The organism is Methylobacter sp. BlB1, from assembly GCF_015476545.1.
Classification (GTDB): domain Bacteria; phylum Pseudomonadota; class Gammaproteobacteria; order Methylococcales; family Methylomonadaceae; genus Methylobacter.
In genome coordinates, this window is the sequence record NZ_JADMKV010000028.1 from 1 (window position 1) to 52,266 (window position 52,266).

The following is a 52,266-nucleotide window of genomic DNA, read 5'->3' on the forward strand; positions in this document are numbered from 1 at the left end:
ACGACAAAGTCCCTCGGTAATTAGTCCGTCAGTTTCCCTCGGTAATCACACTTTTGCAAATTCTCTCATCATCAATCCCCTCAGAATTTAACCATCTGCTCTGTACGCAAGCCATAAAAAACCGCCTCCCTTTCCCGCCCGGCCACAAAGGAATCCAGACGCTGCACATGGTATCTGCCGATAATGCGCTGATAGCGTGCGCCAAAACCTACCGCGCCTTCCTCTTTCTCGCTTTGGGTGCTCGTGCATCGCCGACTTCAAATATAAGCTGACTGTCGATGCCGTCGAGAAACCTCTGGTAACCGAGCGCCGTGCCGATGGTGTCGTCGATTGACTGTCCAAGCGGGATTCGGTAACGGCCCATTCCCATCGGGCCATACAAGATCCCGACGTTTGCAACAGTGCTGCCCCCTCCCCCCCGGACTCTGCGCGATCCAAGTGAACCGGTTCCTGCAAATTCCATGTCAGATCCTGTGCCCTTGGAACAATATATTCACAATCTTATCCAATATATTGCATAAGACAGACGTTTGCTATGGACAGCATGAGAGGGGAGAGAAATGGCGTAAACATACGTCACGAAAAGGAACGAGACGCTTCTCCATATCAATATAGCGCCCTATTCATAAGGCGCTTCTCCCTGTTGTAGAGAATTTATTTCCCGCTAACAAAATAAAAAACGAGGAATGACATATGCAACTCAAACATCCAATCCCCCTCTTGTTGCTTGCTGTATTTACCATTGGCGCGGCAAATGCCGGCGTTACCGAGGATGATTTCGTAGCCAAGAAGACACAAAATTTGATCAATCTCTGTACGGCTTCGCCGCAAGACCCCCATTATCGGGACGCCATCCATTTTTGCCACGGTTATCTGGTCGGCGCTTTTCATTATTATCAGGCCTCAACGGCAGATAAACGGGAACTGAAGATGCTCTGTGCGCCGGAGCCTAAGCCCTCGCGCAATGAGGTAATCGACATGTTTGTCTCATGGGCTCAGCAGCACCCCGAATACATGAGCGAAATGCCGGTCGAAACGGAATTCAGGTTTTTAAATGAAAAATGGCCATGTAAAAAAGCCTACTAAAGGGGATACGATATGAAAAGATTGTTAATTTTAGTCATAGCGATATTAGCCACTATCAACTTGGCAAGTTGCACCGGCATGTCGGATACTCAGCAACGCTCTTTAACCGGAGGTTTGGGCGGTTCTGCCGCCGGCGCCGCCATCGGCGCGATGGCTGGCAATGCCGGCCTGGGCGCTGCCATTGGCGCTGCTGCCGGCACCGCGGGCGGTTATTTGTATGGCAAACACAAGGAATCAGAACAGAGGGCCTATCAGCAAGGACAAAGGGATGCCCTACAGCAACAACCGCCGCGTTATTAAATCTATCAGGGCTTGCGCAAGCATGCCTGTGGGGGCGACTTCGCCTAAAGCGCCCACTGTTGGTAGTCGCCTTGTCTATGTGGATATACCCGAATAGGCGACTAAAGTCCCCCCACAAGTTTTAATACAGTGTTTCTCCTTACTTCAGATTGCCTTGTTCCCAGCTTCTATCGATGAAAGAAAAGCAAGATGTGCAAATCCGGTCTATAAAACCGGCGCGGCAGGATGCGGTTACAACAGGAATCGCATCCTATCGCGTATCATCTGTCATCACCGGTTACGGATTGACCCTGGTGATCTTTGACCCTTCCAGATTAATGCCTGCCATCAACCCTCTCTGCCCGAATATGAATGCATAGACATCATCCTTGAGCGTCGTGGTACTCAGATTTCCCGCCGCGCCTGCGTCCAGGACAGCCACTGTCGGACCTATGCCGAGTTCAAATCCCTCGCTACGGTCGAGATAGGCAAGCGCTTCATCGTTCATAAAGAATAAAGCATAGTCGAACGACTGCACCCCGGCCTGAAGGCCGAATGAGCCGGCCACGATATTGTAATAACCCGCCGTCCGGCCTCTCTTGCGCAAAGCGCCCTTCCCGTACTGAGCACCGCCGATGAAGCCGGCCTTGACAATATTAGGAAACACCAGAATGCCTTTCGCCTTGGACGCCAGCAGCTTGGCAGAAGGCGCGGTTTCATAGAGCTTTGCCAAGGCGGCATCCACATCGCGGTCGATCTGAACCGCATCCGTTGTATCGGCTTGCTTATCGCCGGTGGATTCGCAGCCGGCCAGAGTCAAAACGAAAATCAGCAACAAGTTGAGCATTAGTGTCGGTTTCATGTGCGTACTCCTTTCGTTTCAGAAGATTGCATCGGATAGTGATGCATTCGCCACTTACAACTTCTTTGTCAACTGATACAGCAGTTCGTTCAGTGAAAGGGCTGCGCGATGCCTGTCATTAATTGACGCGCTGGCAGTGCGAATACCCGCAAGGGGCACAAGTGAATGCCCCTACACGGCATACTAAAACCGCGTAGCGTGGCAGCGTGTGTAGCCCCACCCTAACGTTTCTACGATACTCGCTAAGCGGCTTGCAGTTAATCATCGCCAAACATTCCGAACGGGACCGCCTGTCCCGTCCAGCTATGAAAAAAATCAGCAGAAATATTTATTTCCCTGTTTATCAATCACAGATCTTGAATGTATTGCGACCCATCGCTTTTGCCAGATAAAGACCTCTATCAGCTCTATTAAGCAGCGTCTCTATACAATCCTGCTCTCTACTGAAAACAGCAATTCCGATTGAGATAGTAGTATGCAATACCAAGCCGTCCTCCAGAACGATATCGGAGCGGGCGACATTTTTTTGCAGACGGTCAGCGACTTCGATTGCTCGTTGTCTGTCTGTCTGGGTAAGCAAGATAGCAAACTCTTCCCCTCCGATTCGGCCCAGCACATCCACTTCCCGAAGCTCTCCTTTCATGATGCGCGCTATTCCTTGCAAGACAATATCTCCCGCTTTATGCCCATATTTGTCATTGACGTTTTTGAAGAAATCAATGTCAACCATGATGACCGCCAGTGTATTGGCATAGCGCTGCATTCTTGCCATTTCAAGCTCAGCAAGTTCCATGAAATACCGGCGATTGGGAACCCCTGTTAAATAATCAATTCGCGCTTGGAGCTCAAGCTCTTCCTGAAGCTTTTTCAATCTTGTAATGTCCTGTACCGCGCTGATCAGGCCCATTGGCTGTTCATCAGCATCTTTTAACAGGGATACGGATAAGTGCACCCAGGCAATTGATCCGTCTTTACGGATATAACGTTTTTCAAGATTGTAACTGCTGTCCAAACCGTTGACCAGCCTATCCATCAACAGCAAATCGGTTTCCAAATCATCTGGAACTGTGATTTGCTGGAAGCTTTTTTTGACGTTTAATAATTCTTCCCGGCTATAGCCGGTAATACGGCAATACGTATTATTGACAAACTGGAACGACCCATCCAGAGATACCTGCGCGATGCCGACGCCCGCATTTTCAAATATGCCCCGGAATCGTCTCTCGCTTGCATGCAGCGCATCTTCAGTTTTTTTGAGCTTGTCTATGTCAGTGTGGGTTCCGCTCATGCGCAATGGTTTGCCGTCTCCATCGCGCTGCACAATGCGCGCGCGATCAAGAATCCATTTATAACTTCCCTTCTTGGTTTTCATGCGATACATGAGTTCGTGCTCCGCCGCATGCCCTTCAAGGACAGCATTAATCGATGCCCAGGCTCGATCCCTGTCATCCGGATGAACAAAGTCCGTCCACTGTTGAGTAGTAAACTCTATATCATCAAACTCGAATCCGAGCATTTCAGCCCAGATAGCATTGCGCTTGACTTCGTTAGTGGCGATATTCCAATCCCAAAAGCCCAATTGGCTGCCCTCCAGCACCCGAGTCAGACTTTCTAAGCTTTGTTTCAATTCATCAGCTTCCTGGCAATCAAATTCAGACTCATTGGTTATGCGCATAAAAATTCCCTGATTCAAGGAAAGGGGGTAATTGCGCGTGAACCACATCTACTATTTTTTTCACTTCCAGCTCCTGGCTTTTACCCGCTAAACAATTAACCACAAGCAAAAACAATGCCGTATAAATTATTACTGATCAGTTTAGAAACTGTCGGCTCGCCAATATTCTATGCCGTTATACAATTGACCACCTCATTTTTTAAACAGGGTAATCAATTTGGTTTGATCATCAATGACCAGCTTATACCGCCCTAAAACGCTCATTCCTAACAAACGGGTATTCCCTAAAAGAGAGTCGTCGATAAAAGCCGCATCGACATTTTCCAGGGTTTCTCCCGCTATTCTGACTTCCTGCAATGTCCCGACCTTGGCATTCACTGTGCCGTTCGCCGTTTGCATTTCATGACGGGTTAATTTTTCGTCAGTCATGCCCAGCGTATTGATCATGGACTGCGGCAATACCATCAAATCGGCGCCGGTATCGATCATCATGTCTAGCGTCTGCCATACTGAGCCGTTGCCCGAAATGGATACGGATACCAGAAAATGCCCGTCTTGATAACGTGTTGGCAAAATGATGCGGTCGGCGCCGGTTTTCTGCTTTTTATTGATAATGACGACCTGCTCGATCTGGCCTTTGGCATTTCGGCTGATGACATGATTGTAGGCCGCCAAGGCCTGCTTGAGCTGCTGCTCCAAACTGCCGCTCACCCTGACTTTCAGCTCGTTGCCTACTTTTTCCAATCCGATTACTTGAATATTCAGGCGTTCTTGCAGTGATTGGATTTGACTATATAAGTCGTCATCCTCTTCGACAGCCTTCGCTTGCATGCAGAAAGCGGTCGTGATCAGAAAAAAAAGGCTTATGAAACGCAGGCGCATTCCGGCAGAAAGGAGGCAGCGGATGATTCGGTAACTATCGTCATGGAACCGTAGTGTCAAAGAGCTTAAGTACACAGGTGAATCCCACTAATTAGATACTGAAAAATGGGGGGAAAAGAGGTCTTTTCCCCAAGATACAGTTATAAAAGAGATGATCCAACGAACTGTAGAAATAAGGATCCGGATAAGCATGCTGAATTCAAACCGACATTAAAACTGCCGAGACCATAACCACCAGAGTTCCTCTCTCCTCTGGCGCCTCCTCCTACACGCATTTTGTATCGACGGTTAAAAAGCAACGCTTTCTTATTACTTTTTCTTTATCCGGATCGGAAAAAGAATAAGCGTCAAGCTAATAATTGTGAATACGTGCAAATACTTATACAGTTATTGACTCTTCGCGTTTTGGTCTTCAACCACATTTTATTTTGGCCCTAGCGGGCAAAAAACGGGAGATTTTTACAAGAGCGCTTTAATCTCGGGCAGACAAGATCCACAGTTGGTGCCCGCTTTCAAGCAGTTGCCGATATCCCGGACCGTCTTCAGGCCCTGCTCTTGAATGGCAGACCGGATGGTTTTTTCGCCGACATTGAAGCAGACACAAACGATGTTGCCGCAATCCGGTACGCCTTGGGGCGGCATACCCGTCAACAGCGCTTTCCTGTCCGATTGTTCCAGAAAATCCTTATCGAACAGGCTTGCCAGCCAGTTGCGCTCGGGGAGGTTGTGATGGGGCGATATGACGAGCACGCTTTCCAGCCTGTTATCGATGATCCGCGCCGCCCGGTAATGCCCCAGTCCGGAATCGTGGTATTCCTGCCAGTCGGGAATTTGCCCGCTGCCCCCTAGCCTGGCTCTCGCCCAGTCCGGCCAGCTTGGCGGCAGCGTGTTTCCGGCCAGTTCGTAACGATAGAATGATTCGCCCTTGCTTTTCGCCCAGTACTCGACATCGTTGAAGGCCAGTTCGCGCCGCGACAGGACAAAGCCATGCCAGGCGGCCTGATACGATGAAATGCGCACCGGCGTGTGCTTGCTTTCCGGCTGTCTGGAAACAGGATCGATCGCCGGATTGACCAACGCCCCCATGCGGCCGCGGCTGGCAAACTGTTCCGACCAGTGCATCGGCACGAACAGGCTGCCCGGTTGCTGATCGGAAGTTACCTGGACGCGGGCTAGCATCGAGCCCCAGGCGCTCTCAAGCAAGGCCAGGCTGTCCGGCAACAGGCCATGACGCGCGGCATCCAGCGGATGCACATCGACAAAGACTTCCGGCTTGTGCTGATTCAGTCTGGCGGCCAGGCCGGTGCGGGTCATGGTATGCCATTGATCGCGCAGGCGGCCGGTGTTTAACACCAGCGGATAATCTTTGTTCGGCGCATTGCTCGGCGGCCTGGGTGTGATGGCCACAAACTGCGCCTTGCCCGCTGCATTAAAAAAGCGGCTGTCGTCAAACATTCTCGCCCGGCCGTAAGGATTAGCCTGATTCACCGGCCACTGTATCGGTTGCAGATTGTCGTATTCATGCGCGCTGATATCGGCTAAAGCGGAAATATCGAAATCGCGCAGTCCGTGCCGACTGTCGTTTTCAAAGCCTGACAAGGCCGCATGCTCGCGGAAAATCTCGACCGGGCTTTGATAAGGAAAGGCTTGGCCGAACCCCAAACGCCGCGCTACCTGGGTAATGATCCACCAGTCGGGCTTGGCATCGCCGGCCGGGGCAAACAGGGTCCGCTGCCGGGAAATGCGCCGCTCGGAATTGGTGACCGTGCCGTCTTTTTCGCTCCAGCCTTGCGCCGGCAGCAGAACGTGCGCCAGCTTGGCGGTGTCGGTATCGGCAATGCAGTCGGAAACCACCACAAACGGACATTGCCGCAACGCCTGTCTGACCTTGTCGGCATTGGGCAGGCTGACCACAGGATTGGTGCCCATGATCCAGACGGCTTTGACCTTGCCGTCGTAAATCGCATCGAACAATTCAACCGCCGATAAACCGGGCTTGCCGGCAATCGTCGGGCTTCCCCAGAACCGCTCCACCCTATCGATATCGGCCGGATTGGAAAAATCCATGTGGGCAGCCAACTGATTCGCCAGACCGCCGACTTCGCGCCCGCCCATGGCATTGGGCTGGCCAGTCAACGAAAACGGCCCCATGCCCGGCTTGCCGATGCGGCCGGTCGCCAGGTGACAGTTGATGATGCTGTTGACCTTGTCGGTACCGGATGAGGATTGATTGACGCCCTGGCTGTAGAGGCTCATCACTTTATGATGCCCGGCAAACCAGCGGTAGAAAGTCCGCACGTCCCCCGCAGGCAGGCGGCAGGCTTCGGCCACCTGCTCTATCGATTGACTGCTGGCCGCTGCCGCATTCAGGGCAGCCGCGAAGCCTTCGGTATGCGTTTCGATATAGCGCCGATCGATGGCGTGCCGTTGCTGCAAATACTGCAGCAAGCCATTGAACAGCATGGCATCGCTGCCGCCGGCGATCGGCAAATGCAGATCGGCAATATCGCAGCTGCCGGTTCTGCGCGGATCGATGACGACAATCTTCAGCTGCGGATTGGCCGTTTTGGCGGCCCGGATGCGCTGGAAAATCACCGGATGGCACCAGGCGGCATTGGAGCCGACCAGCACGATCATCTCGGCCAGTTCAAGATCTTCATAGCATCCGGGAACGGTATCGGCGCCGAACGCGCGCTTATGCCCGGACACCGACGAGGACATGCACAGGCGGCTGTTGGTGTCGATATTGGCACTGCCGATAAAGCCTTTCATCAGCTTGTTGGCGACATAATAGTCTTCGGTCAGCAACTGTCCCGAGGCGTAGATGGCTACGGCATCGGCGCCGTATCGGGCGATGGTGTCGCTGAACGATTCGGCGACCCGATCCAGCGCCTCCGGCCAACTGCTGCGCTGGCCGTAGACTTCAGGATGCAGCAGACGGCCTTTCAGCCCGACCGTATCGCCCAGCGCCGACCCCTTCGAGCACAGGCGGCCGAAATTGGCCGGATGCGTTTTGTCACCCCGGATGTTCAGCAGATGCTTGATCTCGTCTACGCCGGCCTCGATGCCGCAACCGACGCCGCAGTAAGGGCACGTTGTCTTCACGTATTCAGTCATAAGGTTGCCATAAGCCCTTTGCCAAAAATCAGTTGTTCTCTGATACCTGAAATATCTGCCTCCTGCTCCAGCAGTTCCTGGTACCAGCTGCCGTCAATTGTATCCTCATACAGCACTGCGCCGCGCAATTTGTTGTCCCGGATCACCAGTTTCTTGTAAATGCCCGAAGACGGATCGCTGAATCGGATGGTTTCGCACTGTTGCCCGTCACCCTGAATATCGCCTACGGAGAACAGGTTGATGCCGGTCACTTTGAGCCGGGTAGCGGTCGGCAGATTGACGTATCCGGCCATGCCGTGCCTACTGAGATGGTTGGCGCAGACTTTGGCCTGCTCAAACAGCGGCGCCACCAAGCCAAATGTGTCGCCGCGGTGCTGGATACATTCGCCTACCGCATAAATGCAGGGATCGTAGGTTTGCAGCGTATCGTTGACGACGATGCCGCGCTCGCAATAAAGCCCGGCCTGCCTGGCCAACGCGATATTGGGCTGCACGCCGATGGCCAGAACGAACAGATCGCATGCCAGCTCACTGCCGTCCGTAAAACGCACGGCCTGAATATGGCCTGTATCGTCACCGGCCAGCTCGCTGACCTGGGCGGCCATTTTGAATTGCAGCCCCCGCCGTTCCAGCGCCGTTTGCAGCATATCGCCTGCCTGTCTATCCATTTGCCGGTTGAGCAGCACGTCGTTGTTATGGATCACCGTCACTTGCATGCCCTGTACCACAAGCCCATTGGCAGCCTCCAGGCCCAGCAACCCGCCGCCCAATACCACGGCCCTTTTGTGCTTTTTGCTGTATGCCAGCATGGTGTTGACATCGAAGATATCCCTGAAAGTGATCACGCCGCTCAGGTCGGCGCCGGGGATATCGGGCACCACCGGCTTCGAGCCGGTGGCGATCAACAGACGGTCATACTCGGCCGCAGTGCCGTCCCGGGCAACCACTTTGCGCAGACCGCGCTCGATCCGCACCACGGCCTTATCGGGGCCGGCATGCAGGCGGATGCCACGGCCGGCATACCATTGACGGTCATGCGTGACGATCTCCTCCAGTGTCTTCTCGCCGCACAACACGGACGACAACATGACGCGGTTGTAATTGCCGTAGGGTTCGGCGCCGAAAACGGTAATGTCGTACTGATCCGGCGCCGCCAACAGCAATTCCTCCACCGTGCGTATCCCGGCCATGCCGTTGCCGATTACCACTAAGCGTTGTTTTTTCATGTCGAGTCCCCAATCTGTGTTTAATAACTCACTCGCCCGCCATTTTTACCGCCACGCGGTCTTCGATGACTCGCACCGGATAAGTAGCGATCCTGATCGCGTCATTTTCGAAACAGGCGCCGGTTTTCAGGCTGTAGTGCTGTTTATACAGCGGCGATGCCAACATCGGCTCGCCGCCCAGATCGCCGATCATGCCGCGCGACAGGACGTTGGCCTTGCCGATCGGATCAAAATTGGCGACTGCATAGATTTCCTGAATTCTGGCCAGATAAAACAGGGCGACCTGCCTGCCTGCCACTAGCGCACAAACGCCGGAGTCTGGCTGCAGATCATCCAATGTACACACATCGATCCAATTGCTCATGCGACCTCCTCGATCAGTTGAAAATGACGACGTTCATGCGGTTGGGCCGGACGCTTCTGACCGCGCTCTTCGACATGCACGATATGGTCATCGGCCTCGTCGCTGTTAATGAAGTGCTGAAAGCGCTTCAGGCTGTTTTCGTCTTGCAGCGTGGTTTTCCATTCGCACTGATAGCTGCCGATAATGTGCTGCATCTGCCGCTCCAGTTCGTCGCATAGCCCCAGCTTGTCGTCGATAACCACAGATTTCAGGTAATCCAGGCCGCCTTCCAGGTTCTCCAACCACACGGACGTGCGCTGCAGGCGGTCGGCCGTGCGCACGTAAAAAATCAGCACGCGGTCGATGAGCCTGATCAAATCTTCCTTACTCAGATTAGTGGCGAACAGATCGGCATGGCGCGGCTTCATGCCGCCGTTGCCGCAGACATACAGACTCCAGCCGCCTTCGGTGGCGATAACGCCGATGTCCTTGCTCTGGGCTTCGGCGCACTCGCGGGTGCAGCCGGAAACCGCAAACTTGATCTTGTGCGGCGCCCGCAGGCCCTTGTAGCGGTTTTCCAGTGTTATCGCCAGCCCGACACTGTCATTGACGCCGTAACGGCACCAAGTACTGCCGACACAGGACTTAACCGTGCGCAGGGATTTGCCGTAAGCATGGCCGGATTCGAAGCCGGCATCGATCAGCTCTTTCCAGATAACTGGCAGTTGCTCGACACGGGCGCCGAACAGATCGACGCGCTGGCCGCCCGTGATTTTGGTGTACAAACCGTATTTCTTTGCCACCTTCCCCAATACGATCAGGCCATCCGGCGTGATCTCCCCGCCGGGGATGCGCGGCACGATCGAGTAAGTGCCGTCTTTCTGTATATTGGCCAGAAAGGCGTCATTGGTATCCTGCAAGCCGATGTGCGGTTTTTCCAGAACATATTCGTTCCAGTAAGACGCCAGAATCGAACCGACCGCCTGCTTGCAGACTTCGCAGCCCAGGCCGCGGCCGTGCTGGTCCAGCAGCTCGGCGAAGGTTTTGATCCGGCCGACCCGAATCAGGTTGTACAAGTCCTGGCGAGTGTACGGGAAGTGCTCGCAGATGTCGGTATTGATTTCGACCCCGGCCTTTTTCAGTTCGCAGTCCAGCACTGATTTCAGTAACGCCCCGCAGCCGCCGCAGCCGGTGCCGGCTTTGGTTTCGGCTTTCAGGGCCGGCACCGTGGCGCAGCCGCCGGCAATGGCGTTGCAGACATCGCCTTTGGAGACGGCATAGCAGGAGCAGATTTGCGCCGACTCCGGCAAGGCATCCGGCCCCAGCCCCGCCGGTTGCCCGGAGCGCGACGGCAAAATCAAGGCATCCGGGTTTTCCGGCAGTTCAATGCCGTTCAGGCAATACTGCAGCAAGGTGCTGTAACCGCCGGCATCGCCGACCAGCACAGCGCCCAGCAAGTGTTTGCTATCGGCGCTGACCACCAGCCGCTTGTAGATATCGGCGCGGCCGTCCTGATACGTGTAAACCAGGGCGCCCGGCGTTCTGGCATGGGCATCGCCGATACTGGCGACATCAACGCCCATCAGTTTCAGTTTGGTGCTCATGTCGGCGCCGGTAAACGGCTGTTCCTGGCCGGCCAAATGCGCGGCCACGCTGCGCGCCATGCTGTAGCCCGGCGCCACGAGGCCGAAAATCTGGCCGTTCCATGATGCGCACTCGCCAATCGCGTAAATGTCATCGTCCGACGTCCGGCACTGGTTATCGATGACGATGCCGCCGCGTACCCCCACGTCCAGGCCACAGGCGCGGGCGATGCCGTCGCGCGGCCGTATGCCAGCGGAAAACAGCACGATGTCGGTTTCCAGCATTTCGCCGTCGGCGAAATGCATTTTGTGCAGGCACTGCTCGCCGTCCTTGATCAGCGTCGTATTTTTGTTGAGATGGACTGTCACGCCCAAATCCTCGATCTTGCGTTTCAGTAATGCCCCGCCGTTTTCATCGAGCTGTACGGCCATCAAGCGCGGCGCAAATTCGACGACATGGGTTTCCAGTCCCAGATCCCGCAAGGCTTTCGCCGCCTCCAGCCCCAGCAGGCCGCCGCCGACCACCGCCCCGACTTTCGATTGTTTGGCGGCGGCGGTAATGGCTTCCAGGTCCTCGATCGTGCGATACACCAGGCACTGGGTACGTCCATTCCCCGGCACGGGCGGCACGAACGGACAGGAGCCGGTGGCCAGCACCAGTTTATCGTAGTCGACTGTCACGCCGTTGGCTGAAAGCACCTGCTTGCGCTGCCGATCAATGCTGACCACTTTGTCATTCAAATAAAGCGTGATCGCGTTATTCTGGAAGAAACCGTCCTCAACCAAAGACAGATCATCGGCGCTCTTGCCGGCAAAATAGTCCGACAGATGCACCCGATCGTAAGCCGGTCTGGGTTCTTCGCAGAAAGTCACGATTCGGTAGCGGTCTTTCGCAGCGCTGCTGACCAGTTCGGCCAGGAAGTACTGCCCGACCATGCCGTTACCGATGACAACCAGGGTTTGTTTGTTGTTCATGTGCACCTCATATAGCTTTTATGTTGCGTCTGCCGCCCGTTTTGGGCGCCAAATCCCGCTGGCTTGCCTGAACATTTTTTTGTCCCAAAAAAAAAGGCGACCTGCTATACATGACGGATCATGCAAACAGGACGCCTTTGTCCATAACAAAACAAAATTAACGTTCAAGGAGACTTCTAATCTGATAGAAGCAATATCGATGCCAATCGTTACACTTCAATAAATTCGATGACTGCATGAATAGGCTGCGCGCATATGCCATTCTCGTTGCACTCAAATAATGCAGATTCACCGCTAATACGCACCATCATGGCTCATATCAGGAGCCGGCATGAGCTAATGGCGCTTTAATTCCCCCGTGGCATATAACCTGCTTGACGTGAATCCGGCTGCCCCTTAATCGCATCGATCTTTATCCCAGGGCAGATACCGATATTCACCAACCTGGAACCAAACCATGTCAATCGCATCATTCAAGCTGCTGCCCATGCGCGGCAAAATTAAAATTCTGCATATGAGCTGGATGGCTTTTTTCATCAGTTTCGTCATCTGGTTCAACCACGCGCCGCTGATGGTGCTGATCCAGCAGGAGCTGGGCATCAGCGACGGCGAGGTGGAAATCATTCTGTTGCTGAACGTGGCCCTGACTATTCCCGCGCGGGTCATCATCGGCATGGTCGTAGACCGCTTCGGCGCCAGGATCAGTTACAGTGTATTGCTGGCGGTGTGCAGCGTGCCGTGCTTCATGTTCGCGCTGGCGGAAAATTTCGCCGAACTGGCCTGGGCGAGATTTTTACTGGGCTTTATCGGTGCGGGCTTCGTGGTCGGCGTGCGCATCATCGGCGACTGGTTTCCGTCCAGCCAGATGGGAACCGCCGAAGGCATTTACGCGGGCTGGGGCAACTTCGGCTCGGCCTTCGCCGCCATCGTGCTGCCTGGCCTGGCGTTTTATTTTGGTGCAGAGAACGGCTGGCGCTATGCGATCGCGCTGACTGGCCTGACCGCGCTGGTTTATTCGTTCATTTATTACCGCAATGTCGAAAACCTGCCCGTCGAACTGGCCGGATTGAAGAGCAAACGCGCGTCGACCATGGAAGTCACCAGCATCGAGGATTTGTTTCTGTACATTCTCAGCCTGCTGCCCTTGTATGCCGCTTTATCATTGCTGACCTGGAAGCTGTCGTCGCCGGCCAGCCCGATCCTGTCGCCGGGCTGGGCCATAGTGATGCATCTGTTTATCCTGGCCGTCTTTCTGGTTCACGCCTGGCAATTGGTTCAAACCAACGCCGAGCGCCTGAGCCGGCCGATACCGAGTATCCATCATTACCGCTACCGGCAGGTCTTCGTTCTGGCCATTGCCTACCTGATCACCTTCGGTTCCAAACTGGCGGTATTGTCGATGCTGCCGATATTCTTTTTCAATACGTTCAACGGCACGCAGGATCTGTCCATGCTGGATGCAGGCTTGCTGGCTTCCAGCTTTGTGATCACCAACGTGATCGCCCGCCCGGCCGGCGGCTGGCTGAGCGACCAGATCGGCCGCAAGTTGTCGCTGGCGCTATTCAGCGTTGGGTTGACCGGCGGCTATTTGCTGATGGCTCTGATCACGCCGCAATGGTCGATCGCATCGGCCGTGCTGGCAACCTTGATCTGCGCGGTTTTCATGCAGGCCGCCGAGGGCGCCATCTTTGCTTTCGTGCCGCTGGTCAGGCGGGCGATCACCGGCGAGGTGGCCGGCATCGTCGGCGCCTACGGCAATGCCGGCGCCATCATTTTTCTGATTCTGCTGACCTTCCTGTCGCCCGCCGGCTTTTTCCTGCTGCTGGGCGGCTGCTCTCTTTCACTGGTGGGCCTGGTGCGATATCTCGACGAACCGCGCAATTTCATTACCGAGATCATGCCGGACGGCTCTATTGTCAAGATTGAGCTGGAATAGCTATGACGAAGCCCAAAGTCCTGATTATCGAGGAATTCGACAACGAACGCCTGCTGGAAAAAAGCCTGCGGCAGCATGGCTATGAGGCGGCAACCTTGAGACTGCAAGCGCTGAATCTTCCGGAAGTCATCGGCGGCCTGCAGCCCGATGTGGCAGTGCTGAACCTTTACTCGCCCGGCGACAAGGTTCTGGAAATGGTGCTGGACATCAACCAAAACCATTCAATACCGGTCGTGATGTTTGCCGAAGATCAGCAGACCGATACCATCAATAAAGTGATCAAAGCCGGCGTCAGCGCCTATATCATCGATGGCCTGGACCCCAATCGGATCAAAACCATCATTGAAATCGCCATCGCCCGCTTCAAGGAACAGCAGGCCTTGAAAGAGGAATTGAAAAAAACCAAAACCCAACTGGAAGACCGCAAACAAATCGATCGCGCCAAGGCGATCCTGATCAAGTCCCAAGGCTACAGTGAAGACGAGGCTTATCGCGCTTTACGCAAACTGGCGATGGATCGCAAGATTTCACTGGGTGAAATGGCCAAGAACGTCATCGCGATGGCCGAACTGTTTAAATGATCAGCTGCAGGCAGACAATTTGCCCGCCTGTAGGGCTGAATTCATTCGGCCCTGAACTGCGGCTGGACGGGGCATGTTGCCCTGTCCAAAACGTTCAGCTTTGGTTTAGCGTAACCTCTCAGCTCAGCTATTGCAGAAACGTTAGGGACGGGGTTGCAAACCTCGTCCCGCTGGTCGGATCGCCGTCACGTCCGTGTCATTCCTCTAATGGTTCTTCAAGGTATATTCGGCTAAGTTTCCAGATGTTACCAATACGTGTGAATTCCATGGATAAAATGAAAGCAAAATCGGCGCTTTGTTGGTCGTTGGGGGCCAGTGTGGTTTTCTCCAGGATTGCTTCCCGCAGATTCTTATCAATAACTTTTCCGCCGACGACAACCGAATCCTCAAGTTGATCCATGGCTTTGTCGTAGACTTCCTTTACAAACTTGTCTCGACCAACCGGAATTACTCGATCGGAATCCATTGGTCCCCGTGTTTCCAAAGGGAACTGAGTCATTTCGGCAACTCTGGTTTTGTCGTTTTTTTCGACGGCCTGGCGAAATTGATTCCAGAATTGCTGTAAGTCCTCCGCGGCGATGGCCGAAGTCGTGCAGGCAGACAACAAAATTACTAAAAAAAGCAAATAAATACTTTTGGCACCATGTCCATATTCCTTTAGCCAGCAAGCGGCCAACGCATCACTTTTCGTTGCCAGGAGGATTTCGGAAATCTGGATTCTTTTACCCGATCGCCTTGATTGCCGCCAAGTATTTTATAGTGGGTTATGTTTCCTCGATGAGAAAGCCGACATGATTTCCTGATGAGGTAAGGCTCGAATTTGCTGCACTAGGTTTATCAATAACAATTATTTGTTAAAGGTCGTCATCTAAGAGCTTGTAACAAATGGATTTATATTTAGCGCAGACTAGCGCGTCGTCAAGACTTTTAAAAGTTCCCCAAAATCTGAGAAAGCCCTCAATTGAGCCATACACTGAAAACTCATGTTCATTGCGAATAATAAACGGCTTTTTAGGGATTTTTCCCCCTATAAGTAGTGGATTGATTAAATATCCGTTAACGAAATCTTCTGCTAAATATTCAACATCATCTTCGATTTTAAATTTAACTAAGCGCATGATAATTTCACCATATAGTCCAAACTTGGAAGCTTGATTAGTACGAGCAGTCAAGTTAAGCGCCCAGACAACCAAAAATATCAACCTTGAGCCTGAACTGATATCCAGCTTATCTTGAGTTTGAGCTTGAGCTTGAGATTGAGCTTGAGCTTGAGCTAAGCTGGATATATTAGATGGATGAAATTACATATTCAATACAAAAAATTACATAGGCGTGATAAGGACTACAGTTGTAATCTCCATACACGGCAAAAAAGTTGACTGATTGATTTACAAGGAAGGCAAATAAAGGACTTGAAAGTCCATCGCTAATCGATTTCTGCAGTCCCGCTTCGCCGAATTAATGCTGTAGCGGGACGGAGTTGCAAACCCCATTCTGCTTGGGGATATATGTCTGCCTGTACCTGTACGTAACTTCGGATAACGATTCTGGCGCACCAATTCTCAGCAAAACGCACCAACCCTGTGCCGTTAATCCTGTGGTTTCTGCACACAAAACAGGCAAACCCAGGCGAATCCGAGCAACAGGCGATCACCAAGCCAGCATTTATCAACACGAACAGCCTAGATCTACCATTTGGCATCCGAATTGCATTAAGTACTTCAGAACTCCACCGTCGGAGTCAAGAAAACGGCTCACTGTAGAGCAAACGGGACAAAGGCGTCTTTCGGGCATTGCTATCCGGCAATGGCACGAAGACGCCTTTTTTATTTTTCGCGGTTTTTGTCTAGGGCTCACTATGAAAATAATAACTACGTTCACCGCTAAAAAATTGTGGTTGGCAGCATCCGTATTGACCATTTCCACTCATCTGGCTGCGGCTGGCAAACTGGAGAAGGAAGACCTGAAATTCGGCTTTATCAAGCTCACCGATATGGCCCCTTTGGCGGTTGCTTATGAAAAGGGGTTCTTCGAGGACGAAGGCCTGTACGTGCAACTGGAAGCCCAGGCAAACTGGAAAGTCGTTCTGGACCGCGTCATCAGCGGCGAGTTGGACGGCTCGCATATGCTGGCGCCGGCCCCTTTGGGCGCCAGCATCGGCTTCGGCACCAAGGCCGATATCGTAACCGCCTTCAGCATGGGCTTCAACGGCAACGCCATTACCCTTTCAAACGAGATCTGGAAACAGATGAAGCCGAACGTGCCTGTTGCGGACGGCAAATTGATACGCCCGGTTAAAGCCGATGCCCTCAAGCCTGTCGTCGATAAATACAAAAGCCAAGGCAAGCCTTTCAACATGGCCATGACCTTTCCGGTCGGCAGCCATAACCTGAAATTGCGCTACTGGCTAGCGGCCGGCGGCATCAAGCCGGGCTATTACGAACCGCCCCAAGACATCTCGGGCCAGATCGATGCCGAGGCCATGCTATCCGTGACGCCGCCCCCGCAAATGCCCGCCACGCTCGAAGCGGGCACCATTTACGGATATTGCGTAGGCGAGCCCTGGAACCAGCAGGCGGTATTCAAGGGTATAGGCGTGCCGGTCATTACCGACGAGGAACTCTGGAAAAACACGCCCGAAAAAGTGTTCGGCGTCACCCAGGCATGGGCCGACAAATACCCCAACACCCATAAAGCCGTCATCAAGGCTTTGATCCGCGCCGCCATTTGGCTGGATGAGGACAACAATAAAAACCGCAAGGAAGCGATCGGAATGCTGTCGCAGACGCAATATGTCGGCGCCGACCAGGAAGTGCTCGCCAACAGCATGACCGGCACTTTTGAATACGAAAAAGGCGACAAGCGCCCCCTGCCCGATTTCAACACGTTCTTCCGCAATAGCGCCAGTTATCCTTCCTACGACAGCGCGGTCTGGTATCTGACCCAGATGCGACGCTGGGGCCAGATCAACGAATACAAACCCGACAGCTGGTATCTGGAAACGGCCAGAAAAGTCTATCGCCCCGATATTTACCTGGCCGCGGCCAAGGAACTGATCGCCGAAGGCAAGGCCAAGGCCGGCGATTTCCCGGCCGATACCGGCCTCAAGCCGGCGCAAGATTTCTTCATCGACAAGATTGCGTTCGATGCCAGCAAGCCCAACGACTATCTGGCCAAATTCCCGATCGGTTTGAAAGGAAAACAAAAAATAGTCGGCGGCAAGATAACTGAATAACCCTTTAAACAAGCTTGATCGTGAGCCCTCTGGCTAAACAACGGAAGTTTATAAGGTGCAGGGAAGCATCTTTTTTTAATAGCCATCGAGCCGCTCAGACTTCATGCAAAAGCCCCACAGAGGGAGGTGTCCTGTGAGCAATAAACTGATCCATTTTTTCAACCTGACCGGCCTGACCTGGTTCGTACCGCTCATCAAAATAGCGGCCGGCGAGAATCCCGCGCGCCAAGCCCGCGAGCTCTGGCTGATAGCGGGCGTGCCGATCATCGCCTTTATTTTGTTCCTGGGCCTTTGGAGTTTCTCGGCCTCCAAGGTCAACACCAGCCTGGGCGCCATTCCGGGCCCTGTCGCTGTCTGGCAGGAAATAGGCGGACTGGTGGAGGCGCATTATGCGGAACGGCAGAAAGAAGCCGCCTTTTATCAGCGCCAGCAGGCCCGCAATGAAAAGCTGCTGGCCGAGGATCCGGACGCGCCCGTCAAAATCCGGCCTTACACCGGCAAACCCACCTATCTGGACCAGATTTTCACGAGTCTCGGCACCGTTTTCACGGGCTTTGTCATCGCCACCTTGACCGCCATACCGCTCGGCATTTTATGCGGCATGAGCCCTATCTTCAACACGGCGCTGAATCCCCTCATCCAGATCTTCAAGCCGGTATCGCCGCTGGCTTGGCTGCCTATCGTGACGCTGATCGTCAGCTCCGTTTACGTCACGACGGACGATTCCTGGTTTGAAAAATCCTTCCTGACCTCGGCGATCACAGTCACGCTGTGCTCGCTATGGCCCACGCTGATCAACACGGCGGTCGGCGTCTCGTCCGTCGACCAGGACCTGATCAACGTCGGCAAAGTCCTGCGCCTGGATTGGCGCACGCAGATCAGAAAAATCATTCTGCCGTCCGCCCTACCCTATATTTTCACCGGCATGCGGCTGTCGCTGGGCGTGGGCTGGATGGTGCTGATTGCCGCCGAAATGCTGGCGCAAAACCCGGGGCTCGGCAAATTCGTCTGGGATGAGTTCCAGAACGGCAGTTCCAACTCGCTCAGCCGGATCATGGTGGCTGTTTTTACGATCGGCATTATCGGCTTCATGCTCGATCGCATCATGCAGTCGTTGCAAAAAGTATTTTCCTTCGGCCAAACACGCTAATCGGGAGGCTGACATGTCCGCGATCAAATTAAAAATTGTTGCCAATGAACCCGCCCTTCAGCCACCTGCCCCGTGCAATGACGCGCTGGCGCCGCTGCTGGAATTAAAACAGGTCTGCAAGTCCTACGGTACAGGCCAGGATAAAGTTTCGGTCCTGAAAGATATCAACCTCGATATCAAAGCCGGCGAGTTTATTGCCATCGTCGGCTTTTCCGGCAGCGGCAAGACCACGCTGGTATCGACGATAGCCGGTTTAATCGAAGCCGACAGCGGCGATGTGCTGAAACGGGGGCAGCCCATCAAGGCGCCGGGGCCGGACCGCGGCGTCGTGTTTCAAAATTATTCGTTAATGCCGTGGCTGACGGTTTTCGAAAACGTGGCCCTGGCGGTCGACCAGATTTTTAAGGACTGGCCCTTGGCACAGCGCCGCGCGCATACCGAAAAATACGTGCGCATGGTTAATCTGGACGCCGCCATGAATAAGAAGCCGGCGGAACTGTCGGGCGGCATGCGCCAGCGCGTCAATGTCGCCCGTGCTCTGGCCGCCAATCCCGACATCCTGCTGCTGGATGAGCCGCTCAGCGCCCTGGATGCGCTGACGCGCGGCCTGCTGCAGGACGAGATCCTGCAGATCTGGGAGCAGGACAAGAAAACCGTGATCCTGATCACCAATGACGTCGACGAAGCCATTTACATGGCCGACCGCGTCATCCCGCTTAATCCCGGCCCCGACGCCACGTTCGGGCCGGATTTCATCATCGACATCGAGCGTCCCAGAGACCGGACGGCCCTGAACCATAACGAGCGATTCAAGAAACTGCGCGCCGAAATCACGCAGTACCTGATGGCTGTCGGCATGAAAAAAAACCTGGACGCAGGCCGGGACAGCATCAGACTGCCCGACGTGCGGCCCAATACCCGCCACGACTGGCATCCGGACAATCCGGCCTTGAAAACCGGCCCCAGCAATTCAAGCCGGCCGCGCTATCTGGAGTTTTCCCAACTGTCGAAAACCTACCCGACGCCCGACGGCAACAGCACCATCAAGGTCGTTGACGGCTTCGATATGAAAGTGAAAAAAGGCGAATTCATCTCGATCATCGGCCATTCGGGCTGCGGCAAGTCGACCGTTCTATCGATGACGGCCGGTTTGAACAGCGTCTCGGAAGGCGTCATCATCCTCGACAATAAAGAGATAGACGGCGCCGGCCCGGACCGCGGCGTGGTCTTCCAGTCGCCCAGCCTGTTCCCGTGGCTGACCGCCTTTGAAAATGTCGCGCTGGGGGTCGACAAAGTCTATCCGCACGCCTCAAAACCCGAACGTAGCGATATCGTCGAGTACTATCTGACCCGCGTCGGCCTGGCCGATTCGCTCCATAAAAAAGCCGCCGATCTGTCCAACGGCATGCGCCAACGGGTGGGCATCGCACGCGCTTTCGCCCTGTCGCCCAAGCTGCTGTTGCTGGATGAGCCCTTCGGCATGCTGGATTCCCTGACGCGCTGGGAGTTGCAGGAAGTTTTGATGGAAGTCTGGGAGCGCACGCAGGTAACGGCGCTCATGGTCACGCACGATGTCGACGAAGCCATCCTGCTGGCCGACCGCGTAGTCATGATGACCAATGGCCCGCAGGCCCGGATCGGCAAGATTCAGGCTATCGATCTGCCCCGTCCGCGCACCCGCAAAGCCCTGCTCGAGCATGCCGATTACTATCAGTACCGCGAGAGCATCCTGTCATTTCTGGCCGAATGCGATCACACGCACTGACAAGGAGATTTTATGCGACGAAAAATATCATCCGGTTGCCTCTCGTCCACCTTGTTGGCGTTGTCCGCAGCCGCCGGCCCGGCCCCGGCTGCCGGCCTGACCGAGTCGATTGAAGAGGCGCTTAGCTTCAATCGTCACGGCAAAAACGGCGCGGTGAAGCTTGACCTGAATTACCGCTATGAAAACGTCAATCAGGACAAAGGCCCAGGCAACCCGAAAACGGCCAATGCCAATACCGTGCGTTTAAGGCTGGGCTTGCTTTCGCCCGTTTTCCATGGCCTGCAAGGTTATGCTGAATACGAAGGCAACTATGTGCTGCAGAGCGATTACAACAACGGACTGGGCAACAAACCCGAGTTTTCAACCGTCGCCGATCCTGATGCCAGCGAACTCAACCAGCTCTGGATCAGTTACGCCGGTATTCCCGGCACGCTTATCAAGGGCGGCCGCCAGCGCATCAAGCTCGACGATGACCGTTTTATCGGCAATGTCGGCTGGCGCCAGCTCGAAACAACCTATGACTCGGTATTGATCACGCACAACAGCCAGGCCCTGCCCGGATTGACCGTCAATGCCGGCTATATCGGCAACGTCAACACGGCCACGAGCACGACCGAGAATATCAATGCCCCGATACTGAATATCAACTATAAAGTCGGCAATTACGGCAACCTGATCGGTTACGGCTACTGGCTGGGTTACACGGAGCAGGAGAACTATGCCAAGTCGAACCAGACTTACGGCCTGCGCTTCGATGGCAAATCAAAGATCAATGACCAGCTGACCGCGCTTTATACGGCCGAATGGAGTTTGCAAAGAGACTATCGGCACAGCCCGGCCGATTACGAAGCCGGCCGCATCAATCTGATGGGCGGCTTGAATGCCTTTAACCTGATTACCGTTCGCGGCGCCATGGAACAGCTGAACGGCTATGGCGCCAACAAACGCTTCATTACGCCGCTGGGCACCAACCATGTCTTTCAAGGCTGGGCGGATCAATTCTTTGTCACGCCCAATGACGGCGTGCGCGATGTGTTCGCTACCTTGAGCACCGTCCTGGACCACGGCAGTCTGACGCTGACCGGCGTATTCCATGATTTCCACGACGACACTGGTCGAGTTCATTACGGCAAGGAATGGAATTTCATGGCGGTCAAGACATTCGGCAAGCATTATGCGTTAATGGCCAAATACGCTTATTACGATGCCGATCAGTTTTCAACCGATACCCAGAAAATCTGGATGCAGGTTAATGTCAATTTTTAATTGGCGTTCGACTGGATCGCTCTGGATAAAGGCTCAAGCTGGCTACCGTCACCTGAGAAAACTGCAAATCCGCCAACGTTCATGCTGATCGCGCGCGCAGCATAAACCAGCCAATCCGTAACAGGGTTGGCGGGTCTACGCTGCTTGCTGAATACAAAAGGCCAGTTATCCACAAAATCTGTGGATAAACTTGTCATCAACTCACACTAATGATGGGTAAGTTTTTGTAAATTATAGAGTTTGGTTAAATTGTCCAAAAAATAGCCAGACTTTGAATCAATGCCGGAAGCGGGTTAAAACGCAGCATCAATTCAAAGCGAGGGCGAATTGGCAGCATAATCAGCCGATTGCACCCAATTATCTGATCGGCAATTCGATGTAAGTTAGCCTAACCGAGCCGGTATCGGCGGCATCGCTTACCTTTCTGCCGAAAAGGATCGATTGTGCTTAGCCGGCGATTGACCTGTATTCCCGGCAGGCGGTTATCTGGTTGATTACCCACGGGCCTGGCACATGCAAGTCAGGTAGTGAACAATGCGCTAATGATGTCCGTTTGTTGGTGGAGACCGGTTAAGGGCTTGTTGCATAGCGATCGAAGCAGCCATATATATCGAAAGCCGCTGGCGCTATTAAAGCAGCACGGCTGTTAATTTGTAAAACTTTGAACTTGGCATGGCAGTTCTAAATACTGGTTGGGATTGAACCCCATGTTGACTGGCTCAAATCGGCCAAATAAGAGACAGACGCCGGTTTCAAGCGAATGGCAGGTTAGTCTTGAAAGCGGTCATTCAGTAGGTAACAATAAACGAAAAGTCGGACGGATGAAATTTAATAACGTCACGCATCACTGACAGCAAGAGGCTGCGCGAGAAATGAGCGAAGCTTCTTGCTGTCCGAGTGCATGCGATTGTTAGGTGCCTGTATGCACAAGCAAGACAATTTCGTTGCCCAATCTAAATTGTCTTTAGATATGCGTTGTAAATCAGATAATCATCTTGTGTAAACGCATTCTGATCAAAAAACTGGAACCCAAACTCTTTGTAGCTGATATTTGTTCGGTTGTACAATTCATTGTCGGTTGTCGACCAGGTTCCTATGTACTCCTCGTTATCTGGATTGAACATTTTGAATTGGGTCTGAGCCCAGTCCTTCGCAGTCATTTTGTCATAGCTATCATAGAGCTTACAGGCACCTGTAGTGTTTCTCCAGTTAAAGTACAATTGCGCACTACCGATGGTCGCATTGAGGACTAGGTTGCCAACTGAGTCCTGATACAGCTTCCAGCGAACCGCCCCTTCTGTTGTGCTCTTGGTTGCATACAGCCACTTATCGTCCGAATCAACATAAACGTACATGCTCGCACCATAGTTGTATAGGAAGCCTACGAAAGTTGCTCCAGTCGCTAATAGGGGCGCGGTAAGCCAGTTCATCGGTAGGGTTGGGTAAAGGCCTGCCAATTCCAAATCGAGCTCCGAATAAAGATTCTCATCGGGCTTGGCAGTGGAAGCTCTTAATTCTTTGACTTTGTTTAACACCCGTTCTCTGTTGACGATAGATGATGACATAATTTTCCCTTCTTCTTGTTGTTTACTTATTAGTTTAAAACCTTTTCACTATGCGATTGATATGCGCAATTTTTTTGCACCTAATGCGGAAGCTCACCCTCAGCGGCTAATCCGCTGTGAACTGATTGCCGACCACCTGACGACGCGGCATCCGTTTCGGTGATTGAGGCATAATAAATAATTATATGGCTCTCATATATCATGTCTGATTATCACACTCTAATCAACAGGCTCAGTACATTTATTCAGAACGTTAACTGCGTATCTTCCAGTGTCGAATGATATACGGCCTCTTCTTATCTTAGCGACTGCCTGATATCCGGCATTAACCAGCCACTGCGGCTGGACGGGGCATATTGCCCCGCCAAAGCGTTTGGCGTTGGTTAAGCATAGATTCTGAATTCAAACATTGCAGAAACATTAGGGAGGCCAGCTTGTAGAATGCTCTGAACGCAGTAATGCGCATCGATCGTGAACGATGCGGTTCGTGCCTCACCGCATCCTACCGCGCTCAATGCTGGAAGAGGGTTTAAACTTTGCGGCTGGACGGGGCATATTGCCCCGTCCATAACATTTGGCGTTGGTTAAGCGTAGCTTCTGAGCTCAAACATTGCAGAAACATTAAGGATGGGCGTATACCATCCCGCTTCAGAGATCATTTTCATCCCTACGAATGTCTGAACTTTTTCAAGCATTCAGGCTATGTTTCTGACTAAAAAATAAAGACTCCAGTTCAGCGCCTCCTATCAGCAGGAGTTCGGCGTGACTTTGATCACAAATGTCACGTCGAATGCGCCGCGGTGGTCTCGCACCGACCAAGACCGTGCTATTCCCGGCACCGGTACGAGAAGAGTGGCACCCTTGATGCCCGCGGGCATCAGTGCTGCGATAATGCTCTCGCTTGTGTTACCGCAGATCTTCAGGGTTTTCGTGGCCTGACGCGCAACGGTTGCGCGCGCGGAGCTGGTAAAGTCGCTGCGGAATACCACGAACGGCACGTTTGATGGTGCGTTTCTCCCCGGTGTTGCCGAGATCTCAACCAGGTGTCGCCGGGCCGCGCCGCGTTCGCAAGGGGTACCCGGAATATGGGGCGTGTTTACTCCTGCGTCTGTTCCGACCCATGTTGCCAACAGGCGACTAGGGGCCACAAAGGTCGGGTCCATAACTCGAGAGAGATGCAAGAGCCGGCACCATTCATGCCGAGTCTGGAGCCTGGCGTGATGCCGGGCGTCAAACCAATCACCTCCCCCGCCGCCATCAAGGTTCAAGTACCCCGCCCCGTCAAAAGTACGCTTGCTCGTGCCCGCGCTGCGCTTATCTCCATGACGCAGGCAGACGTTGTCGGGACTATCGATGTCGCAGTTGCCTCCAACGGGCGGGCACAGCTGATCACCTGGATGGCGGGGCGCCGCCGAAGTCATCAGGCCGCGAAGCTGCCGCCCATCGGCAATGGTGCCGGACGAGCCGACCACGGTCCTGTCGACAATAGAACCGTCCTCCGATGCTGCAAAAATCCGCCGATCTTGGACGATAGGCACCGCAGACGAGACGCGGCCGTTGGCGTCAGCAGGCAAGCGTACACTGACACCTGCTGGAGGATCGCCTTCGATGACCACAACGTCATCGAACAGGATCGAATATGGCGCTGGCAGTGCCCATAAGCCCAGGCTCGAATCAAAAAGACGACCGCGGATACCCAGTCCTTGAGGCGGCGTGGGGATCCAGTTCGAATGTGAATAGAAGTCCTGGACGCCATGCAAGATATGGCCGAACAGGCGGGCAGCTCGATTGGGATCTGCTGCCTGCGGTTCGCGCAAGGCCTCTACCACTTGCCTGTATCTTGCGTTGATGTAGGTGGCGCTATCGCGGAAGCGGCAGTTCTGTGCGTGACGTTCGGCAAGATCCGCCGCGTCGCCCTCGTCCTCGTCGAGGTTGCCCGCGACGATCGCATTGAGAATGCCGGAGGTCATGAATGGAAACGCGTTCCGCGTGATCCGCTCGTGAATCTCCGAAAAAAGGCCGTCAGTGCCAAAGGCCAACGCCGGCCGTGTAGTCGCGATGATCGTCACTGTGAGAGACGCACTGCAAAGAGCGGCAAGCATCAGCCAGCGTAACGCTCGTTTAAATTTTGAGCCCATTCCCTTCCTTCTGTTCCTCGTGAACAGGTCCCAGAACCCGCGCGTGACCTTATAGCCTTTCGCCTCGAGGTCGGATTGAAGATTCTGGACCTTGTGCCCGAGCGATTCAGGGAGTTGATGGGAAGTATTCGACCCATTATTTGAGTGGCTCATCGCAGGTGTGGAAACGATCATTTCAATGAGCACAAACCAAAGCAGGCGTAATCTCATAAGTCCTCCTCGACCATGATGGTTGAAGTGAAATGGAGCGCGGTGAGAAACGCTTGCGTTATTGATATGAACAAGCGTTTGACAAGATCAGGTCTTGCATCAGCATAGTTTTATGCTGCCATGATCGGCTTGTTGCAAGACGTGACTCATTTGTTCCGCTTTCGTTCCGCGAGCATAGATAGGATCACTTTTTAACTGACCCGAATCAATAAGCTGAGGAGAGTTCTTGTACCCTCTCGCGATTTTTCTTGCTTGATGCGAAGCCACGCTCATGAAGGTTTGCTGACACCCACTTTGAAAAGTGGCACTATTTCTGACCTCATGCTGGTCTCCGAAAAAGACTCCACAATCCCATCCATCATGGCTTTCTTCCACTGTTTTAAAAATGTGGAAGATTATCGCTTATAGTCGGAATGATTTTAATGCATAACCACTGATTGGAAGGCTGATTTGGCTCGCGCTGAAACAATCAACGTCCGATAGAGTTGAGGCTAATTTTATATATTGCCGGATCAAGTCCAGATTTCTACAGTTAATCACCGGCGCGACAATTCAGCCTCTCCAAGCTCCTGTACAAACATGGCAAATTCCTTTTGCCAGGCCTCCTTGTTGTAGCCCCAATTGCCTTCTGCCAATAGCTTCTCCCCCAATGCCAATTCGGCTTTTACTTGGCTCAGGTTAGCCTCATCGTCCTCTTCCCAAAGCGCCTGGGCATAAAACAAATGATTAATCGGATGCCCCGGATGCTCCTTGACTGCCTTTTCCAGCAGTTCCAACGCCTTGTCGAGATCGCCTATCCCGCCGGGCCAGGGCGGGGCTTTGAGATAAAGCGCCCCTAAAAGCCGCAGCGGCCCGCCATCGTCAATGTCCGGGCTCAAGGCCAGCGCCTGTTTCATCTCGCGTTCCAGCCGACCGAGGTTTTCCATGGCCAGCGTGATGTGTTCGCGCACCGCAAGGCCAAGGTTGGCCGCCAGATAGTAATGCACCGCCCCATCTTGGCCGCCCCCTTGCGCCAAGGCCGTTTCGGCAAAATCCACGCCCTCGGCGGCGAACTTTTCGCGTTTTTCCTGGTTTGCTTCGCGTTCGGCCAAATGCAGACATAGCCGGCTGCCCAGCGCGGTGCGGCGCACTGCAGGGTCCTGAGTGCCGCGCAGGACATTCACTGCGCAGAGCAAGGCATGGGTATCACTCAAAGGGCCGAGTTGATTTTGTTCGGCTAACAGCGCGTCAGCGTTCTGACTGGGGCAACCGGAAGGCAGGCCTGTCAGGATATGGTCGCGCTGAAGTCCGGCGCAGCCGACCATGAGCGACAGCATCGAAACGATAGGAAAAAGTCGTGTTTTGCGCAAGGCCTTATTTCCCCTCAGTCCACAGTTTAACCATAGGCTCGAACACGGCCGCATCCACGTTAACGAAGGACTCCACGCCGAACAGTTCGCATAGTTTTTTACCTTCGGCGTCAGTACACATCCCTTCCAGCGCCTTGCCGAAGCGGGCACGTTCTTCCGCAGTCGTGATAGCGCTGTTGGCCACTACGCCCATCAGCGGGATTTCCCCGGACTCGAAGACAGCTTCAAGCGGTTTCTCCCTATGCAGCGAGCCAAGTGCGCCGAATTGTTGTTCATTCACAATCACGGCGTCCAGTTCCCCTTTGTCCAAAGCGCGCAACGCACGGATGGCCTGATTGAACGGTTTCAGGACAAAGAAACTGGCGGGGTCGTATTTCCCCGCAAAAACGATCCTGCCGATGAAGGCCGGTTCTTCCAATACCGTGCCGCCCAGGGTCTTGCCTTTCAGTTCATCCAGACTCTTGTACTTATCCTTCTGGACCATTACCCGATAACGCTCGCTGGTGCGGCCTTTGATCCTGGGCTGGACCACCGGTACCAGGTTGTGCTGGCTTCGCAATTCCAAATAGAGGCCCAAGGACGTGATTGCGAACTTGGGATTTTTTTCGGCCATCTGCTTTCTGCATTCGTCCGGCTTGGTAATGAAGACGCTGTTGAAACTGTTCGCTTGCCACTGACCCACGCGTTCCACCACACGCAGCATGGAATTCATCGCGCCGTTGGCATCCTTGGCATTGACCGCTCCGCCGGGATAGCACACTACTATCATTTCGGGATTGGGCGCGGCGCCCGCGGCAATAGGAGCCAACAGGCTGGCGATAATTAAGCAGATTTTTCGCATTATGGTTTTCTCTTGGAATCGATTAATTGTCCGATGGCCGGAGCCACGATAAGGGTTGTGGTCAGGCAGCACAACAGCCCGATGGTGATGCTTAGCCCTAAGGATGACACCCCCCGGTAGCTGGCCAGGGTGATGGCGCCCAGGCCGGCCAATTCAGTGCCGGCGGCCAGTCCGATCACCTTGCCGGCAGCCAGGCTGACTTGTAAAGGCGTGCAGTCCTTCAATTCGCTCCAGCGATAGCTGAACCAGACACCGTAATCCACCGCCAGCGCAATCACCAGAGGCAAGGCGACGATGTTGGCGTAATTGTAGCGAATGTCGCCCAGGGCCATCAGTCCCAGCATCCAGCCGCCGCCGATCAGCAAAGGCAAGGTCGCCAGCGCGAAGCCCCGCACGCTGCGCGTCGCCGCCATGACCCAGAGCAGGCACAGCGCCAGGGCCAATTGCGTGCCCTGGGTGAAACTTTCCACCACCGATTTGGCAAGCGCCTGGTGCGTGGTCGGGAAGCCGGTCGCTGTGGGCGAGACGCTGTAGACGTCTTTGATCAACGCATCGAGATTGTCGGGATCATACACGGTTTTTGCCGGAAAAGCGTAGACTGCGATGCCGCCGTCAGCGCCAAAAAAGCGCTCGCGCAAAGTGGGCGGCAACTGCGCCGGCGTGAGGGGCTTGGCCTGCCGCCAGCCGTCGATGACTTTGAACCCGAAATTTGCATCGGACAGCAAGGCGCGCAAGAAGCTCTCGCTGCGCACTCGGCCTTGCTCGTTATCCACCGCGAGTTTGGCCGAGATGGCCGCAAGCTGCTCGCGCACGTTTTCCAGGCTTTCGACCAGGTTGGCATGTCCGGCGGAAAATGCCTGCTCCTGAGCTTCGTCGATGGTGGCGCTGCTGTTTTCCAGCACCGCCCGCATCAACTCGAATGATGTTGCGGACAAGCCCTCTCGGTCGAGTTCGGCGACTTGCTCGATGGAGTCGTTCCAGGCGAACGATTCCGCGATACTCACGGCCTTGTGGAGGCGTTCATCGGCATCCGCAGGAAACAGGCCGGCCAGCGACTGTACCTGGGCGATCGTCTTGAGTCTGCCCGCCTCATCGGCGATCCGTCGCGCCTCCGCCATATTTCGGGCGGTGAAAATGATGACTTCGGACTGGTAGTCGCTTTCCGCCACCATGCGGCGCTGGTAATAGGCGGCCTGGGAATCTTTGGGCAGCATGGCCAGCACGTCATAGTCGAACGGAATGGCGAGCCCTTTTACGCCGCCGATGACGGCACAGCCTAAGGCCAGCAAGACGAGAACCACGGCAACGGGTTTAGGGAATGCGCCGCTGCGTTTCGCTTTTTTTGCCGGAACAGGCGGTGTGCCTAACGAAGGGATATCCCTCAGCTTGGGCGGAAACAAGGCGTAAAGCGCGGGCTGGACCATCCAGGTACTGATCAGGATCATCAGCACGCCTTTGGCCGCCACCACGCCCAGTTCGGCAAAACCGGGGAAATCAACCGTGGCCAGGACGCTGAAAATCAGCAGCGAGGCGCCGCCCGCCGTCAGTACCGCTATAAAGGATGAACCGATGCCGGCTCCGATGGCTTCGATCAGGGGCTTGCCTGCGCGGCGCTCCTCGGCGATGCGCGAGGAGGTGAAGATGCCGTAGTCCGCTCCCAGGCCGAACAGGATGGCGATAAAAGCGGCGGTGATCATGGTCAAGTGACCGACCGTAACCAGGGCCAGCCCCAAGCTCCACAGCACGCCGAGCCCCATAGGGATGAAAATCAGCACGGCCCAGCGCATGCTGCGGACTACCCACAAGATCAATGCCGCGATCAGGCCGGCGGAGGTGAATATCACTAAAGTGATATCTTTGCGGATGTTGACGTATTCCTCGTACTCAATGGCCGGTAGTCCGGTCAGGCCCACGGTGGGCGGCGTGCGGCCGGCGGCCTTGACTTGCCCGGTCAAGTCCGCCGACACCTGTTTGACCTTGTCGACGAAAGGGCCGAGGTTGTTAAAATCTTCGGAATGGCTTTTCGGATGGACGAATAAAAACAGCATCCGCCCATCGCGCGATGCAAAATAGCCATCGGCCATGCCCCCTGCCCCGCTTTTGGCCAGCAGCCGGTTCCAGTCCAGGCTGGCGGGTGCTGTCTCCGAGTCCAGCCAGCGCCGCCACTCTTCCAGAAAAAACGTCGTCAGGTTCAGGCTTGCTTCGGCGCTTTGCAGATCGATGTCTGTCCCTGCCAGCGCCGCAGGGTCTTTGCTCCAGCTCAGCGCTTTGCGCAGGTTTTCTTCCATCCCTCCTTTGCCCAAGGCAGGCTGTTTTGCCAGTGCTGCAAGCTTGTCCAGTCCCTCGGTCGGCATCAACAGGTAGGCGTGGTCCAGAAAAAACTTCATGTCGAGACGGGATGTTGCCTGGTCTATCTCGGGCTCCGCCTGGAGTTTCGCAGACAGATCGTCGGCAAAAGCTTCCAGATCGCTGCGGGGAGCGCCCTCCAGGACAACGATCAGATCCGAGGCGGCGCCGAAATTTTTCAAAAAATCGTTAAAGCGCTTAGCCACGGCCGTATCCTGCGGAAGCAATGCCTGCCGTGAAGTATGGACCGGAAGCTGCGCCGCCGCCCAGCCGGCCAGAATCGATAATACCAAGGCCAATCCCAGGACCCGCTTGGGATTTCGGGCAAAACTCTCCGCGATCTTGGCGGCGCGCAGGTTGATTTTCATAGGCAGATGATTCTGTTAGTCATTCGCGGAAACAGCGAGGGTGCTTGTGCCCGCTCTCATCGTATCAATCCCAGGCAGCACCGCCCGAGATGAAAGCGAAAGCACGGAATGAAGAGCTTGAAGATCAAGACTTATGCAGTTTGCCTGTTCAACCGCCGAAACCAGCGATTTTAAAATCTGTGGGGCGACTTCGCCTAGAGCGCCTACTGTTGGTAGTCGCCCATTCAGAAAATAGGCGGCTAAAATCGCCACCACAGACTTGTGTAAGTTCTGAGGATCATAGTCACTGCTTAAAAAGACTGTCCGGTAAAACATAATGCGTTGATTAAATTGGGTTATTCTGTTTCTGGCGATTCGGATTCCCTATCTGAAAGTTCGTTTCCCTATTTCCAATCTTTCACCTGCCAGCAAAAACACTTTTAACTAAAAGCAGTTCATGGCTTTGACAGGACCACTTTATCCGTGAATACTACGGCTGCTTAAAGTCCCTGAATTTTTGTGCCATACCCGAGATAAGCAAGGGGTTTTATTTTTGAGAAAAAGCGATAAAAAAAAGTTACTACCAAAAGCTCGTTTTTTATCAAGGGATTAATGATGATAATCGCATCCGAAAGAAGTTTTATCGCTTTAGGTATATTCGAAATGCCCTGATGCACTAAATTGCCGGCGCCGAACACGGTCAAAAGACAGAATTGTTTTATCAAAGAACAATGGTTCCTGTTCAAGCCGGCCAAAATAGCAATCGATTCCTGCGCATTAGCGCCGCCGCGCTGCAGATATTTGAATACGGCCGTTTTAAGCAGATCATTGGACATCACGGCATATAGCGCGTTGGCAAGAATATTGAGATTGGCGTTGGCGCTTTGCCTGTCACGGTAATAGGCTTCGATTTTTTCGTGAATCAAATCGGTATTATTAAAATCGGGCATCGTCAATAAATGGGCGCTCAATATCTGGATATCCGAAAATACCGCTGTCAATCCGCCGCCCGTCAAGGGATGACGCATATTCAGCGCGTCCCCCAGCATTACTGCGCCTTTCCTTGTTATGGGCCTTGCCGCCATGTAATGATTGGGCATGACCTTAAATCCCCCTTCCTGCAAGGCTTGCGCATAGCTGTTAAACATGCATTCGGGAATATAAGGCGTCACGTTGGCCTCCAAATGCTCCTGGAGCAAAAACTTTTTGGGTAGCTGTTCGCCTGGAAAATCGATTAATAGCCTGATTTCATTATTGGAAATCGGATAACAAATAAAAGGCGTCGGCCCCGATAAAAACACATGCCCATGTTTTGGCACAGGCATTTCACAGTCTTTTAAAATCAGGCCGATGAAATAAGACGTTACGGTTTTTTTATTATTGCTGAGGTGTTCTCTGAAATTTGAAAAGAAGCCATCGCAGGTAATGGTCAAAGGTGCATAAATGGACTTTACCTGGGACGTGAGCGATTCCCGGAAACTGACGCCGATAATTTCATGCTTTTCATTTTCCAGGAGCTGCAAGGCCTTGCCATGAATTTGCGTAACCGACTCATTTTGCAATGCGGAAGCTCTGATTTGCTGTAAAAATTTGCCGTTATGCAGACCCATTCCCTTAAATTGTTCCGGATAAGGAATGGTTATTTTTTCATCTCTTTGCAGCAGCGCATAACCGTCAACGGGTTGCGCCTCAAAACCATCCAGTAAACTCCCAAGCCCCATTTGCTCAAGCGACGACACGGCTCCAGGCTGCAACAATTCGCCGACGATGCGCTTTTTCTCCTTGAAGCTATGATCGATCAATGCGATCTTGATGCCTTTGGGGGCAAGATGGGCAGCGATGGTGGCGCCCGCCATGCCTGCGCCGATAATGCAAATGTCGAATTCTGATTTCATATTGGGCCACTCCATGCACATCCTTTAGACCGCGTTGATTCTTTTATCTTTTATATAACGACTACAGTACCGGCTTAACGCCCAGATAGGAAATATATTCCTGTAATTGGCATAAGTAATCATGCAATTGTAATTAAAAACGCCGGAAATATTTTCCTGCGGCCAATCGCCTGTGTCCGTTTGTCTGTTCAACAACACCTTGATGCCTGCTTCCATAATTTTTTTATCGCCAAAATCGGCAGCCATCAGCGTCAGCAAAGCCCAAGCGGTATTAATCACCTGGGACGTGGCCGCCTCGGTATAGACCAGTTTTGAACACGATTCGAAAGTCTCCCCCCAGCCGCCATCCGCTTTTTGATTATCGACTAAAAAAGCGCAGGCTTTGTTGATGCTGGTCATTAAAACCGCATCGTCATAATAGCCTTTGCCCTTGGCCTTGCTGATTGCTTCGACGCCGAACCAGGTGGCGTAGGTAAAACAGACCGCCCAGCCGCCATACCAGGACCCATCCGGCTTTTGTTGTTCAAGGATAAAATGTATTCCCGCACTGATCGCCTTGCGTATTTCGCCGCTTTTATAATCCGGATAACTGTCCTGAATTTCCAGCAATGAAATAACGCAAGCCGCCGTGCATTCCGTCCATGAGTAATCAATCATGATATCGGCGAACACTTCGGATGGATTGAGTTTTTCCAGCCATTTTGGCGCTCGCGTCAACTCATAGGTTGCCCAGCCGCCATCGGTATTTTGATAAGAAAGTATGACGTCAACGGCTTGTTTGATGCGTTGCTCATCAATCGCCGGTTCAACCAGATCTGAATGGTGAATGGCCAAAGCGGCGCTTAAGCCTTCCGCCGTGCAATCGGCAACCGGCCAGCCATTTTCAGGGGTTGAAAATGGCCAGCTGCCAATCATCGGATGACGGAAAAACTCGGCATGCGTCGGGTGTTCGGCCTTAATTTGTGCTAGTTCGATGAATCGATAGCTTTTTGCAATCGTCTTCGGGAATAGTTTGCCCAGGCCGCTTTCCAGCATGGCGCGGGTTGCAAAAGCGGTATCCCAGAGCTGGGAGCCGTTATAGCCATTCATTTTCATGCCATCTTCGGCAACCCATAAATAATCGTACCAGCGCGCTACGTGCTTTTTAAATTGCGTGGAGTCTTTGCCGTAGGCATGCCAGATGCAAATGGAATTGATGGCCTGATTGACAGGACCGATGTTGACATAACTGGTTTGCTCATCCTCGGCATTGAGATATTTCAAAATGTAGTCCGTAGACTTTTTTCTTAACCAGGCGCATCTGAACTTTTCGTAATTGTTGGTGAAAAAATTCATCCACTTCAGTACCGGAGACGGCGTGGTGTAACAATCTTTATCGCATACCGCATTGCGTTGTTTCGGCCAATCGATGGAAGCGAAATCTTCGCTGTAAATTTCCTCTCGCAGAGACAGGATCAGCTCATTTTCGGGTGCTTTGATTCGTTGCGCATAGCAATAGGCCATCGGCAAATAAACCATGCGGGTGTGGCACCAGTAGCGCCAGGGATGAACCGGCAGCCATTTGGGGAACAGCCACATTTCGGGAAACAGGCTGTTGAAGCCTTGCCAGTCGTACAAATTCAGTACGGCAAGATAAAATTTTCCCCAGGAAGGGATGCCGGTTGCACCGCCATTCGTTTTGATCCATGTCCTAGCCCTGATCAGTTGCTGCTCATCTTTATTGACTCCCAGAAGGCGCAATGACACGTACTGCATGACGGTGCCGAACATGGTCGACTCGCCTTCGATGTGCATGCCCCAGCCGCCATCCTTATTTTGATGATTGAACAAATAAAGCTTCATCATTTCCCGATGCGCTTTGGGAAAAGGCGTATCCGAGATATAGGCGGCGATCAGCAAACCGGGCAGGAGAAACAGCGGGCCGCCGTAATCGCCTGGCCAATGACCGTCTTCACATTGCAGGCAGGCGTAATAGTTCATTCCTTTGATGAGCGCGTCGATGACTTTTTGCTCATCGGGATTCTCCGACTGAGGTATTTGACCGGTAAATTTTTGGAATTTTGCTTCAGCAGCTTGATTTCTAAAAACCTTATCGCCGGAATTGGGATTGCCGGATTTATCAAACTGAAAATCTTCGGCAAATTGCGCTATGTCTTCATCTGTAATGCTGTCGGCATTTTGCAAATGCTCATTGATATTATTTGAGCCGGGCTTGAATGCCCAAATCTGCCGTCCTTTTTCAGTGAGTAATTGCCAGTTTTTCCAACCCGGTTTTACATTCAGCATAGATATTTATGAGATTCCTTTTAGCTTGTATTTTTTACTTATTAAACAGGGCAATGCTTACCATTGCCATAAAACCTTTCAGTTTTTTCCATAAACCGGGATCTTTGCGCAAACGCTCATGGCCTGGCAGCAGTTGCCCTTTGGCCAATTTGCCGATTTTTCTTTTCACGGCCGGATCCAATTTGCCGTCGGCCGCCAATTCAAAAAACAAGGCTTTCACATTGCCTAAATCAAAAAAATCCCGCTGCCATTCCCATTGATAATTGCCGCCATAGCGAAACCAGGAACCGCCTATGCCTGCCACTTCATAATGAGTGCCGTCGTCTCTCAGCGCAGGCGACACTTGCCGCCACAGGCCAATCACTTCACCCTGTTTTTCATCGATTAAAATGCGGTGGTACGGGTAGCGCCACTCTTCAAAACCTTCCATTTGCACGCCTAAAGCCCATTCTTCTATCTCTTTGCGGCTGCGCGCCACGAATTCTTCATTGGGCCCGATATTCCAGCGGTATTCGGCCGTCTCGGTATACATCTCGCCCAGGTATTTGGGCCAGTTACCCTCTTTTTCCGCGTTACGATTTGCCTGCAACCAACGTTCGACCATTTCTTCAAGTTCTTCTCTAGGATATGCGGCCATTCTTTATCTCTTTAGTGCATTCAGTTGAATTCAATTTTAATTGCTTTCGCCGGGCAATATTTTTCGGCCTGCCGGGCTTTTTCCAGCAGATCCGGCGGCGGGTTTTCCTGTAAAACGGTTACATTGCCGGCTTCGTCTACCTGAAAAAGCTTAGGTGCTTCAGTCATGCAGGTTGCATGCCCCTGGCAAAGTTCTCTGTCGATTATTATTCGAAAGTGCGGGCCGTTTTCTACGCTTTCCTGAACGATGTTTTCCGGCGATGCATCAGCGGCGCGTTTAATATCCGTGCGCTTTATATAACGAACACGGCAAGGCGATACCGGTTGCACCACCATTTGGGTAAAATCATCCTGATAAGCGTCTTTATCGTCGACCAGTTCAAAAGTATATCGGCGCAGCAGAATGCTGAAAATGGCTTTGAGTTGCAGCATGGCGAACGCGTTGCCGCTGCACTTGTGTTTGCCGCCGCCGAAGGCGATCCAGCTGAAGGGCCTGGCATCTTCCTGGCGTGCTTCCGAATAGCGGTCGGGATCAAACTTTTCCGGGTCCGGGAAAACATCAGCGATGCGATGCGATACGCGCGGCGAAGCGCAGACATATTTTCCGGCCTTGATCGTATAATCTTTAAAATGAAAGTCCTGCATCACCTTGCGGATTAAAAATATCAGCGGCGGATGCAGGCGCAAAACTTCTTTAATGACATTTTCCAGTACCGGAATTTCGCGCAACGCTTGAAAAGTCACTTCGCCGTCAACGCCGAAGTGCGTATCCAGCTCTTTCAGGACCCGCTCCAGATATTCAGGCCGACGCGCCAGTTCCAGCAAGGTCCAGGCGGCCGTTCCCGCTGTGGTATGATGCCCGGCGAACAGGGTTCCGATCAGCATGCCCGTTATCTCGTGAGCCGATAAACGGCTGTCATCCTCGTAACGGGCATCGATGAGCAACTGAAACGCATCTTCGCTTTTTTCCGGTTTCTGCGCTCTTTTGGCAATAATCCCGGTAACCAATTCCTGAAGCCTGGCGCGCGCTTTATCGCGGCGGCGAAACACGGGTAAAGGCAAATAGGGAAAGACAAATGCCAGAGGATTCACGCCTTTTTCGAGGTCGTGATAAATTCTGGCAAATTCTTCATTCAGTTCGTAACGAAATTCATCGCCGAGCAGACAGTGGCTGGAGGTGTAAATGGTGAGTTCTTTCATGAACTCAAGCAAATCGATTTCACCCGTATCGCCCCAGTCGGCAATCATTTGCTCGACTTCCCGGACGATCACCTGCGCATAGCCGCGCATCGGTTTATCGCGCAAGACCGGCATGAGCATTTTAAGCTGCTGGTCTTTTTTATGCGGCGGCGCATCAAAAACCACGCCCTTGCCAAAAATCGGCGTCATGATTTTATACGCCTGGCTTTGATCCAATTGAGCATCCGGCGCGCGAAAAAAAGCTTCATTCGCGTCCGGGCCTGTCATCAGCACCATTTCTTGATGAAACATGCGAAATTCACCGATTTCCCCCAGCGTCTTTCTAAGCGACATCATGTAATCAAAGGGATTTTTGCCGAATGCGAGCATATGTCCTAAAAGCGGTAATGCGCCGGGCATTTTGGGCGGGACTTTGCCGGGCGAAACGGTTTTTTCGGTATTCGTCTTATTCATTACTCAATCTGGACAGTTGCGCCTGAAAACCGGTGATTTTACGCGCGATGCCGGGCTAATGTACAAAACTTTTGCAAAATATCCCCTAAGTGCCTGACCATCAAGGCATTGAACCACATTCAGGCAGTCCCATTTACCACGCCAGGCGCCGCATGAAGGATCTGTTCTGCCAGCGAAAAATTCAAATGGCTGCAAACGGCAATTTTCAATTCGCCTTTTCCAGCATCCTCATCTCGACCGGCGAAACCCTGCCTTTTGAGGAGACTTTGTCGTACACTTCATCGAAGGCTTGCCGGCAATACGGCAATCGCTCTCGCAGATCGTCATAGCCGGCATGGTCGAACATCTTCCTGAAATCTTCCCGGCTCATGAAGGTTCTTGCATACAAGGCCTGGTAGCCCCCGTGTTCGATAACGAATTTTTCCAGCAACGGCAGGGCGACGGCATTATCGAAACCCTCTTTTCCCGGCGTACCGTAGGCGCCGATATCCACATACATTTCGTCCACGGCATTGTCCTTTGCTATGAAAGGATGAACAAAGCCGGGCTGCCCGCCATTATCTTTGATCGCCATCGGCGACAGCCATAAGGGATATAGCCGGAAATGCTCGTCGAAATAGACAATGGACTGCTTCAGATACCGGATCGGCACGAGCATGTCCTGAACCACATGAAACTTTTCCCGAAGCCGCCGGGTGGTTTGCGTTTCTGTGTATTTCAATAGTTCGATTCGAGGCGGCAGGGCCCAGCCCAGCAATGTCCTGAAAACGGGATGATTTCCGAAGGGAATGATTTCCTCCATGGCCCAGAAATAACTACGGGTGTGCCGGTGAAAATAATCCCGCACCGGCAGATATTCGATGCCTTCTTTTCTGCGTTCAAGATAGGTTTGAACATGCTTGTAAAACCAGGGCTTGTACCATCGCCCGACGGTGTTCAAAGAGCCGTCCGGGCCCACGGCATCGGCAAACCTGCCGACCATGATGACCGCCTGATCGCGGCCGTAAACCAGACCTTCCACGAAATCGTTCTTTTCCGCCTCCCGGCTGGCTCGCTCGAAAACGCTGACCATGTCATCCAGGGTATGAACGGGCTGATAGTGAATCCTGACATATTTTCTGACCGGAATAATCTTCAACTCTGCAGCAACCAGAAAACCCAGAGTCCCGTGACTCCACGGAATCTGATAAAAGAGTTCTGGATTTTCCGAAGGACTGCATTTAACCAGCGTCCCTTCGGCGGTCACAATCTCGAAGGATTTGCAAATGTGCTGAAACAGCCCATATTTATGACTGCTGGTTTCCACGCCGAAACCCATGATCAGGCCACCCACCGTCAGGCTGTCCAGTTCCGGCACCACGGGCAGCGTCCAGCCTCGCGATACGAGGTTACGGGAGATCTGGCCCATGGTCGCCAGCGGCTCCACCCGCACAATTCTGCGCTGTTCGTCAATTTCCAGCAGGTCGTACATGCCGATATCGATCCTGCGGTGCGTAAGCTTGTATTTAGGCACCAGCTCGCTCATGGTTTTCCAGCCGGACCGGGCGGTGCAAAGTTTTTGCTCCGCGCCTTGATTTTTCCAATCCGCAATTTGCCGAATGACCGCTTCAACCCGGGCATCGTGTTTGGCGGGCGCGCTGTTCAAACGGAACGAAATCCAATTGCGAGCGCCTGCATAAGCGCCATAGACTGCTGAAACGGGCAGGAGGAAAAGAGTAGCGAATAGTCCCCGGTAATGGGTCAGCATGTGTTCGAATAATTTTGAGAACGTGTAATTATTGTTATTGCTCATTAATCTTTCCGACCTTAAAAGCGTCAAGTTTACTTTAACTAAGCTAATTCTACGCTCTTTCGTTTCGGAGCAAACGGCGCGCTCATCGCTTGTGTACCTCCGCCGCCAACTGAGACCGCAGTGCGTTCAGCGCCGGGTCACCCGGCGCCCTCTTCAGCGAAGCCTCGACGGTGGCTTTCGCCTCCCGCGGATGCCCCGCGCCATGCAAAGCCACGGCATAAACATAGCTGAAGCGCGCATCATCAGGGGCCAATTCCATCGCCCGCTTCAGCGAAGCCAGGGCCTCAGTCAGATGCTTCTGCCGCACCTGCAATAATCCAAGGCTGTGATGCAAAACGGCCGCTTTCGGCTGGCGCGCCATTCCTTCCCGAAGCAACGCCGCCCCTTCCCGGTCGCGGTTCGTCTGGCGGTAGAGATCAGCCAGATTGACGTAGGCCGGCAGCCAGTCCGGGTCGATGGTGAGCGCCTCACGGTACGATTGTTCAGCTTCCGCGGATTCGCCGCGCGCCGCATGGAAATTGCCCAGATTGATCTGCGCGGCCGGCTCGTCGGCATTGAAGCGCAGTGAAGCAAGGTATTCGTCGATGGCGCTCCAGAGGTTGGCCCGTTCTGCCGGCGGCACCTGTTCGACGGGAATCCCGGCCAGCGCACTCGCCGCGAGCATACGCACCGCCCTCACCGGATCGCGCAGCAGCGGATGGGTGAGTTGCCAAAGCTGCTCCGGCGGCAGCAGCGCCAAGGCCTCGACTGCGGCGGCGCGCACTTGCGGGTCGGCATCGCCGAACGCATCGGCCAGCGCCGGAAGTGAAGTCCCGCTCAGCCACTGGCTCAATTCCGAAGCCGCCGTAGCCCGTGCGATAGCCGGCTGATCCTTGTCGCGCAGCAACGCGATCAGACGTATCTCGGCATCTTTAGCTCTCGTTCGCGCCGCATGCAGGGTTTCAGCATAATCCTGATGGCCCTTGGGATCATGGCCGTACCATTGCCGCACTTTGTCCGCCGCCCAGCGAGCCGGCTTGTCTGCATGACAGTTCGCACAGGCATTGGGCGTATCGAGCCGCGCAGAAAGATCCGGACGAGGAACTCTGAAGCTGTGATCGCGGCGCGGATCAATGACCATATAGGTCCTGGCCGGCATGTGGCAGTTCACGCACTGAGCGCCGCCAGAGCCAGTGTTGTGGAAATGATGATTTTCGGTATCGTATCTGCTTTGGCTGTGGCATTGCAGGCAGACCCCGTTTCCGGGCGCGCGCAGCTTCAGGCTGTGGGGTTCATGGCAATCGCTGCAGGTTACGCCGGCCGCGTACATCCTGCTTTGCAGGAAAGAGCCGTATTCGTAAACCTCGCCTTCGATCTGGCCGTCGGCATGATACAGCGTTTCCTGCAGCAGCGAAGGCAGATGGGTATCCATCAGCGGGCCATGGCGGTAATCGCCGGCCAGCTGGGCGCGCCGCGCATGACAGCGGGCGCAGACCTGGATTTCCCTCTCGGAACTGCGCGGGATGCTGCGATGGGCGTTGCCCGACGCCGGATCGATCGTCCATTGAATCTCTTGCCGTTCATTCAGCGGGACGGTCAAGCCCCGAGTCCCGGCATCGATGAACTCGAACCCTGGCCTGCGTTCGGCCCAGGCCACATGATCGGAGCCGGGCCCATGGCAGGCTTCGCAGGCCACGTCGATCTCCGACGCGGCCGTGCGGTAAGTGCGTCTGGCCGGATCGTAATTTTTCTGCAGATTGGTCGAATGGCACTCGGCACACATGTAGTTCCAGTTTTGCGCGCGCTTCGTCCAGTGCAGCTCGTCTTTATAATCGATTTTCTCGTTCGGATAGAGATGAAACCAGCGCTGGCCGCCCTGTTCCTTTGGCCGGCTGTCCCAGGCGATGGACAGGGCCTGCAGCCGTCCGCCCGGAAGCTCGACCAGATACTGCTGGAGCGGCGTGAAGCCGAAGGTGTACTTGATCTCGAAATCGGCAAGCCCGCCGTCCGGGCCGTCAGTGTGCACCAAATAACGCCCGTCCTGGCGGAAGAACCGGGAAACCACGCCGTCCTTCCTGAATTCGGCGCCGAGAAAATCCCCCAGCACCGTCCCCTCATTCGCCTCCTGCATGGCGAGGTCGTGGTGTGAACCCTGCCAGAGACGATCCTGTTCGGCATGGCAGCCGGCGCAGATTTGGCGCCCTACGTAACTGGCTTCCATTCGGCTCGCAGGCTGCCCTGAAACCTGGAGGGCGTCAGGCGATTTCCAGCAGGCAAGCCATACCCCGGCAAGCACAGTGATCGCCAGCATGAAAAGAACCGCCAGCCGGTATTTGTTACGTATGACCGATGTCATGTCCCAGGCGTTCGTCATTTACCCGAGAAGTCCAGCCGGACCGGGCGCCTGCCTGTGGGATCATGAGCGTATCCATAGCTCTGCCTCATCCAATGAGGCGTTTGGAAAGAACTCAATTTCCGTGGGGCGAAGCCCTTTTCCGGTAAACATGAAGATTTGCTCCCTCCAGCTTTCATCGCCTACGATAGCCATCTTTACAATAGAGTTGCCATAGCCCGTCAGGAAACCGACATCCTCCCATTCTTCGGTCTTTTCCCAGCCCTCGAAATTCTCAGCCATAATCAACAGCCTCGGCTTCAAGCCGCGATCGATCAGATCGCGGGCCATTTCCTGCAATGCCTTCTGATCGGCCAGCCTCATAACGCCCGAAATGCGGACACGCATGATATCGTTATCGATTTCCAAAATTTCGTAAGCCATTGCACGACCTCTCTTGTCATTATTCCGCAGTGTGACCGGCTTCTCCGGGTAGCGCTCTGCAGGATTCATTTCACCTCGACAGTCACTTTTTCGATTTTGCCGGTGAAGCGCGTTTGTTCGCCCTCGCCGAGGCTGTCAACCACCGGCGTGGCCTCGTCGATGCCCACATCAGCCGTTTCGTCGATCGCGAATATCCTCGGCTGCGTTCGATCGATGCGGCCTTCGGCGACTTTGCTGCCGTTGACGGACAGCGCGCCTGTTCCGCCCTTGCCTACTCCGCCGCCGTCGTAGGCGAAGTCGAACACCAGCGTGGCCTTGCCGGCCGGCAAGGCTTCCGGCGCAGTCACCGTATAGCGGTTCAGACCCAACCAGTTATAAGTGTAGGCAGGCTTGCCGTCCTTCAGGTACAGGCACCAGCCGCCGAACCGTCCGCCCTGGGCGAGAATAACGCCGTTGGCGCCGCTCTCGGGAATTTCCAGCTCGGCGGTGATGGTCTTGGAGCGGTTTTTCACGTCGATAAAGACGTTTTCCATCATGCCCGTCATGCCCTCGCCGAGTGTGAGCCTGGTGCGGCCTCCCATCAAATCCGGCCGCCCCACCTCGGAGGCGGTAAAGCGTTCGAGCAGACGGTCGTCGATCGGCAGTACGTTGTACTTGACCGCTTCGGTCATGAACAGCTTCTGCATTTCGGCGAGCTTCTGCGGATTCTCTTTCGCCAGGTTGCGGCTGAGGCTGAAATCCTTGCGTACGTCATAGAGTTCCCAGATATCTTCGGTCAGCGGGCGCCGGTTCTCGGTCTCCCAGGGCGCCCGGTGCAGCGTGCCGGCGAACCAGCCGTCATGGTAGACGGCGCGGTTGCCGAACATCTCGAAATATTGGGTAACATGGCGGTCCTTGGCCTTGGCATCATCAAAGGTGTAAGCCAGGCTCACCCCTTCGATGGGTTTCTGCATCGTGCCGTTAACCACTTTGGGCTCGGGGAGATGGACCGCTTCGAGGATCGTAGGCACGATGTCGATCACGTGATGGAACTGGCTGCGGACTTCGTTTCTGGCCTTGAAGCCCTTGGGCCAGTGAATGACCATACCGTTGCGCGTGCCGCCGAAGTCCGAGGCCACCTGTTTGGTCCACGCGAACGGCGCGTCGAACGCTACCGCCCAGCCCGCCGCCATGTGCGGATAGGTTTCGGGCCCGCCCCATTGCTCCAGGTGCTTGAGCTGGTCTTCCACCGTTTCCTGCACATAATTGAAGTAGGTCATCTCGCTGAACATGCCGTTCATGCCGCCCTCGGCGCTGGCACCGTTATCGCCTTCTATATAGATGAACAGGGTGTTGTCCAGCTCGCCCAGGTCTTCGAGCTCCTTGACCAGTCGGCCGATCTCGTGGTCCGTGTGTTCGGCGAAACCGGCGTAGACTTCCGCCTGGCGCGTGAACAGTTTCTTCTCGTCCGGCGTGAGCGTGTCCCAGTCCTTTATGGCCTCGGGCTTGACCGTCAGTTGAGTGCCGGCGGGTACAACGCCGAGCTCGATTTGCCGCCTGAGCGTCTCCTCGCGCTGCTTGTCCCAGCCCTGGTCGAACTTGCCTTTATACCTGTCGGCCCACTCCTTCGGCACATGATGCGGCGCGTGCGTGGCGCCGGGCGCATAGTAAACGAAAAACGGCTTGTCCGGCGTCAGCGCCTGCTGATAGCGGACCCAGGCGATGGCCTGGTTGGTCATGTCGGTAGTGAAGTGGTAGTTCGGTTCATGCGGCGGCTGGACCTTGGTCACGCCATCGTAAATCAAAGGAGACCATTCATTGGTCTCACCGCCCAGGAAGCCGTAGAACTTGTCGAAGCCCTGCAGGGTCGGCCAGCGGACAAACGGTCCTGAAACGCTGATTTCCCAAGGCGCCGTTTCATGCCATTTGCCGAAAGCGCCGGTGCTGTAGCCGTTGAGCCGCAGTATCTCGGCCACCGGCGCCACGCTGTTCGGCAGCACGGCGGTATCGCCGGGAAACGCCGTAGCCGTTTCCATGATCGAACCGGCGTTGGCGGTGTGGTGGTTGCGGCCCGTCTTCAGCGCCTGGCGGGTCGGCGAACATAGCGCCGTGGTATGGAAGTTGTTGTAGCGCAGGCCCTCCTGCGCGAGCCGGTCCATTGTCGGCATCGCGACCGGGCCGCCGAAGGTATTGGCCGTGCCGAAGCCCATGTCGTCAATCAGCACGATAACTACGTTGGGGGCGCCCTTTGGCGCCTTGACCTCGAAACGCGGCGGAGCCTTGGCCTTGCGGGCATCGAATTCCTTAATCGGCGGATAATCGGGTTCGATAATGGGCAGGATGGTGCGGTCGAGCTTGGCAGCACCGGGCGTGGCAGCCGCTACCCCGGCCGGCTCAAGGGCGGCGAAAACAGACAGAATGAATAAGGCTACGAACAGATATTGTCTTTTCATTTTTTCTTATCCTTTTCCGGAATGCCTGGGTTTCATCGATTGGGATAAAGATCGGTCTGGCCTGGTCGGCTACATGTGTTTAAAACAATCTCAGCGTGAGCAGCTCTGGATTGGTTGACACTCCAGCTGCCGAGCCAGTTCCCGGAGGATCTGTCCAGGCGTGCGTATGCAGCAAGAAGCCGGGATTAGCCAGACTTCACATTAGTGCGTATTTCTCCGCATTCAGTCGCTTGAACAACTGGTTTCAAGTCAAAGCCCGGTAATTGTCAAGCTAGACCGTAATGGTACGAATAGAAATTCAGCCAAAAACAAGAACAATAGCCGCTGAAGTAACGGAAATGCGGCTTGGCCCAGGATAAACAATTATCACATCCATACGAACTTCTTATTACACAGTGCTTTGCCGGCAAACGTCTATGCGATGTCCCGGCGAGAGACCAATATGCTGACGCAGAGATTCAGCCATGAGCATGACTTGCAGTAAAGACTTCGGGCCCATCCGCGATGATTACCTCTTTTTTGAAGAGCATAGTACGGAAGCCGCCGAAGATTTGCTCGCCTACATGCCTCACGTGCATGTACGTACGGCTGGAAGCGGCCCGATTCATATGCTGGACTTTGGCTGCGGCTCAGGACGGTTCTCCCGCCAGTTTCTCGCCCTGGCCCGCCTGCCGCCGGAGCGGCTGCGGCTCTCTCTGGTAGAGCCTGAGCCCGGCTATCTCCGACAGGCGCTCAAGCAGCTGCAGCCCTTCTCTGCGCATCCCGCGCAAACCTGGCCGGCGCTGCCGCCTGGCCTGGAAGCCCGCTTTGACCTGGTCCTGGCCAACCATGTCTTTTACTATGTCTCGCGTCTTGATGAAGTGCTGGCCCGCATTCTTCGCGCTTTAACCCCCACAGGGCTGTTCCTCGCCGCTATCGCCGGGCAGAAAAACAGGCTGATCCAGTTCGCGACCTATTGTTTTACCCTGATCAACATGCCTTATCCTTACCACACAGCAGAAGACTTTGAGGCCAGCCTGGACAGGCAAGGCGAAGTTTATCGCAAACAGGCCATGCATTATGAGCTGGCTTTTCCGGATGCGGAGGAGAATCGATTGAAAATCATGCGCTTCCTGATGGGAGATTATTTCGATGAAATCCCGCGGCAGCCTATGATGGATCTTTTCTCGCCTTATGCCCGGGCCGGCCGAATTGTGATTAAGACGGGGCATGAGCAGTTTGTCATTCAGCGCCAGACAATGGGGGCCGTGCAAAAGATTGGGCATACCTGAAAGTCACTCTCCTTTTAATCAGCTTTCGTGGAGGTTCAAATGAAACCATCAATCTCAACAACATCAGTTATTCGTGCCGTAATGATTTTCGGCATCTTCGCATTTTCATCTCCGGCGTTTTCCGGTACGGACGAACAGACGCAGCCAAACAACTTCGGCGCACAAATTGCCGGCACATACCTGGCGTTGCCTCAATCCGCTGATGAATCGACCAGAATTCTGAACCTTTTCGCGGACGGCAACCTGACGAGCATACAGTCCGTTCAGTTTCAGGGAGAAGTGCCTCCCAATGCTTTCAGTAACCAGCATGGCACCTGGAAAAGCAGTGGAGACAATAAGGCTGAGGCTACCGTTTTGAGTATTGTGTATGATGCGGCAACGAACGCGTTCTTGGGCACCGTAAAATCCCAATTCGATATGCAATTCGATAATACACTGCAGACTGTAACCGTCACTGTAAAAGGACAGGTTTTCGGCCCCGGCATAGACCCACTGAATCCCGGCAGCGTTCAGCCAACCGATGAATTCAGCCATAACTTCCAGGCGAAACGTGTTGCCGTCGGCAGCGCAGGCTCTACTCCTGGCGATACAAACACTGGCACTGACAGCTCAAATTAATTGAACAGGGCTTACGCAGTTTGCCTGTTCAACCGTCGAAAGGCGAAGTCTCCCCCACAGGCTTGCGTAAATCCTGTTGAATTAACCGAGTCATCAAGGACGTGTTTTTTAAAGCCAGACGGGGCTGACTCTGCATTCACACGCCCTACCCGGCTTAATCAGAGCCATCAGTAATTGGACGGATAGTAATAGTACGGATAGAAAACCGGCTTAAAACATGAACAATGGCCGATAGCCGCTACAGTGGCGGAAATCCAGTTTGGCTCAGCGTCAATAATCAGTCGTTGCATCAACGCGGACTGCAGCCCTGCGTTGCGCTCCGTCGGCCGCAGGCTTGGGAACTGGGACTCTCGCCACCCTGCCCGCGCTTCCTATCGAAAATGCCGACAAGCCGCGATGCCCGTGACAGTCCGGATGGCAAATGCGAAAAGTCGCCCGATAAACTGCTAAGTCTTCTGAGCCATAAGGCTGGCCATTATGCGGCCAGACTGTTGAGTTGCGTCGCTGGAAAGCAAATATCGCTCACAACTGAAGCAGCCAGGAGGAGACTCGTGACCACGATAATCAATTTCATCAGCGGCCTGTTTGTCATAGCCACGCTTCTCCAGGTCACTGGATGCCAAACGGTAGACACAAGGCATACGCAGGCTGTCGGCAGTCCCAAGTATCCGCCGTCCGATCCGTCGCAGGTTCAGATTCTGCGCACGGAACCGACGCGTCCGCACGTGCGCCTGGGCGAAGTCAGGGCCGAACCCTCAAGCGAGAGCGTCGATGTCAGCAAAATTGAAGAGGCTTTGCGCCAGGAGGCGGCCAAGCTGGGCGCTGACGCGGCGGTCGTTGTCTATGACCGTACCGAGGTCACCGGCGCCTGGGTCACCGGATCGTGGCGGGACCGGTCCGTTCAGCCGATCGAAGGCCGCGTCGTGATCGCCATAGCCATCAAGTACCAATAACTTGGCCGAATTCGGGTAACAGCGATACTCAAACAACAGCAGTACTTATTGCAGCCGGAACAAGCGCAGGGAGACAGCAACTTCAAACAACGATAGGAGATTGCAATGCATACAACTAGTCTTCAGAAACAGCAGTTGGGCGCATTACTCGGGCCGTTGTTCATAATTTTCATTTTACTGGCGCTTTCGCTCGACATTGCCTGGGCAAAAGCTCCGGGCGGCACCGTGCTGCCTCCCCCCGAGCTGCCATTCAAGGGCAAGATCGGGCAGACTTACAAGGATTCAAAACCCGACAAGATTCCGGTCATCAAGGCGCCGGCCGGGGCGCCAAACATCCTGGTCGTTCTGATCGATGATGTCGGCTACGGCGCCTGGGGGACCTTCGGCGGGCAGATTCCCACGCCCAACCTGGACAAATTGGCGCAAGGCGGCCTGCGCTATACGCAATTCCACACGACGGCGCTGTGCTCGCCCACCCGGGCCGCCTTGCTGACCGGGCGCAACCACCATTCGGCCGGCACCGGCACGATCACGGAAACCGGCACCGCCTATCCCGGCTATACCGGCCAAATTCCGAAGAGCACGGCGATGATCTCGGAGATCCTGCGCCAGAACGGCTACAGCACCGCCTTCTTCGGCAAGAACCACAATGTCCCGGACTGGGAGACCAGCGTTTCAGGCCCTTACGACCGCTGGCCCGGCCTGCAAGGCTTCGACCACTTCTACGGCTTTATCGGCGGGGAAGCGAATCAGTGGGCGCCGGCGCTTTATCGCGATCATCAGCCCGTGGAAATGCAGGTCCCGAAAGGCAAGGAAGGCCGCTACACGCTCAACGATTCGCTGGCGGACGAAGCCATCACATATATTTTCCAGCAAAAATCGGTCACGCCCGACCGGCCGTTCTTCATCTATTATGCGCCCGGCGCCACGCACGCGCCGCATCATGTACCCAAAGATTGGCTGGACAAGTTCAAGGGACAATTCGACCAGGGCTGGGACAAGTACCGCGAAGATGCCTATCAGCGCCAGCTCAAGCTGGGCGTTATCCCGCCTGATACAAAGCTGACGCCCAGGCCCAGGGAAATTCCGGCCTACGACTCGCTGACGCCGGATCAGAAGCGGGTGGCTGCACGTTTAATGGAAGCGTTCGCGGCTTATACCGCGCAGACCGACTATGAAGTAGGCCGCGTTCTGGATGCCCTGGACCAGGTCGGCCAATTGAATAACACCCTCGTCTTCTGGATTATCGGCGATAACGGCGCCTCCATGGAAGGTCAATTGTATGGTTCTTTCAACGAGATGGCGGCCTTAGGCGGCATACAGGAAGATCCGGCTTTTATCTTACGGCATCTGGACGAAATCGGCGGACCCAATGCCTACAACCATTACCCGGTGGGCTGGGCCTGGGCCATGAACACGCCGTTTCAATGGGGCAAGCAGATCGCCTCACATCTCGGTGGCGTACGCAATCCCATGGTGATCACTTGGCCGGATCGCATCAAGGACAGAGGCGGCCTTCGCTCCCAATTCCATCATGTGATCGACATCGCACCTACTATCCTGGAAGCGGCGAAACTCCCGATACCCGGCGAAGTGAACGGCGTCAAGCAGAAGCCCATGGAAGGCGTCAGCATGCTGTACAGCTTCGATCAACCTAGCGCCGAAAGCGCACGGCGCGAACAGTACTTCGAGATGTTCGGCAACCGGGCGCTGTACAAGGACGGCTGGATTGCCGCCGCTCGCCATGGCCGGCTGCCGTGGACGACCGGAACCTATGATTTCGACAAGGACAAATGGGAACTTTACGATTTGACGCACGATTTCAGCGAAGCCAACGATCTCGCCGCCAAACATCCCGACAGGCTCAAAAAGCTGCAGGACGAGTTCTGGGTGCAGGCCAAAAAATTTCAGGTTTTACCGCTGGACGACCGCCTAGCCGAACGCACCGATCCTCGCTTGCGCCCAAGCCTGATCGAGGGACGAACCCGGTTCACCTATTATCCCGGAAGCATCCGAATTCCGGAGAGCTCTGCGCCGCCAACCAAGAACACATCGCATGGCATTACGGCACACATCGAAGTGCCCCAAGGCGGTGCTGACGGCGTTCTGGTTGCAGAAGGCGGCGTAGTCGGCGGCTTTTCCCTTTATATTAAGGACGGACGGCCTGTCTACGAGTATAACTACTTCACTCAGGCCCGCAGCAAAGTGACTGGGTCCGAAGTGCTGTCGCCGGGGCCGGCCGCCATCCGCATGGAGTTTCGCTATGACGGCGGCGGCATCGGCAAAGGCGCCACGACGACACTCTTCGTCAATGACAAGAAGGTGGGCGAAGGCCGCATTGAAGTTACCAACTGGGGGCGTTTCTCGGCTGATGAGACCTTCGACGTCGGCGAAGATACGGGATCGCCCGTGAGTGCAGATTATGCTTCGCCCAATCGATTTACGGGCATCCTCAAGAAAGTGGAAATTGACATCAAACCGGCAAGCGTAAACACAGCCGATCAGGAAAAAATCAGAAGCATGGCAGTAAGATCAAGGCTTGTGGAGGAGTAAGGCTGGAATCGTTTACAGCGATTGCATGCTGGAGGAAGAGCCGCCGAGCCTGTCAGTCGCCGAAAGCGAACGACGACTGGCACAATCCGAGAAGCGTAAATGACCTTCGGGTTGGAGGAAGGTTTTCGTATAGAATGGAAGCAAAAGACGGCAGCATGGGGTTTGATTTTGAAGGAACCTATACAAATGTGGTCCCAAACAGACTGATTGAGTATATCCTGGAAGATGGGCGGACTGTTTCAATCAACTTTGAACCAGTGAATAGCAAAATCAAGATTGTGGAAACATTTGACGCCGAAGATGCGAATTCGGCTGAATTGCAGAGGCAGGGTTGGCAAAGCATTCTCAACGGGTTTACCTTATATGTTGAATCGAGAATATAGTGGTCTTGGAAATCAACATCTCTATCCAGCTGGCGACGTTGACAGACTACCGCTGAACCCAACTATCAAACGCCAGGAATATAATGAAACAATCATTGAAATTCAGTCAGTTCGGCGCCGATGACGGACAAATAGTCATCTATTTTCATGGTGCGCCCGGTGCGCCGGAAGAATGCAAAATTTTCGATCGTGATGGGAAAAGCCACGGTTTGACGTTTGTTTGTTTTGATCGGTTTTCTATCGATGCTTCGGTAAACGGGGAAACGTATTACAAGCTTCTGGCTGAGGAAATTTCAAAGAAAGCCGCCGGGAAACAAGTAGATGTCATCGGATTTTCAATCGGCGCTTTTATTGCGCTGCAGACGTGCCGTTACATGACTGACGGAGCCGTCAAAAGTCTGCATTTGGTTTCTGCAGCTGCGCCGCTGGAGGCAGGAGATTACCTTGAAGCCATGGCTGGCAGACAGGTTTTTCAGTTGGCTAAAGCATTTCCTGCCCTGTTCGTTTTATTGTCTTACTGGCAAAAATTGCTCGCCTTGCTTTTCCCCAATGCATTATTTCGCGTTTTATTTGCCAGCGCCGCCGGTGCTGACAAAGCGCTGGCAGCCGACCGCGCATTTCAATCCGACATCACCCAAGTATTGAGATTGTGCTTTACTGACCGCGTGCAAGGCTATGCGAGAGATATCGGAGCTTATGTGAGCCCATGGAAAACCACGCTTCCGGAGGTTTCCGCCAAAACATACATCTGGCATGGCGCGGAGGATAACTGGTCGCCGAAGCTTATGGCCAATTACCTGAAATCAGCGATCCCAGGCTGCACCTCGATTAAGATGTTTAACGGCCTGTCACACTACTCGTGCCTATACCGGGCGGTGCCTGAAATATGCAATCTACTGGGCAAGGCTTAACATGACGGCCGCTTACGGACATCGCCATCCGGAGCGCTACCGAATTCGAAGACCAATTTCCGAGCACTAGAATGACGTTCCACATAGTCTTCGAATCTGCCGACATTTGAGCAAATGTCGGTAGATTCGCTGTCGAAGGCAACGAACAGAACTTTGATCGGCTTGCGGAAAAACTGTTGCGGCCGGAGCAACCGTGAAGCCTCATCCTTCAGTCGATCAAAAATCGTACGAAATGATACACTTGGCCCCTTAATTTAAAAGCCAAAACCGGAGAGCCGAACGATGACAATCCTTGTCCCTATGTCCCAGGAAGAGTTTATCGCATTCGCTGCCGAGGCTGTGCCTGCGTATGCGGCCGACAAAGTTGCGGCCGGCCAGTGGCATCAGGCCGAGGCGCTGGACCTTGCGCGCAAGTCATTTGAAAAACTGCTGCCCCAGGGCCTGCAGACAGTGAACCACCATCTGTTTATGCTGTATGACCGAACGAATCAAGCCGACGTTGGCGTGCTGTGGATCGAAGTTCAGAAACGGGCGGGGAAACAAGTCGCTTTTGTCAACGACATCTCTATCAAGCCCGAATTTCAGCGCAAAGGTCACGCCAAGCGCGCTTTAACAGCTCTTGAGAGCCTTGCCGGCTCTCTCGGATTATCAGGTATTTCCTTGCACGTATTCGGCCACAACACATCTGCACAAGCTTTATACGATAGCCTTGGTTATCGCCCGACGAACGTCCTGATGTTTAAGCCAATCGAGGATACAAGCGCCTAATCCTCTCGGTCAAGAGAATCCGCCGCAGCCAGAATCTTCTGAAGTTAATAGCATATGTGTCTTTTCAGCTCCGGCTGCCTTGCTTTGCAACCGATCTTTTATCTGCAATGTTAATTCTCCTCTCAATATCTGTATGACCGAGGTGAATCCCGGGCTGGACAGAAAAGCATTGTCTAGTTTTACAAGCTTATTCGGCACAATCTGGGTTATCGCTATAAAAAACGCTTGCCGCCGGCCCATTAGGTGGCGGAAGTTCAGGCCATGCTTGCAACACGCGAGGCGGCCCTCAAACACCGGCCGCCTTACCGTCCCGACCTGAATCCGATCGGGTAGATCTTGGCCAGACGGAAAGCGCTCCGGCGCACGGTCGACCAATTAATGGATCGTTCTCAGGCCGACGAATGCCTGAACTTCTTGATTCAGGCTATGTTTCTGATTATAAAGATTAATGCTCTATTAATCGGCTGCCAAAAATTCTGGAAATCTCTGTTTGCTTCCCCGATCAGAAAAATTTTGGAGTATGTATTTTAAAGAAACAAGGTTCAGCGTCATTCTGAATAACACATCATTGTTGTGCAACAAACCGTAACAATGATAGGTCCT

At 53.9% G+C, this 52,266-nt stretch carries 39 protein-coding genes; 16 read left to right on the plus strand and 23 right to left on the minus strand.

The window, feature by feature from the left end; genetic code table 11:
• The first annotated feature begins 693 nt into the window (after window positions 1–693).
• Complete coding sequence (locus IT781_RS12095; protein WP_194970418.1) at window positions 694–1,086, plus strand: Rap1a/Tai family immunity protein; 393 nt, start codon at window positions 694–696, stop codon at window positions 1,084–1,086.
• A gap of 12 nt (window positions 1,087–1,098) precedes the next feature.
• Window positions 1,099–1,386: a glycine zipper domain-containing protein gene (locus IT781_RS12100; RefSeq protein WP_194970419.1), complete on the plus strand. Its 288-nt coding sequence runs from the start codon at window positions 1,099–1,101 to the stop codon at window positions 1,384–1,386.
• A gap of 277 nt (window positions 1,387–1,663) precedes the next feature.
• Here the strand turns inward: IT781_RS12100 and IT781_RS12105 are convergent, their stop codons facing one another.
• The 7 genes from IT781_RS12105 to nirB form a co-directional block, all read right to left on the minus strand.
• Window positions 1,664–2,227 carry a YSC84-related protein gene (locus tag IT781_RS12105; RefSeq protein WP_194970420.1) on the minus strand — a complete coding sequence of 188 codons (564 nt, stop codon included), beginning with the start codon at window positions 2,225–2,227 and terminating at the stop codon, window positions 1,664–1,666.
• 343 nt (window positions 2,228–2,570) lie between these two features.
• Window positions 2,571–3,902 carry a sensor domain-containing diguanylate cyclase gene (locus tag IT781_RS12110; RefSeq protein ID WP_194970421.1) on the minus strand — a complete coding sequence of 444 codons (1,332 nt, stop codon included), beginning with the start codon at window positions 3,900–3,902 and terminating at the stop codon, window positions 2,571–2,573.
• Between the two features lie 192 nt (window positions 3,903–4,094).
• Complete coding sequence (locus IT781_RS12115; protein ID WP_228779113.1) at window positions 4,095–4,733, minus strand: TIGR02281 family clan AA aspartic protease; 639 nt, start codon at window positions 4,731–4,733, stop codon at window positions 4,095–4,097.
• Between the two features lie 510 nt (window positions 4,734–5,243).
• Complete coding sequence (locus IT781_RS12120) at window positions 5,244–7,901, minus strand: nitrate reductase (RefSeq protein ID WP_194970422.1); 2,658 nt, start codon at window positions 7,899–7,901, stop codon at window positions 5,244–5,246.
• On the minus strand, window positions 7,898–9,127 hold the full coding sequence (locus tag IT781_RS12125; RefSeq protein ID WP_194970423.1) for an NAD(P)/FAD-dependent oxidoreductase: 1,230 nt from the start codon (window positions 9,125–9,127) through the stop codon (window positions 7,898–7,900). Before IT781_RS12125 ends, IT781_RS12120 begins: the two co-directional genes overlap by 4 nt.
• Before the next feature lie 28 nt (window positions 9,128–9,155).
• The gene (gene nirD, locus IT781_RS12130; RefSeq protein WP_194970424.1) at window positions 9,156–9,491 is read right to left on the minus strand and encodes a nitrite reductase small subunit NirD; all 336 of its coding nucleotides are present in this window, start codon (window positions 9,489–9,491) and stop codon (window positions 9,156–9,158) included.
• A complete protein-coding gene (nirB, locus tag IT781_RS12135) occupies window positions 9,488–12,028 on the minus strand; it encodes a nitrite reductase large subunit NirB (protein ID WP_194970425.1) in 2,541 nt (846 codons plus the stop codon). The genes nirD and nirB overlap by 4 nt, the downstream gene beginning before the upstream one ends.
• A gap of 457 nt (window positions 12,029–12,485) precedes the next feature.
• On the opposite strand from nirB, the gene IT781_RS12140 reads away from it, so the two are divergent.
• Together IT781_RS12140 and IT781_RS12145 are read left to right on the plus strand one after the other, a co-directional pair.
• A complete protein-coding gene (locus IT781_RS12140) occupies window positions 12,486–13,964 on the plus strand; it encodes an MFS transporter (RefSeq protein ID WP_194970426.1) in 1,479 nt (492 codons plus the stop codon).
• Window positions 13,965–13,966: 2 nt separating this feature from the next.
• Complete coding sequence (locus IT781_RS12145; RefSeq protein WP_194970427.1) at window positions 13,967–14,545, plus strand: ANTAR domain-containing response regulator; 579 nt, start codon at window positions 13,967–13,969, stop codon at window positions 14,543–14,545.
• Window positions 14,546–14,741: 196 nt separating this feature from the next.
• Here the strand turns inward: IT781_RS12145 and IT781_RS12150 are convergent, their stop codons facing one another.
• Complete coding sequence (locus tag IT781_RS12150) at window positions 14,742–15,221, minus strand: hypothetical protein (RefSeq protein ID WP_194970428.1); 480 nt, start codon at window positions 15,219–15,221, stop codon at window positions 14,742–14,744.
• Between the two features lie 178 nt (window positions 15,222–15,399).
• Window positions 15,400–15,717 (minus strand): hypothetical protein, encoded by a 318-nt coding sequence (locus IT781_RS12155; protein WP_194970429.1) that lies wholly within the window; start codon window positions 15,715–15,717, stop codon window positions 15,400–15,402.
• 686 nt (window positions 15,718–16,403) lie between these two features.
• Between IT781_RS12155 and IT781_RS12160 the strand changes: the two genes are divergently transcribed.
• From IT781_RS12160 to IT781_RS12175, 4 genes are all read left to right on the plus strand, one after another.
• Window positions 16,404–17,780 (plus strand): CmpA/NrtA family ABC transporter substrate-binding protein, encoded by a 1,377-nt coding sequence (locus tag IT781_RS12160; protein WP_194970430.1) that lies wholly within the window; start codon window positions 16,404–16,406, stop codon window positions 17,778–17,780.
• Between the two features lie 133 nt (window positions 17,781–17,913).
• Window positions 17,914–18,930 (plus strand): ABC transporter permease, encoded by a 1,017-nt coding sequence (locus tag IT781_RS12165; RefSeq protein ID WP_194970431.1) that lies wholly within the window; start codon window positions 17,914–17,916, stop codon window positions 18,928–18,930.
• A 13-nt stretch (window positions 18,931–18,943) separates the two neighbouring features.
• A complete protein-coding gene (locus IT781_RS12170) occupies window positions 18,944–20,695 on the plus strand; it encodes an ABC transporter ATP-binding protein (protein WP_194970432.1) in 1,752 nt (583 codons plus the stop codon).
• A 12-nt stretch (window positions 20,696–20,707) separates the two neighbouring features.
• Window positions 20,708–21,961 carry an alginate export family protein gene (locus IT781_RS12175; RefSeq protein ID WP_194970433.1) on the plus strand — a complete coding sequence of 418 codons (1,254 nt, stop codon included), beginning with the start codon at window positions 20,708–20,710 and terminating at the stop codon, window positions 21,959–21,961.
• On the opposite strand, the gene IT781_RS12180 is transcribed toward IT781_RS12175, so the two are convergent.
• From IT781_RS12180 to IT781_RS12235, 12 genes are all read right to left on the minus strand, one after another.
• Window positions 21,958–22,158, minus strand: coding sequence for a hypothetical protein (locus IT781_RS12180; RefSeq protein WP_194970434.1), 201 nt, complete (start codon window positions 22,156–22,158; stop codon window positions 21,958–21,960). The genes IT781_RS12175 and IT781_RS12180 overlap by 4 nt on opposite strands.
• A gap of 756 nt (window positions 22,159–22,914) precedes the next feature.
• Entirely contained in the window at window positions 22,915–23,526 is a 612-nt protein-coding gene (locus IT781_RS12185; protein ID WP_194970435.1) for a hypothetical protein, read from the minus strand.
• A gap of 746 nt (window positions 23,527–24,272) precedes the next feature.
• Window positions 24,273–25,874 (minus strand): hypothetical protein, encoded by a 1,602-nt coding sequence (locus tag IT781_RS12190; RefSeq protein WP_194970436.1) that lies wholly within the window; start codon window positions 25,872–25,874, stop codon window positions 24,273–24,275.
• 536 nt (window positions 25,875–26,410) lie between these two features.
• Window positions 26,411–27,223 carry a sterol transporter outer membrane protein BstC gene (gene bstC / locus IT781_RS12195; protein WP_228779114.1) on the minus strand — a complete coding sequence of 271 codons (813 nt, stop codon included), beginning with the start codon at window positions 27,221–27,223 and terminating at the stop codon, window positions 26,411–26,413.
• A gap of 4 nt (window positions 27,224–27,227) precedes the next feature.
• Window positions 27,228–28,064, minus strand: coding sequence for a sterol transporter periplasmic substrate-binding protein BstB (gene bstB / locus IT781_RS12200; RefSeq protein WP_194970437.1), 837 nt, complete (start codon window positions 28,062–28,064; stop codon window positions 27,228–27,230).
• The gene (gene bstA / locus IT781_RS12205; protein ID WP_194970438.1) at window positions 28,064–30,778 is read right to left on the minus strand and encodes a sterol transporter cytoplasmic membrane protein BstA; all 2,715 of its coding nucleotides are present in this window, start codon (window positions 30,776–30,778) and stop codon (window positions 28,064–28,066) included. The genes bstB and bstA overlap by 1 nt, the downstream gene beginning before the upstream one ends.
• Before the next feature lie 479 nt (window positions 30,779–31,257).
• Complete coding sequence (locus tag IT781_RS12210; protein WP_194970439.1) at window positions 31,258–32,652, minus strand: FAD-dependent oxidoreductase; 1,395 nt, start codon at window positions 32,650–32,652, stop codon at window positions 31,258–31,260.
• 24 nt (window positions 32,653–32,676) lie between these two features.
• On the minus strand, window positions 32,677–34,938 hold the full coding sequence (locus IT781_RS12215) for a terpene cyclase/mutase family protein (protein ID WP_194970440.1): 2,262 nt from the start codon (window positions 34,936–34,938) through the stop codon (window positions 32,677–32,679).
• Between the two features lie 34 nt (window positions 34,939–34,972).
• A complete protein-coding gene (locus IT781_RS12220) occupies window positions 34,973–35,575 on the minus strand; it encodes a nuclear transport factor 2 family protein (protein WP_194970441.1) in 603 nt (200 codons plus the stop codon).
• Between the two features lie 20 nt (window positions 35,576–35,595).
• Window positions 35,596–37,227, minus strand: a complete 1,632-nt coding sequence (locus IT781_RS12225; RefSeq protein ID WP_194970442.1) for a cytochrome P450 — start codon at window positions 37,225–37,227, stop codon at window positions 35,596–35,598.
• A gap of 205 nt (window positions 37,228–37,432) precedes the next feature.
• Window positions 37,433–39,019, minus strand: a complete 1,587-nt coding sequence (locus tag IT781_RS12230; RefSeq protein ID WP_194970443.1) for an FAD-binding oxidoreductase — start codon at window positions 39,017–39,019, stop codon at window positions 37,433–37,435.
• Window positions 39,020–39,101: 82 nt separating this feature from the next.
• Window positions 39,102–40,943: a HEAT repeat domain-containing protein gene (locus IT781_RS12235; RefSeq protein WP_228779117.1), complete on the minus strand. Its 1,842-nt coding sequence runs from the start codon at window positions 40,941–40,943 to the stop codon at window positions 39,102–39,104.
• Here IT781_RS12235 and IT781_RS22360 point away from each other — a divergent pair.
• Window positions 40,854–41,147, plus strand: coding sequence for a hypothetical protein (locus IT781_RS22360; protein ID WP_228779119.1), 294 nt, complete (start codon window positions 40,854–40,856; stop codon window positions 41,145–41,147). The genes IT781_RS12235 and IT781_RS22360 overlap by 90 nt on opposite strands.
• Window positions 41,148–41,414: 267 nt before the next feature.
• Here the strand turns inward: IT781_RS22360 and IT781_RS12240 are convergent, their stop codons facing one another.
• Window positions 41,415–41,843, minus strand: coding sequence for an STAS/SEC14 domain-containing protein (locus IT781_RS12240; protein ID WP_228779115.1), 429 nt, complete (start codon window positions 41,841–41,843; stop codon window positions 41,415–41,417).
• The gene (locus tag IT781_RS12245) at window positions 41,840–44,206 is read right to left on the minus strand and encodes an arylsulfatase (protein ID WP_194970444.1); all 2,367 of its coding nucleotides are present in this window, start codon (window positions 44,204–44,206) and stop codon (window positions 41,840–41,842) included. The genes IT781_RS12240 and IT781_RS12245 overlap by 4 nt, the downstream gene beginning before the upstream one ends.
• A 464-nt stretch (window positions 44,207–44,670) precedes the next feature.
• Between IT781_RS12245 and IT781_RS12250 the strand changes: the two genes are divergently transcribed.
• The 7 genes from IT781_RS12250 to IT781_RS12280 all read left to right on the plus strand — a co-directional run bounded on the left by IT781_RS12250 (window position 44,671) and on the right by IT781_RS12280 (window position 51,663).
• Window positions 44,671–45,477 carry a trans-aconitate 2-methyltransferase gene (locus IT781_RS12250; RefSeq protein WP_194970445.1) on the plus strand — a complete coding sequence of 269 codons (807 nt, stop codon included), beginning with the start codon at window positions 44,671–44,673 and terminating at the stop codon, window positions 45,475–45,477.
• Between the two features lie 39 nt (window positions 45,478–45,516).
• Complete coding sequence (locus IT781_RS12255; protein WP_194970446.1) at window positions 45,517–46,095, plus strand: hypothetical protein; 579 nt, start codon at window positions 45,517–45,519, stop codon at window positions 46,093–46,095.
• A 551-nt stretch (window positions 46,096–46,646) separates the two neighbouring features.
• Window positions 46,647–47,048 carry a hypothetical protein gene (locus tag IT781_RS12260; RefSeq protein WP_194970447.1) on the plus strand — a complete coding sequence of 134 codons (402 nt, stop codon included), beginning with the start codon at window positions 46,647–46,649 and terminating at the stop codon, window positions 47,046–47,048.
• Between the two features lie 105 nt (window positions 47,049–47,153).
• Window positions 47,154–49,601 (plus strand): arylsulfatase, encoded by a 2,448-nt coding sequence (locus tag IT781_RS12265; RefSeq protein WP_194970448.1) that lies wholly within the window; start codon window positions 47,154–47,156, stop codon window positions 49,599–49,601.
• A 20-nt stretch (window positions 49,602–49,621) separates the two neighbouring features.
• Window positions 49,622–49,984 (plus strand): SRPBCC domain-containing protein, encoded by a 363-nt coding sequence (locus IT781_RS12270; RefSeq protein WP_370526993.1) that lies wholly within the window; start codon window positions 49,622–49,624, stop codon window positions 49,982–49,984.
• A gap of 83 nt (window positions 49,985–50,067) precedes the next feature.
• The gene (locus tag IT781_RS12275; RefSeq protein ID WP_194970449.1) at window positions 50,068–50,895 is read left to right on the plus strand and encodes an alpha/beta fold hydrolase; all 828 of its coding nucleotides are present in this window, start codon (window positions 50,068–50,070) and stop codon (window positions 50,893–50,895) included.
• A gap of 282 nt (window positions 50,896–51,177) precedes the next feature.
• Complete coding sequence (locus IT781_RS12280) at window positions 51,178–51,663, plus strand: N-acetyltransferase (RefSeq protein ID WP_194970450.1); 486 nt, start codon at window positions 51,178–51,180, stop codon at window positions 51,661–51,663.
• Window positions 51,664–52,266: the final 603 nt, after the last annotated feature.

Coding starts and splice junctions, on each gene's coding strand:
- IT781_RS12265 (WP_194970448.1), top strand. CDS start 47,154: ATGCATACAACTAGTCTTCAGAAACAGCAGTTGGGCGCATTACTCGGG.
- IT781_RS12250 (WP_194970445.1), top strand. CDS start 44,671: ATGAGCATGACTTGCAGTAAAGACTTCGGGCCCATCCGCGATGATTAC.
- IT781_RS12175 (WP_194970433.1), top strand. CDS start 20,708: ATGCGACGAAAAATATCATCCGGTTGCCTCTCGTCCACCTTGTTGGCG.
- IT781_RS12145 (WP_194970427.1), top strand. CDS start 13,967: ATGACGAAGCCCAAAGTCCTGATTATCGAGGAATTCGACAACGAACGC.
- IT781_RS12140 (WP_194970426.1), top strand. CDS start 12,486: ATGTCAATCGCATCATTCAAGCTGCTGCCCATGCGCGGCAAAATTAAA.
- bstA (WP_194970438.1), bottom strand. CDS start 30,778: ATGAAAATCAACCTGCGCGCCGCCAAGATCGCGGAGAGTTTTGCCCGA.
- nirD (WP_194970424.1), bottom strand. CDS start 9,491: ATGAGCAATTGGATCGATGTGTGTACATTGGATGATCTGCAGCCAGAC.
- IT781_RS12185 (WP_194970435.1), bottom strand. CDS start 23,526: ATGTCATCATCTATCGTCAACAGAGAACGGGTGTTAAACAAAGTCAAA.
- IT781_RS12125 (WP_194970423.1), bottom strand. CDS start 9,127: ATGAAAAAACAACGCTTAGTGGTAATCGGCAACGGCATGGCCGGGATA.
- IT781_RS12280 (WP_194970450.1), top strand. CDS start 51,178: ATGACAATCCTTGTCCCTATGTCCCAGGAAGAGTTTATCGCATTCGCT.
- IT781_RS12225 (WP_194970442.1), bottom strand. CDS start 37,227: ATGAATAAGACGAATACCGAAAAAACCGTTTCGCCCGGCAAAGTCCCG.
- IT781_RS12255 (WP_194970446.1), top strand. CDS start 45,517: ATGAAACCATCAATCTCAACAACATCAGTTATTCGTGCCGTAATGATT.
- IT781_RS12180 (WP_194970434.1), bottom strand. CDS start 22,158: ATGACAAGTTTATCCACAGATTTTGTGGATAACTGGCCTTTTGTATTC.
- IT781_RS12190 (WP_194970436.1), bottom strand. CDS start 25,874: ATGAGATTACGCCTGCTTTGGTTTGTGCTCATTGAAATGATCGTTTCC.
- IT781_RS12105 (WP_194970420.1), bottom strand. CDS start 2,227: ATGAAACCGACACTAATGCTCAACTTGTTGCTGATTTTCGTTTTGACT.
- IT781_RS12220 (WP_194970441.1), bottom strand. CDS start 35,575: ATGGCCGCATATCCTAGAGAAGAACTTGAAGAAATGGTCGAACGTTGG.
- IT781_RS12110 (WP_194970421.1), bottom strand. CDS start 3,902: ATGCGCATAACCAATGAGTCTGAATTTGATTGCCAGGAAGCTGATGAA.
- IT781_RS12245 (WP_194970444.1), bottom strand. CDS start 44,206: ATGAAAAGACAATATCTGTTCGTAGCCTTATTCATTCTGTCTGTTTTC.
- IT781_RS12230 (WP_194970443.1), bottom strand. CDS start 39,019: ATGAGCAATAACAATAATTACACGTTCTCAAAATTATTCGAACACATG.
- IT781_RS12100 (WP_194970419.1), top strand. CDS start 1,099: ATGAAAAGATTGTTAATTTTAGTCATAGCGATATTAGCCACTATCAAC.
- bstB (WP_194970437.1), bottom strand. CDS start 28,064: ATGCGAAAAATCTGCTTAATTATCGCCAGCCTGTTGGCTCCTATTGCC.
- IT781_RS12160 (WP_194970430.1), top strand. CDS start 16,404: ATGAAAATAATAACTACGTTCACCGCTAAAAAATTGTGGTTGGCAGCA.
- IT781_RS12215 (WP_194970440.1), bottom strand. CDS start 34,938: ATGCTGAATGTAAAACCGGGTTGGAAAAACTGGCAATTACTCACTGAA.
- IT781_RS12115 (WP_228779113.1), bottom strand. CDS start 4,733: ATGCAAGCGAAGGCTGTCGAAGAGGATGACGACTTATATAGTCAAATC.
- IT781_RS22360 (WP_228779119.1), top strand. CDS start 40,854: ATGAAACCAGCGCTGGCCGCCCTGTTCCTTTGGCCGGCTGTCCCAGGC.
- IT781_RS12095 (WP_194970418.1), top strand. CDS start 694: ATGCAACTCAAACATCCAATCCCCCTCTTGTTGCTTGCTGTATTTACC.
- IT781_RS12275 (WP_194970449.1), top strand. CDS start 50,068: ATGAAACAATCATTGAAATTCAGTCAGTTCGGCGCCGATGACGGACAA.
- IT781_RS12210 (WP_194970439.1), bottom strand. CDS start 32,652: ATGAAATCAGAATTCGACATTTGCATTATCGGCGCAGGCATGGCGGGC.
- IT781_RS12120 (WP_194970422.1), bottom strand. CDS start 7,901: ATGACTGAATACGTGAAGACAACGTGCCCTTACTGCGGCGTCGGTTGC.
- IT781_RS12240 (WP_228779115.1), bottom strand. CDS start 41,843: ATGAATCCTGCAGAGCGCTACCCGGAGAAGCCGGTCACACTGCGGAAT.
- IT781_RS12170 (WP_194970432.1), top strand. CDS start 18,944: ATGTCCGCGATCAAATTAAAAATTGTTGCCAATGAACCCGCCCTTCAG.
- nirB (WP_194970425.1), bottom strand. CDS start 12,028: ATGAACAACAAACAAACCCTGGTTGTCATCGGTAACGGCATGGTCGGG.